The organism is Ruegeria sp. YS9 (genome assembly GCF_024628725.1).
Taxonomy (GTDB): domain Bacteria; phylum Pseudomonadota; class Alphaproteobacteria; order Rhodobacterales; family Rhodobacteraceae; genus Ruegeria; species Ruegeria atlantica_C.
Map to the genome: position 1 here is coordinate 1472947 of NZ_CP102409.1, position 55765 is coordinate 1528711.

58 protein-coding genes and 1 tRNA gene (2 of these 59 running past the window's edge) are annotated in these 55765 nt (G+C 57.0%); 22 read left to right on the forward strand and 37 right to left on the reverse strand.

Going from position 1 to position 55765, the window contains the following annotated elements; all coding sequences use genetic code 11:
- Positions 1 to 777, forward strand: partial view of a translation elongation factor Ts gene (gene tsf / locus NOR97_RS07505; protein WP_152457972.1) — the 3' portion only. It extends 99 nt beyond the left edge of the window; only the last 777 of its 876 coding nucleotides appear in the window; its start codon lies off the left edge, out of view; it ends in the stop codon at positions 775 to 777.
- 367 nt (positions 778 to 1144) lie between these two features.
- On the opposite strand, the gene NOR97_RS07510 is transcribed toward tsf, so the two are convergent.
- Together NOR97_RS07510 and aroQ are read right to left on the reverse strand one after the other, a co-directional pair.
- A complete protein-coding gene (locus NOR97_RS07510; RefSeq protein WP_170344301.1) occupies positions 1145 to 1900 on the reverse strand; it encodes an autoinducer binding domain-containing protein in 756 nt (251 codons plus the stop codon).
- Positions 1897 to 2346, reverse strand: coding sequence for a type II 3-dehydroquinate dehydratase (aroQ, locus tag NOR97_RS07515; protein WP_170344299.1), 450 nt, complete (start codon positions 2344 to 2346; stop codon positions 1897 to 1899). Before aroQ ends, NOR97_RS07510 begins: the two co-directional genes overlap by 4 nt.
- 457 nt (positions 2347 to 2803) lie before the next feature.
- Between aroQ and NOR97_RS07520 the strand changes: the two genes are divergently transcribed.
- Complete coding sequence (locus tag NOR97_RS07520) at positions 2804 to 3622, forward strand: SDR family oxidoreductase (protein ID WP_257600725.1); 819 nt, start codon at positions 2804 to 2806, stop codon at positions 3620 to 3622.
- 28 nt (positions 3623 to 3650) lie between these two features.
- Here NOR97_RS07520 and NOR97_RS07525 read toward each other — a convergent pair whose 3' ends face one another.
- Positions 3651 to 4280 (reverse strand): 2-hydroxychromene-2-carboxylate isomerase, encoded by a 630-nt coding sequence (locus NOR97_RS07525; protein ID WP_257600726.1) that lies wholly within the window; start codon positions 4278 to 4280, stop codon positions 3651 to 3653.
- 200 nt (positions 4281 to 4480) lie between these two features.
- Between NOR97_RS07525 and NOR97_RS07530 the strand changes: the two genes are divergently transcribed.
- Together NOR97_RS07530 and NOR97_RS07535 are read left to right on the forward strand one after the other, a co-directional pair.
- Positions 4481 to 5713: a serine hydrolase gene (locus tag NOR97_RS07530; protein WP_257600728.1), complete on the forward strand. Its 1233-nt coding sequence runs from the start codon at positions 4481 to 4483 to the stop codon at positions 5711 to 5713.
- Between the two features lie 51 nt (positions 5714 to 5764).
- Entirely contained in the window at positions 5765 to 6634 is an 870-nt protein-coding gene (locus tag NOR97_RS07535; RefSeq protein ID WP_257600729.1) for an acyl-CoA thioesterase II, read from the forward strand.
- Here the strand turns inward: NOR97_RS07535 and NOR97_RS07540 are convergent.
- The 11 genes from NOR97_RS07540 to NOR97_RS07590 all read right to left on the reverse strand — a co-directional run bounded on the left by NOR97_RS07540 (position 6631) and on the right by NOR97_RS07590 (position 17082).
- Entirely contained in the window at positions 6631 to 7398 is a 768-nt protein-coding gene (locus NOR97_RS07540) for an SDR family oxidoreductase (RefSeq protein ID WP_257600730.1), read from the reverse strand. The two genes, NOR97_RS07535 and NOR97_RS07540, sit on opposite strands and share 4 nt — an antisense overlap.
- 188 nt (positions 7399 to 7586) lie before the next feature.
- Positions 7587 to 8276, reverse strand: a complete 690-nt coding sequence (gene phoB, locus NOR97_RS07545; RefSeq protein WP_257600731.1) for a phosphate regulon transcriptional regulator PhoB — start codon at positions 8274 to 8276, stop codon at positions 7587 to 7589.
- Positions 8277 to 8288: 12 nt separating this feature from the next.
- Positions 8289 to 8990, reverse strand: a complete 702-nt coding sequence (gene phoU, locus NOR97_RS07550; RefSeq protein WP_170344289.1) for a phosphate signaling complex protein PhoU — start codon at positions 8988 to 8990, stop codon at positions 8289 to 8291.
- A gap of 16 nt (positions 8991 to 9006) precedes the next feature.
- On the reverse strand, positions 9007 to 9804 hold the full coding sequence (gene pstB / locus NOR97_RS07555) for a phosphate ABC transporter ATP-binding protein PstB (protein WP_257600732.1): 798 nt from the start codon (positions 9802 to 9804) through the stop codon (positions 9007 to 9009).
- A 12-nt stretch (positions 9805 to 9816) separates the two neighbouring features.
- Positions 9817 to 11148, reverse strand: a complete 1332-nt coding sequence (pstA, locus tag NOR97_RS07560; protein ID WP_257600734.1) for a phosphate ABC transporter permease PstA — start codon at positions 11146 to 11148, stop codon at positions 9817 to 9819.
- The gene (gene pstC, locus NOR97_RS07565) at positions 11145 to 12617 is read right to left on the reverse strand and encodes a phosphate ABC transporter permease subunit PstC (protein WP_257600735.1); all 1473 of its coding nucleotides are present in this window, start codon (positions 12615 to 12617) and stop codon (positions 11145 to 11147) included. The genes pstA and pstC overlap by 4 nt, the downstream gene beginning before the upstream one ends.
- Before the next feature lie 92 nt (positions 12618 to 12709).
- Positions 12710 to 13750: a substrate-binding domain-containing protein gene (locus NOR97_RS07570; protein ID WP_152457983.1), complete on the reverse strand. Its 1041-nt coding sequence runs from the start codon at positions 13748 to 13750 to the stop codon at positions 12710 to 12712.
- A gap of 193 nt (positions 13751 to 13943) precedes the next feature.
- Positions 13944 to 14984 (reverse strand): cell wall metabolism sensor histidine kinase WalK, encoded by a 1041-nt coding sequence (locus NOR97_RS07575; protein WP_257600736.1) that lies wholly within the window; start codon positions 14982 to 14984, stop codon positions 13944 to 13946.
- Positions 14985 to 15011: 27 nt separating this feature from the next.
- Positions 15012 to 15536: a gamma carbonic anhydrase family protein gene (locus NOR97_RS07580; protein WP_257600737.1), complete on the reverse strand. Its 525-nt coding sequence runs from the start codon at positions 15534 to 15536 to the stop codon at positions 15012 to 15014.
- Positions 15533 to 16174: a guanylate kinase gene (gmk, locus tag NOR97_RS07585; RefSeq protein ID WP_170344277.1), complete on the reverse strand. Its 642-nt coding sequence runs from the start codon at positions 16172 to 16174 to the stop codon at positions 15533 to 15535. Before gmk ends, NOR97_RS07580 begins: the two co-directional genes overlap by 4 nt.
- 17 nt (positions 16175 to 16191) lie before the next feature.
- Complete coding sequence (locus tag NOR97_RS07590; RefSeq protein ID WP_257600738.1) at positions 16192 to 17082, reverse strand: YicC/YloC family endoribonuclease; 891 nt, start codon at positions 17080 to 17082, stop codon at positions 16192 to 16194.
- Between the two features lie 245 nt (positions 17083 to 17327).
- On the opposite strand from NOR97_RS07590, the gene NOR97_RS07595 reads away from it, so the two are divergent.
- Positions 17328 to 18002, forward strand: coding sequence for a PAS domain-containing protein (locus NOR97_RS07595; RefSeq protein WP_257600739.1), 675 nt, complete (start codon positions 17328 to 17330; stop codon positions 18000 to 18002).
- A 70-nt stretch (positions 18003 to 18072) separates the two neighbouring features.
- Here NOR97_RS07595 and NOR97_RS07600 read toward each other — a convergent pair whose 3' ends face one another.
- A complete protein-coding gene (locus NOR97_RS07600; RefSeq protein ID WP_152457989.1) occupies positions 18073 to 19443 on the reverse strand; it encodes a class II 3-deoxy-7-phosphoheptulonate synthase in 1371 nt (456 codons plus the stop codon).
- A gap of 169 nt (positions 19444 to 19612) precedes the next feature.
- Here NOR97_RS07600 and NOR97_RS07605 point away from each other — a divergent pair, with 169 nt between their 5' ends.
- Positions 19613 to 20617: a GlxA family transcriptional regulator gene (locus tag NOR97_RS07605; protein ID WP_170344270.1), complete on the forward strand. Its 1005-nt coding sequence runs from the start codon at positions 19613 to 19615 to the stop codon at positions 20615 to 20617.
- Positions 20618 to 20621: 4 nt separating this feature from the next.
- On the opposite strand, the gene NOR97_RS07610 is transcribed toward NOR97_RS07605, so the two are convergent.
- Complete coding sequence (locus NOR97_RS07610; protein WP_257600741.1) at positions 20622 to 21032, reverse strand: hypothetical protein; 411 nt, start codon at positions 21030 to 21032, stop codon at positions 20622 to 20624.
- Between the two features lie 32 nt (positions 21033 to 21064).
- Positions 21065 to 22162 carry a PQQ-dependent sugar dehydrogenase gene (locus tag NOR97_RS07615; RefSeq protein ID WP_257600742.1) on the reverse strand — a complete coding sequence of 366 codons (1098 nt, stop codon included), beginning with the start codon at positions 22160 to 22162 and terminating at the stop codon, positions 21065 to 21067.
- A gap of 153 nt (positions 22163 to 22315) precedes the next feature.
- On the opposite strand from NOR97_RS07615, the gene NOR97_RS07620 reads away from it, so the two are divergent.
- The 8 genes from NOR97_RS07620 to NOR97_RS07655 all read left to right on the forward strand — a co-directional run bounded on the left by NOR97_RS07620 (position 22316) and on the right by NOR97_RS07655 (position 29260).
- Positions 22316 to 23497, forward strand: coding sequence for an ABC transporter substrate-binding protein (locus NOR97_RS07620; RefSeq protein ID WP_152457993.1), 1182 nt, complete (start codon positions 22316 to 22318; stop codon positions 23495 to 23497).
- A 125-nt stretch (positions 23498 to 23622) separates the two neighbouring features.
- Positions 23623 to 24411, forward strand: coding sequence for an ABC transporter ATP-binding protein (locus NOR97_RS07625; protein ID WP_117872753.1), 789 nt, complete (start codon positions 23623 to 23625; stop codon positions 24409 to 24411).
- Complete coding sequence (locus tag NOR97_RS07630; protein ID WP_257600743.1) at positions 24408 to 25238, forward strand: ABC transporter ATP-binding protein; 831 nt, start codon at positions 24408 to 24410, stop codon at positions 25236 to 25238. Before NOR97_RS07625 ends, NOR97_RS07630 begins: the two co-directional genes overlap by 4 nt.
- Positions 25239 to 25240: 2 nt before the next feature.
- Positions 25241 to 25729, forward strand: a complete 489-nt coding sequence (locus tag NOR97_RS07635) for a hypothetical protein (RefSeq protein WP_257600744.1) — start codon at positions 25241 to 25243, stop codon at positions 25727 to 25729.
- Between the two features lie 235 nt (positions 25730 to 25964).
- Positions 25965 to 26294: a hypothetical protein gene (locus NOR97_RS07640; protein ID WP_257600745.1), complete on the forward strand. Its 330-nt coding sequence runs from the start codon at positions 25965 to 25967 to the stop codon at positions 26292 to 26294.
- Positions 26295 to 26503: 209 nt separating this feature from the next.
- Complete coding sequence (locus NOR97_RS07645; protein ID WP_170344258.1) at positions 26504 to 27514, forward strand: branched-chain amino acid ABC transporter permease; 1011 nt, start codon at positions 26504 to 26506, stop codon at positions 27512 to 27514.
- Positions 27511 to 28824 (forward strand): branched-chain amino acid ABC transporter permease, encoded by a 1314-nt coding sequence (locus tag NOR97_RS07650; RefSeq protein ID WP_170344256.1) that lies wholly within the window; start codon positions 27511 to 27513, stop codon positions 28822 to 28824. The genes NOR97_RS07645 and NOR97_RS07650 overlap by 4 nt, the downstream gene beginning before the upstream one ends.
- A 181-nt stretch (positions 28825 to 29005) precedes the next feature.
- Entirely contained in the window at positions 29006 to 29260 is a 255-nt protein-coding gene (locus NOR97_RS07655; RefSeq protein WP_170344254.1) for a hypothetical protein, read from the forward strand.
- A 32-nt stretch (positions 29261 to 29292) separates the two neighbouring features.
- Here the strand turns inward: NOR97_RS07655 and NOR97_RS07660 are convergent, their stop codons facing one another.
- Complete coding sequence (locus tag NOR97_RS07660; protein ID WP_170344253.1) at positions 29293 to 30840, reverse strand: helicase HerA-like domain-containing protein; 1548 nt, start codon at positions 30838 to 30840, stop codon at positions 29293 to 29295.
- 448 nt (positions 30841 to 31288) lie between these two features.
- Between NOR97_RS07660 and NOR97_RS07665 the strand changes: the two genes are divergently transcribed.
- Positions 31289 to 31897 carry an invasion associated locus B family protein gene (locus tag NOR97_RS07665; RefSeq protein ID WP_257600746.1) on the forward strand — a complete coding sequence of 203 codons (609 nt, stop codon included), beginning with the start codon at positions 31289 to 31291 and terminating at the stop codon, positions 31895 to 31897.
- A gap of 56 nt (positions 31898 to 31953) precedes the next feature.
- Here the strand turns inward: NOR97_RS07665 and NOR97_RS07670 are convergent, their stop codons facing one another.
- Genes NOR97_RS07670 through NOR97_RS07685 form a run of 4 tightly spaced genes read right to left on the reverse strand, consistent with a single transcriptional unit; the run spans position 31954 to position 36195 of the window.
- A complete protein-coding gene (locus NOR97_RS07670) occupies positions 31954 to 33162 on the reverse strand; it encodes a beta-ketoacyl synthase (protein ID WP_257600747.1) in 1209 nt (402 codons plus the stop codon).
- A 9-nt stretch (positions 33163 to 33171) separates the two neighbouring features.
- Positions 33172 to 33429 (reverse strand): acyl carrier protein, encoded by a 258-nt coding sequence (locus NOR97_RS07675; RefSeq protein ID WP_152458003.1) that lies wholly within the window; start codon positions 33427 to 33429, stop codon positions 33172 to 33174.
- Positions 33430 to 33461: 32 nt separating this feature from the next.
- Entirely contained in the window at positions 33462 to 34553 is a 1092-nt protein-coding gene (lpxD, locus tag NOR97_RS07680; protein WP_257600748.1) for a UDP-3-O-(3-hydroxymyristoyl)glucosamine N-acyltransferase, read from the reverse strand.
- 34 nt (positions 34554 to 34587) lie between these two features.
- Complete coding sequence (locus NOR97_RS07685; RefSeq protein ID WP_257600749.1) at positions 34588 to 36195, reverse strand: murein L,D-transpeptidase; 1608 nt, start codon at positions 36193 to 36195, stop codon at positions 34588 to 34590.
- Positions 36196 to 36546: 351 nt separating this feature from the next.
- Between NOR97_RS07685 and NOR97_RS07690 the strand changes: the two genes are divergently transcribed.
- A complete protein-coding gene (locus tag NOR97_RS07690) occupies positions 36547 to 37116 on the forward strand; it encodes a DUF882 domain-containing protein (RefSeq protein WP_170344246.1) in 570 nt (189 codons plus the stop codon).
- A 54-nt stretch (positions 37117 to 37170) separates the two neighbouring features.
- Here NOR97_RS07690 and NOR97_RS07695 read toward each other — a convergent pair whose 3' ends face one another.
- The 12 genes from NOR97_RS07695 to NOR97_RS07750 all read right to left on the reverse strand — a co-directional run bounded on the left by NOR97_RS07695 (position 37171) and on the right by NOR97_RS07750 (position 46023).
- A complete protein-coding gene (locus NOR97_RS07695) occupies positions 37171 to 37503 on the reverse strand; it encodes a hypothetical protein (RefSeq protein WP_257600750.1) in 333 nt (110 codons plus the stop codon).
- Positions 37504 to 37860: 357 nt separating this feature from the next.
- A complete protein-coding gene (locus NOR97_RS07700) occupies positions 37861 to 38133 on the reverse strand; it encodes a hypothetical protein (protein WP_257600751.1) in 273 nt (90 codons plus the stop codon).
- Between the two features lie 75 nt (positions 38134 to 38208).
- Positions 38209 to 38285: transfer RNA gene (locus NOR97_RS07705), tRNA-Arg, on the reverse strand.
- A 77-nt stretch (positions 38286 to 38362) separates the two neighbouring features.
- Complete coding sequence (locus NOR97_RS07710; protein ID WP_257600752.1) at positions 38363 to 39583, reverse strand: cysteine desulfurase; 1221 nt, start codon at positions 39581 to 39583, stop codon at positions 38363 to 38365.
- A 12-nt stretch (positions 39584 to 39595) separates the two neighbouring features.
- Positions 39596 to 40162 carry a YIP1 family protein gene (locus NOR97_RS07715; RefSeq protein WP_171168083.1) on the reverse strand — a complete coding sequence of 189 codons (567 nt, stop codon included), beginning with the start codon at positions 40160 to 40162 and terminating at the stop codon, positions 39596 to 39598.
- A complete protein-coding gene (locus tag NOR97_RS07720; RefSeq protein ID WP_170344241.1) occupies positions 40159 to 40644 on the reverse strand; it encodes a YIP1 family protein in 486 nt (161 codons plus the stop codon). Before NOR97_RS07720 ends, NOR97_RS07715 begins: the two co-directional genes overlap by 4 nt.
- Positions 40644 to 41924 carry a SufD family Fe-S cluster assembly protein gene (locus NOR97_RS07725; RefSeq protein ID WP_257600753.1) on the reverse strand — a complete coding sequence of 427 codons (1281 nt, stop codon included), beginning with the start codon at positions 41922 to 41924 and terminating at the stop codon, positions 40644 to 40646. The genes NOR97_RS07720 and NOR97_RS07725 overlap by 1 nt, the downstream gene beginning before the upstream one ends.
- Positions 41924 to 42679, reverse strand: coding sequence for a Fe-S cluster assembly ATPase SufC (sufC, locus tag NOR97_RS07730; RefSeq protein ID WP_257600754.1), 756 nt, complete (start codon positions 42677 to 42679; stop codon positions 41924 to 41926). The genes NOR97_RS07725 and sufC overlap by 1 nt, the downstream gene beginning before the upstream one ends.
- 49 nt (positions 42680 to 42728) lie before the next feature.
- Positions 42729 to 42932 (reverse strand): hypothetical protein, encoded by a 204-nt coding sequence (locus NOR97_RS07735; protein WP_170344237.1) that lies wholly within the window; start codon positions 42930 to 42932, stop codon positions 42729 to 42731.
- Positions 42932 to 44452: a Fe-S cluster assembly protein SufB gene (sufB, locus tag NOR97_RS07740; protein ID WP_170344235.1), complete on the reverse strand. Its 1521-nt coding sequence runs from the start codon at positions 44450 to 44452 to the stop codon at positions 42932 to 42934. Before sufB ends, NOR97_RS07735 begins: the two co-directional genes overlap by 1 nt.
- An 18-nt stretch (positions 44453 to 44470) precedes the next feature.
- Entirely contained in the window at positions 44471 to 45514 is a 1044-nt protein-coding gene (locus tag NOR97_RS07745; protein WP_257600755.1) for a cysteine desulfurase family protein, read from the reverse strand.
- Between the two features lie 50 nt (positions 45515 to 45564).
- Positions 45565 to 46023 carry an Rrf2 family transcriptional regulator gene (locus NOR97_RS07750; protein ID WP_170344232.1) on the reverse strand — a complete coding sequence of 153 codons (459 nt, stop codon included), beginning with the start codon at positions 46021 to 46023 and terminating at the stop codon, positions 45565 to 45567.
- Between the two features lie 181 nt (positions 46024 to 46204).
- On the opposite strand from NOR97_RS07750, the gene NOR97_RS07755 reads away from it, so the two are divergent.
- The 6 genes from NOR97_RS07755 to NOR97_RS07780 all read left to right on the forward strand — a co-directional run bounded on the left by NOR97_RS07755 (position 46205) and on the right by NOR97_RS07780 (position 52008).
- Positions 46205 to 46858: an alpha/beta hydrolase gene (locus tag NOR97_RS07755; protein ID WP_152458017.1), complete on the forward strand. Its 654-nt coding sequence runs from the start codon at positions 46205 to 46207 to the stop codon at positions 46856 to 46858.
- Positions 46858 to 47103: a hypothetical protein gene (locus NOR97_RS07760; protein ID WP_152458018.1), complete on the forward strand. Its 246-nt coding sequence runs from the start codon at positions 46858 to 46860 to the stop codon at positions 47101 to 47103. The genes NOR97_RS07755 and NOR97_RS07760 overlap by 1 nt, the downstream gene beginning before the upstream one ends.
- A complete protein-coding gene (locus NOR97_RS07765; protein WP_257600756.1) occupies positions 47100 to 48263 on the forward strand; it encodes an HD domain-containing protein in 1164 nt (387 codons plus the stop codon). The genes NOR97_RS07760 and NOR97_RS07765 overlap by 4 nt, the downstream gene beginning before the upstream one ends.
- Positions 48264 to 48639: 376 nt before the next feature.
- Complete coding sequence (locus NOR97_RS07770; RefSeq protein ID WP_257600757.1) at positions 48640 to 48975, forward strand: multidrug efflux SMR transporter; 336 nt, start codon at positions 48640 to 48642, stop codon at positions 48973 to 48975.
- A gap of 76 nt (positions 48976 to 49051) precedes the next feature.
- Positions 49052 to 50869, forward strand: coding sequence for a translational GTPase TypA (typA, locus tag NOR97_RS07775; RefSeq protein ID WP_170344229.1), 1818 nt, complete (start codon positions 49052 to 49054; stop codon positions 50867 to 50869).
- A 611-nt stretch (positions 50870 to 51480) separates the two neighbouring features.
- On the forward strand, positions 51481 to 52008 hold the full coding sequence (locus NOR97_RS07780) for a hypothetical protein (RefSeq protein ID WP_257600897.1): 528 nt from the start codon (positions 51481 to 51483) through the stop codon (positions 52006 to 52008).
- On the opposite strand, the gene NOR97_RS07785 is transcribed toward NOR97_RS07780, so the two are convergent.
- The 3 genes from NOR97_RS07785 to alaS all read right to left on the reverse strand — a co-directional run.
- Positions 51917 to 52540: a transglutaminase-like cysteine peptidase gene (locus tag NOR97_RS07785; protein WP_306979872.1), complete on the reverse strand. Its 624-nt coding sequence runs from the start codon at positions 52538 to 52540 to the stop codon at positions 51917 to 51919. The genes NOR97_RS07780 and NOR97_RS07785 overlap by 92 nt on opposite strands.
- A 369-nt stretch (positions 52541 to 52909) precedes the next feature.
- The gene (locus NOR97_RS07790; RefSeq protein WP_170344227.1) at positions 52910 to 53197 is read right to left on the reverse strand and encodes a DUF1330 domain-containing protein; all 288 of its coding nucleotides are present in this window, start codon (positions 53195 to 53197) and stop codon (positions 52910 to 52912) included.
- Position 53198: 1 nt separating this feature from the next.
- On the reverse strand, positions 53199 to 55765 hold the 3' portion of the coding sequence (gene alaS, locus NOR97_RS07795; RefSeq protein ID WP_170344226.1) for an alanine--tRNA ligase. Its footprint extends 106 nt past the window's final position; 2567 of the gene's 2673 nt are visible here — the last part of the coding sequence; the start codon falls outside the window, past its right edge; it ends in the stop codon at positions 53199 to 53201.

Below are 55765 nucleotides of genomic sequence, written 5' to 3' on the forward strand. Positions count from 1 at the left end.
GATGAAGCCGTTGACTGGCTGCGCACCAAAGGTCTGGCCAAGGCGGCCAAGAAATCGGGCCGTACCGCAGCAGAAGGTCTGGTTGCAGTCCACGTCGATGGCGGCAACGGTGTAGCTGTTGAAGTGAACTCGGAAACCGATTTCGTCGCGAAAAACGCCGAGTTCCAGGAAATGGTCGGCAAGATTGCTTACGCGGCTGAAGGCGTAGACAACGTAGAAGAGCTGCTGGCAGCTGATCTGGGCGGCAAATCCGTCGCCGACACCCTGACCGACAAGATCGCCACCATCGGTGAAAACATGTCGGTGCGTCGCATGGCGAAACTGTCGGGCGACACCGTCGTGTCCTACGTCCACAATGCGGCCACCAACGGCATGGGCAAAATCGGCGTTCTGGTTGCTTTGACCGGTGGCGACGAGGCAATCGGCAAGCAGGTTGCAATGCACATCGCGGCCGTGAACCCGGCGGCCCTGTCCGAAGCAGACATGGACCCGGCAGTTGTCGAGAAAGAAAAGCAGGTCCAGATGGACATCGCCCGCGAATCCGGCAAGCCGGAGCAGGTGATCGAAAAGATGATCGAAGGCCGTATGAAGAAATTCGTCGCGGAATCGACTCTGCTGAACCAGCAATTTGTCGTGAACCCTGACCTGACCGTCGAAGCAGCGGCCAAGGAAGCAGGCGCGACCATCACCGGCTTCATCCGTCTGGAAGTTGGCGAAGGCATCGTGGTTGAAAAAGAAGATTTCGCCGCCGAAGTCGCCAAAGCCGCGCAAGGCTAAAAGGGCACAGGGAAAGAACCGGCAACGGCCTTTCCCAACAAATCTATAGGGTTACGCACTGCGTAACCCTTTTTTTCTGCCATCGGCGGATTTCAAAATTCTGAAATGTAGAGAAGAATTGGAGGGCCCCGCATGATGGGGATGGTCGAGGCCCCCCAAAATTCCGACACCGGCACGCGGACGAATAGGCGCCCCCTTGTCAGATTGATCGGAGAGCTTTGTTATTGCAAAGATCCAATCCAATGTTCCCTGGCTAAAGCCACCACTCACGGAACACTCTCACTTTGCAACTTTTAGGATTGGTTTGAAAAGTAGTGATTTCCTTACCTAGGGTAAACTGACGCGGGATAGCGTCAAAATATTGCGGTTATGCTTCCATAATGAACATCTGGTTGTGCAGTGACGCCTTGAGAACCGCTTGCGCCGTCGTTTCGACCGAAAGAGCTTCGCGCGCGAGTCGCAGGTGCTTTTCTACCGTTGCCGATGTCAGTCCCATCAACAGCGCGATATCCTGAGTGGTTTTCCCGTCACCAACCCATTGCAGAGCTTCGCGTTGACGTTTGGTCAGTGCCCGGTTCGGCGGATGGAACGGCAATGTCAGGATTTTCAGGTGGACGACATTGTTCATGAGCAAAATGTCGTCGCCGTGCTCTTCCCAGACCGCATCCACATCTTCCTGGCTGAGCCCATTGGCGGCCGACAGAGAAATCGCCCCTTTCGAGCGCATGGAAACCGAGTTGAAGCTGACGGTATAGCCGGAAACCACGCCCATGGATTTGTTGAACTCGAAAACTTCGCGCTCCTTGGCGGTCATCGTTCCGCCCGAGTTCATCTCCTGCAACATTTTCCAGCTGGCGGCGCCTTCGTTGTCCAATGCCCACTTCAACATCGGAGCGTGAAAATACAGACCATCCTTGAGGAATCCGTCCACATAAGCCCGTTTGTGGTTCGTCAGGATTACGAAATCTTCCGGATCACCCAGAGACGTCTCTGTCCGGTATTGCGTGTACCCATAGATCAGGCGGGTAAATCCGAACTCGGCCATTTTGCGGCAATGAGCATCCCAAAGGTCTTCCAGGGTTTTGGTGTAGCTGACAAACCGAAGATATTCCTTGAGCTTCATGTCGTGTTGCCCGCTTTCAGATGAGCCGCGAGCGCGTCCAGCGCGAGGATATAGCTTTGGGCACCGAAGCCACAGATCTGACCCAATGCGACAGGGGCTACGTAGGACCTGTGCCGGAAGGCTTCTCGGGCATGAATGTTGGAGAGATGCACTTCGACAACCGGCAACTCTACAGATGCAATGGCATCCATGAGGGCAATCGACGTATGCGTGAATGCCCCTGCGTTCAGTACCAGCCCGCTTTGCACACCACGGGCCGCATGAATGGCGTCAAGCAGCACACCTTCGTGATTGGATTGCAGATGCGTTACATCAAGCCCTATGGACGCCCCATGCTGAACGCAGCGGTCCTCGATCATGTGCAATGTTGTGTCGCCGTAAACCTCGGGCTGCCGTGTACCAAGCAGATTGAGGTTAGGGCCATTCAATACCAAGACGTTATGCATGTTTTCACGATCCCCATACTATGGTTCATAGACGCGAAAAGGCCGGGTTGTCTACCTGACATTAACGGATTGAATACAGACAGGTGCCAGGAAAACAGAACTTGTGATGGAAGAGAAAACCATCTTCAGTCATTCGGCATGACGATACCGCACGTCCGTTTGGAATTGGGCCGTATATTTACGTCCGTTTTTCGTTTTTGGGAAAACAGAATTTCAGGCGCATTGCCGTCAAGTTCACGATCTGAAAACAGGAACTGTCCGGGGGTCTCGCTCGGCCCCTTGCGACGCTGAGTAATACTTGCAAACCGTCTCTGATGCGATTGTAGATTGTCGTGTGAAGTTTTGGTGCAACCCGGGTTCGTGTCAACGCAGCGGGCGGCTGATTGCCGCAAAGACGATAAGGCTTTGAACCGGGTCGGAATGCAAACGAAATCAGATTTGGCAGAGGAACACGACAATGACCCCGGATACCCTTTTCTCGCTGCCCGGCAAAACCGCATTGGTAACAGGCGGCGCCACGGGTATCGGTCGAATGGCCGCTGAAGCGCTGGTCAGGGCCGGTGCGCGTGTTTTGATTGCCTCCCGAAACGGGGACGCGTGTGTCGCGGCCGCCGCCGAGTTGAATGCGCTGGAGGCACCGGGAAGTGCCGAGGGGTTTGCCGGAGACATCGGCAGCGAGGCAAGTATCGCCAAACTGGTTTCAGACATTCAGGACCGAACGGAAAGGCTTGATATTCTTATGAATAACTCTGGCGTGACCTGGGGTGCACCCTTGGGGCAGTTTCCGTATGACGCGTGGGACAAGGTGATGTCGGTCAACGTGGCCGGGGTTTTCGAGCTTACCCAGAGGTTGCTGCCGATGTTGATGCAATCCGGAACCGCAGACGATCCGGCCAGGGTCGTGAATGTCGGGTCCGTGATGGGAGAGGTTCCCATGGGGGATGGCGCCTACAGCTATTCAGCCTCGAAGGCTGCGGTTCTGCATCTGACGAAAATCATGGCCAAGGAACTGTCGCCTTACCACGTGACGGTCAACGCGCTGGCTCCGGGGCCGTTCGTATCGCGGATGACGGCCTTTGCTACGGCGGATGAGGACAAGCGTGAAAAGGTCGGCAAGTCAGTGCCGCTTGGGCGCGTCGGCTGTGATGAAGATATAGCGGGATGTGTTCTGTTTCTGTGCGGACGCGGCGGCAGTTACGTAACCGGTTCGATTATCCCGGTTTCCGGTGGGATCAACGTAGTTACGTCGGGCAACATCTTTGCCGAAGCCTTCTAAGCCACGCTGCGGTCAGAGCTGAACCCGGTCACAACGTGTTGGATTTGTGCCGTTTCTTGTGTTTCGACAGCTCAATTTCCAGGTTCGGCAAGCTGTTCTTGCCAAAGAACATTTCAGACCCGAAAAACAGGCTGGGAACGCCGAAAACGCCGCGGCGCACGAATGATTTGGTCTGATCCTTCAGGTCCTGTTTGATTTCAGGGCTTGTCATTGCCTCGCGCAGCTTGCGAACCGGCAGTTCGTTTTCTTGCAGAATATCGACGAGAACAGCCAACTCGTCAGCTTTTTGTCCATGCACCCAAATCGCATCAAAAACGGCGCTTATATATCTATTTTCCCATGATTTTCCTCTGGCAAAGTGGGCGCCCCGCATCGCAAATTTCGTATTGATCGGAAAATGCGGGCTCATGTGAAAGCTCAGCCCGCGACGTCGCGCGAACCGATGCAAGTCATGGGTAAGATAGGCGGTTTTCTGACGGTTCTCGGAAAACGCCTGAAACGGGCTCTGGTTGTGCGTTGCCTTGAAAACAACAGGCAGAAGGACAGGGGAATACGTGATCCTGGCATTATTCCGCGCGGCCAGTTCTGGCAGCATCTTGTGGGCCAGAAAGGCATTCGGGCTGCAAAAATCGTAAACGAAATCTATGTTTTGCGTCATGATGTTCCTCCAGGCCGGTCCGACATGACCCCATCCAACAATTTACAAGCGAATCTGTATCGGTTTCATTGTATCACCTGGATGAAAGGCGTGCCTCTTGGCTCTGCTTGTATAACCATTCATTTCAGCCCGGGTTTTGCTGTTGTTTCAGGCCCCACGCACGCACGATATTAGTCAACTTCTGGTGGAACTCAAAAAAAATGCTTCGAAAACAAGCCATGTTCGATGAAACGCGTCTGAACCGGATTCGTATCTGGATGGACCGCTATGTTGATCAGCGTAAATACGCGGGCTCGTCCTTTTTGCTGAAGCACAAAGGGGATGAGGTCTTTTTCCACTCCAGCGGTCTTCGAAATCTGGAAGAGGCTCTGCCGTTCCAACGCGACACGCTGGTGCGCATCTACTCGATGACCAAACCCGTCACCTCTGTTGCCTTGATGATTTTGGCGGAACGTGGACTGTTTCACCTCGATGCGCCTCTGTCCGATTTCCTGCCCGAATTCAATCAGATGCAGGCTCTGGCGCCCGGCGCGGAAAGGCTGGATCAAACCGAAGACGCAGCCCCCCCAACTCTACATCAGTTACTCACCCACACCAGTGGTCTCAGCTATCCGTTCAACCCCGGGATACTGCCGGAGGCGATGGATGAAAAGGGTCTTATCTTCAAACCGGATCAAGGGCCTCTGAAAGATCGCGTACTTGACCTGGCAGAGTTACCTTTGGCATTCCAGCCCGGAACACGGTGGGAATACTCTGTCGGAACCGACGTGCTTGGGCGCGTTGTCGAAGTCGTCTCGGGACAGACCCTGGAACAATTCTTCCGGCAGGAAATCTTGGCGCCCCTCGAGATGGGCGAAACCGGGTTTTCGGTACCAGCCGGGGCAGGGGACCGGTTCGCATCCCTTTACACGCCGCTGGCCGGCGACGCGATGGCGTTGAACTCGCTTGACCAAGGAAGTGATCCACTACGATTGATCGATTCTTACAAGAGCTCGCCATTCGAGAACGCGACGACCTTTTCAGGAGGCGGCGGGCTGGTGTCCACAATCGACGACTATGCCAAATTCGTCGAGATGCTACGTAATCGAGGGGCCGGAAATGGCCATCAATTGCTTGGTCCAAAAACAGTGGACTTCATGATGCACAACCACTTGCCGGGTGATATCGCCTCGATGGGTCCAAAGAGCTTTGCAGAACAGCCGATGGAAGGCATGGGGTTTGGCCTTGCCGGATCGATTGTTCTGAATCCGGGTCGGGTGCGTGTGCCCGGTTCCGTTGGTGATTTCAGTTGGGGTGGCATGGCCTCGACCTATTTCTGGATCGACTGGCAGAACGACCTGACGGCTGTGTTCTTCACGCAACTGTCGCCGTCCAGTTCTTATCCATCCCGGGCTGAACTCAAGGCATTGGTGCACGCCGCCATGATTGAATGATCTTGCTCAGGCTGATACCCGGGTTTCAAATAATCAGCCTGAGAGCAAACAATGACCGAAGCGGAACGCATCTTACTGGATCTTCTGGATATCGAACGGCTTGAGGTCGATCTTTTCCGCGGCACAGGATCAGGTGGAGAAACACCAACCCGGATTTTCGGCGGTCAGGTCATTGCGCAGGCCTTGGCCGCGGCGTACAGAACCGTGGAAGACCGGTTGTGCCATTCCCTGCACGCCTATTTCATCCGACCCGGAGACCCAGATAAACCCGTTATTTATCAAGTTGATAGGGCGCGTGACGGGGGGTCGTTCACTACCCGCCGCGTCGTTGCCATTCAGAATGGCAAACAGATCCTGAACATGTCGGCATCCTTTCACGTTCAGGATGAAGGTTGGGATCATCAGCATCCGATGCCAACCGTGAATCCTCCGCAGACATACCCATCCCGCTCCGAGCTCCGACAAGCATATGTAGATCGCGTGCCCGAAGGTTTTCGCGGTGAACTTCTGCGTGAACGCCCGATCGAAGTCCGCGAGGTGGATCATCTGGATCCGTTCAACCCCGAAGTGTCAGACGACCGCAACCAGACATGGTTTCGCATGGCGGCCGCCGCGTCTGCGGATGCGAAAACTCAACATCTTCTGTTGGCCTATGCGTCGGATATGAACCTCATGTCGTCGGGCTTGCGACCTCACGGGCTGAGCTGGTTTTCGGGAGAGTTCAACGGCGCCAGCCTGGACCATGCTCTGTGGTTTCATGCACCCGTTAAATTTCAGAACTGGCATCTGTATGTGATGGATTCTCCGTGGACGGGGCAGGGACGCAGCTTCAATCGTGGATCGATCTATTCAGAAGACGGAACCCTTGTCGCGTCGGTGGCTCAGGAAGGTCTTATGCGGAAGGCGCAGGGAAAACGTTAAATATATGGCGTAAAGCGTTGATTCAACTTGCGCATTCCGCCCAGCCAGCGATCATAATCGGCCGCTTTGAGTTGCAGATAATCCAGAACCTGCGGATGTGGAAGAACCAGAAACCGTTCTTCCCGGATGGCTTGTACGCAGGCTTCAGCGACGTCTTCGGGCTCCAGCATTCCGTCGATCGATGCCACTGAAACCTCGTGTCCTTCAGTCATCTGCGACCGAACCGCCTGAGGACAAAGAACCGAGACCCGCAGACCTTTGGTGCCATATGTCAGCGACAGCCATTCGGCAAATCCGACCGCCGCGTGTTTCGTGACGCCGTATGGCGCCGCACCGGGTTGGTTCAGCAAACCCGCCGCAGAGGCCGTCGTCAAAATATAACCGCCGCCGCGACCGATCATGCGAGGCACCAGATGTCGCGCTGTCCACACGTGTGACATCACGTTGATTTTCCAAATTTTTTCCCATTGATCGTCCGGAACATCCAGACCGCCAAGCGTCAGGATGCCGGCATTTGCGCAGAACAGATCAATTGGGCCGACAGTGTTTTCGGTGTAATCAATCAACGCCTTGATCTGATCCTCATCCGAGACGTCACATGTGAAGGCAACGCCGCCAGTTTGGGTTGCGACTTCACGGGCTCCGGCTGCGTCAATATCCGAACAGATGACGCGCGCACCTTCCTGAGCAAAGCGTTCCGCCAAACCCCGGCCAATGCCATCTGCGGCGCCGGTCACGATGACAGTTCTATCTCTGAGCTCCATAGCGCATCCCAAAACAAATCTTGTGTGTCTTGGTCAACGTGTTCACTTTGCGGCCAAGTTACAAGCGGACAATATTCACCATAATACCAATTATGCGATCATTAGGTGAGCATGGGTGAATTCACATCCGAAGTGCGACCCCTGTTTAAGTTCACATGGTTTGCACGTTACAAGCCCACACCAAATAGCTACCCCAACGCGTATCCTGCGCCGCGGACGGTTCGCACTGGATCGGTTCCGCCATATTGCGTCAGAGCTTTGCGCAGACGCCCGATATGCACATCGACCGTTCGGGTATCGACATAGATGTCGCGGCCCCAAACCCGGTCCAGCAATTGCTCGCGGCTCCAGACCCTGCCCGGCTTTTCCATGAACGTGCTGAGAAGCCGGAACTCGGTCGGCCCGAGCTTGAGTGGTTTGTTGTCCCGGCTGACTTTGTGCGTCTCGGAATCAAGAATAATGTCATCGAATTCCAGGCGCAAACCAACTGTCGAAGGACGGACGCGGCGCAATTGCGTGCGCACGCGCGCCATCAGCTCGACCACGGAGTATGGCTTGACCACGTAGTCATCCGCCCCGGTTTCAAGACCGCGAACCTTGTCCACTTCCTCGGACCGGGCCGACAGCATGATTATCGGGATTGAACGCGTGTCCGGGCGGCTTTTCAGACGACGACAGACCTCGATACCGCTCAGATTGGGCATCATCCAGTCCAGGACGATGATGTCCGGACTGTCTTCATCCACCAACAATATGGCTTCTTCACCGTTGGCAGCCTTTGAAACCCGAAATCCTTCTGCTTCAAGATTGTAGGCCAGAACTTCGCGCTGAGCCATTTCATCCTCTACAACCAGAACGGTAGGCTGATCTGCGGACATCTCGCTCGCCTCCTACACGGTTTGCGACGTGTTGTCGGCCTTGGGCCGAGCCTCGGTCGGGCGGTCGCCGGTGACCAGGTACACAACCTGTTCGGCGATCGAGGTTACGTGATCGCCCATACGTTCGATATTCTTGGCGATGAAATGCAGGTGCATGCAGGCCGAAATATTGCGCGGGTCTTCGGCCATGAAGGTCAGAAATTCCCGGAACAGGCCGTTATACATCTGGTCAACTTCTTCATCGCGGTTGATGACGTCTGTGGCCAGTTCCGCATCGCGCTGAATATAGGCATCCAGCGCATCACGCAGCATCCGTTCGACCTCGCGTGCCATCCGGCGCAAGGCCGCAGCGCTTCCGGAGATCTCGCTGGCATTGACCAGAACCGTGGTTCGTTTGGCGATATTCTTGGCATAGTCGCCAATGCGCTCAAGGTTGCCGGATACCTTCAGAACCGACAGGATCAGCCGCAAGTCACCGGCCGTGGGTGCACGCAACGCAATCAACCTGGCGGTTTCTTCATTGATCAGTTCTTCAAGCGCGTCGATGGCTTTGTCGCCTTTTCGCACCTCTTGCGCCAACTCTTCATCGCGGGTTTCCAGCGAGCGGGCCGCGCCTATGATGGCGGCCTCGACCAGCCCGCCCATCTTCATGATATGCGCTTGGATCGCCTCGAGGTCGCGGTCAAAAGCAGTTGCAATATGTTGTTCGCTCATTGTCAGATACCTGTGCTTAGCCGATGCGGCCGGTAATGTAGCTTTCCGTGCGCGGATCTATCGGATTGGTAAAAATCTGCCCGGTTTCACCGAATTCAACCAGATTGCCCAAGTGGAAAAAGGCCGTTTTCTGACTGACCCGCGCCGCCTGCTGCATCGAGTGGGTGACGATCACAACGGAAAACCGCGACCTCAGTTCATCGATCAACTCTTCGACCTGTGCTGTCGCAATCGGGTCAAGGGCCGAGCACGGCTCGTCCATCAACAGAACTTCGGGTTCGGTGGCGACGGCCCGGGCGATGCACAAACGCTGCTGCTGGCCGCCGGACAGGCCGGTGCCAGGTGCATCCAGACGATCCTTGACCTCATCCCAGATTGCACCTCGGCGCAAGGATTTTTCTACTATTTCATCCAGTTCCGCCTTGTTGCGGGCCATGCCGTGAATGCGCGGGCCATAGACCACGTTGTCATAGATCGACTTCGGGAACGGGTTGGGTTTTTGGAACACCATTCCGACCTTGGCGCGCAACTGGACCGGATCGACACGCTTGTCATAGATATCTTCACCATCCAGCAGGATGTCGCCTTCGACGCGGCAGATATCGATGGTGTCGTTCATCCGGTTCAGGCAGCGCAGGAAGGTGGACTTGCCACAACCAGATGGCCCGATAAAGGCCGTGACGGTCTTGTCTTCGATCTCAACGCTCACGTCCTTGATGGCATGGGTCTCACCGTAGAAAACCTGTACGTTCTTGGCGTTGATCTTGATGTCTTTGGAGTCCACGGTTCTCTCCACTCGTGTCATGTCGTTCATTCCAGCCCCCATTTACCAGCGGCGTTCAAAGCGGCGGCGCAAGATGATTGCGATGATATTCATGGTCAGCAGGAACATCAAAAGTATGATGATCCCACCCCAGGCCTTCTCGTAAAAGCCCGCGTCAGCGCGTGCGGCCCATGTATAGATCTGGGCGGGCATGGCCGAGTTCGGCTCGGTAAAGCCTGCAAGAAAGCCGTCAGGATAACCGCGCGCGACAAATCCAACCATGCCGATCAGCAGGAGGGGTGCGGTTTCTCCCAAGGCTTGCGCCAGACCGATGATGGTACCTGTCAGAATGCCCGGCGCAGCCAGTGGCAGCACGTGGTGAAACACCGCCTGCATTTTCGACGCCCCTACCCCCAACGCCGCATCGCGGATCGACGGAGGCACGGCCTTCAAAGACGCACGGGTCGAGATGATGATCGTCGGAAGCGTCATCAGGGTCAGAACCAGACCGCCGACCAGCGGAGCCGATTGCGGCAGGTGCATGAACTGAATGAAAACGGCCAGGCCCAGAATGCCGAAGACGATGGACGGAACCGCGGCCAGGTTCGAAATGTTCACCTCGATCAGGTCAGTCAGCTTGTTCTGCGGCGCAAATTCTTCGAGATAGATCGAAGCTGCAACGCCAATCGGAAGAGACAGACACAGAACGACCAGCATCATGAAGAATGAACCCACAACCGAGACACCGATACCTGCGCCGCCGGGGTTGTCCACGCCTGCGTCCGCGCCGGTGATGAAGGGCCAGTTGAATGCCTGCCTGATGATGCCTGCCTGTTCCAGCGCATCGACCAGATCCAGATCGCTTTTTTGCAGAAACCGGCTGTCCTGTATCGTGTCGCGGGATACGCGGCCTTTGAAATACCCGTCCACCCGGCTGGATGCCGCCAGATCGAAACTGACCGCCTCACCCAGCTTGTCTGGATTTTCGGTGTAAAAGGTCCGGATCGTCCCGCCGACTTTTCCCAAAAGACGCTCGATCGCTGCCTCATCAAAATCAACGCTGATTCCGCGTTCGGCAAGTTCACTGTTCAACTGGGCGACGAACAGGTTGGAATAGACTTTTGTCTTGAACAGGGCCCCTTCGGCCTCGTCCTGCTGCGGTTCGGTCAGTGTGAAATCAATGCTGACGACCGTGCGTTGGAAGGCCGGGATACCCTGCGACAGGATCGAAGCAAACAGAACAACCAGAAAGAACAGACCGGTTGCGATTGCGGCGATGCCATAAGCACGGAACCGTTTCTCGGCCTTGGCGCGTTTCTTCGTGCGTTCATCCGAAGCCGTAAGCGAGATCGTATGGCGACCGGATTGGGGGCTTTGCATACTGGTGTCGGTCATTCGTACTGCTCCCGGTACTTGCGCACGATATAAAGGGCACACACGTTGAGCCCCAAGGTGAGAATGAAAAGGGTCATGCCAAGTGCGAAGGCGACCAGCGCCTCGGGTGAGGCAAAGTCGGCGTCCCCCGTCAACTGGCTGACGATCTTGGCTGTCACGGTTGTCATGGCTTCGAACGGGTTCAGGCTGAGGCGGGCCGCGGCCCCTGCCCCGAGAACCACGATCATGGTCTCGCCGATGGCGCGTGATGCCGCCAGAAGGATCGCGCCGACGATACCGGGCAACGCGGCGGGCAGAACGACCTGACGGATGGTTTCCGATTGCGTGGCGCCAAGGCCATAAGAACCGTCGCGCATGGCCTGCGGCACTGCGTTGATAATGTCGTCAGACAGCGATGAGACAAACGGGATCAACATGATCCCCATCACCAGACCCGCAGTCATGACGGCAGTGCCGGCTTTCATCCAGCCCAGGCCACTTTCACCAAATACGTCCAACAGCAGCGGGCCAACGGTCAACAAGGCGAAGAGACCGTAAACGATGGTCGGAATCCCGGCCAGCACCTCAAGCAGCGGCTTGGCGACAGAGCGCAAGCGGGAAGAAGCGTATTCGCTGAGATAGATCGCGGCGAACAATCCGATCGGCACTGCAACCAGCAGCGCCACGACAGAGATGTAGAGCGTCCCCCACAGCAGCGGCAAGATACCGAGTTCGGACAACCCGCCGCGGCCCGAAAAGCTGGGTGCCCAGGTCATGCCGAAAAAGAAATCTGACGCCGGGTACAGTTTGAAGAATTCCCAGGTGTTGAACACAAGAGACAGGACAATGCCCACCGTTGTGAGGATTGCAACCGACGCGGCCGCCAGAAGCAGGACACGAACCCCCTGTTCCACAACGTTGCGCGCTCGGTATTCGGCGTTGGTTTGCAACCAGCCCGCTACGGCACCGATCAAGGCAACCGCGACAACGGCAACGGACATGATTGCGTACCCGGTCGAGCTCATGGCGCGGTAGCTCTGCGCAGCGCGCAGTACCGGTTGGGTGATGTCCGAAGTCACAACCTGCCCCGCGTCCTTCAAAAGCTGGGTGATCTCGGCGACATTTGCATCGGCATCACTGGCGGCGTTCTGGGTCAGAGTGCCTTGCGCAACCGCGTTGTCCAGCCCGGCGGCGGTGCGGCGTACTTCGGCCATCACCAGGCTGCGGGAGGAACCTTCCTTTATCACGGAGTCCGGTATCATGTCCGACACCTGCGCATTGAGGAAGAAAGGCTGCGCCAACAGCCATACAATCAAGAGACCGAAGGCCGGCACAAGTGTCTTCAGTGCAACGTTTGCACCGTAAAAAGATGGCAGGGAATGCAGGTTCCGACTGTCACCCCCTGCGTTTTGCAGTGCGCGTGTGCGTCCCAACAGATAGCCGACAGCCGCGATCGCCGAAACGATCAGAAAGAGCCAAAGTATCGGCATGACACCCCCATTGCCTTCGATTGCGAGTAGTAAAAAGACAGTGAAGGGGCGACTGATCCGTCGCCCCCATTTGCGTTACACTGACGTCTGGCTCAGCTGCCCGAACCCATGGTGACTTCGTTGGCGATTGCGTCCTGAGTTTTTGCCAGTTCAGGATCGGCGACCAGGCCATAGTTGGCAAGCGGGCCCGACGGACCGGCGATTTCGTCATGGGTGAAGAACTGCGCGTATTCCTTCAAACCGGGGATTACGCCGATATGAGCTTTCTTCACGTAGAAGAACAGCGGGCGGGAAACCGGATATTCGCCCGTCGAGATGGTTTCGGTCGACGGTGCGACACCCGACATGGTGGCAACCTTCAACTTGTCGGTGTTGTTCTCGTAGAACGCCAGACCAAACACGCCGATACCGTTGGGGTTGGTGTCGATACGCGCCAGGGTTTCGGTATAGTCACCGTCGATATCAACCGATTTGCCATCGGTGCGAACCGCCAGACAGGCATCTTCAGCGTCGTCTTCGCTCATGCCGCCCGCGATCATGGCTTCCATGGCGCCGGTTTCTTCACAACCGATCAGCAGAACTTTTTCTTCGAACACTTCGCGGGTGCCGTGCTTGGTGCCTGGGATGAAGCTTGCGATTTCAACATCGGGCAGTTCTGGGTTGAACTCGGCCCAGGTGTTGTACGGGTTGTCAACGATCTCACCGTCTTTCAGAACTTTTGCACCCAGAGCATTGAAAATGTCGGACGGTTCGAACGCGGTGAAGGCAGGCCCGGTCTGCTGGCTAGCGAATACGATGCCGTCATAACCGATGCGGACTTCCATGATGTCGGTCACACCGTTTTCGGCGCAGGCTTTGATCTCTTTTTCACGGATCGCGCGCGACGCGTTTGCAACGTCGATGGTGTTTTCGCCAACGCCTTCGCAGAAACGCTTCAGACCAGCCGACGAACCGCCGGATTCAACAACCGGAGTTGGAAAGTCTGTGTTTTCACCGAACAGTTCGGCTACGATCGAGGCATAAGGCAGAACGGTCGACGAACCGGCGATCTGAACGTTGTCACGCGCCGCAGCAGTGGTCGCCGAGACGGCAGCGATAGCCAGCGCAGATGCCGACAGTTTTACAAAGGACATTTCAGTCTCCCTGAAAAGGTATGCTTGATCACCACCATGATGATCCTGCGGGGACCCCTATGGCGCGTGCGTAAGCCTTTTGTGACACATGCGTAACGGTTTTATGACAGCAGGCGTTTTTTTGCGTTTTATTCAAAGAAACGCCAATGCCCCAAAGGGTCAGAATAAAAGCAGACTTGCATTCCAAGTTGTTTCAACGAGGTAAAACAACCGTAAAAACAGAGCCTTTTCCCAATTCGCTTTCGACGCGAAGTCTTCCACGATGGCGATTGACGATGTGCTTCACGATCGCAAGACCAAGCCCCGTTCCGCCCAGTTGCCGCGACCTGTGGCTGTCGGCGCGATAGAATCGCTCAGTCAGGCGCGGCAGGTGAACGGCATCTATGCCGGGCCCCTTGTCTATGAACTGGATTCGGACAGCCGGGCCGCGCATCGCCGGATCCCTGTCCACAGGCAAGACACGTACGGTGACGCTGCCGCCACTGGCGCCATATTTGATCCCGTTCTCGATGAGATTGGTGAAAACCTGTCGCAATTGATCACCGTCGCCGGTGACTGAAAGCGGACCGTTTTTCACGTCCAGCGACAGAACCACGCCAGCGTCTTCCGCAAGGGGCCGCAAAGAGTTTATCGTGGATTGAAGAAGACCGGTAAGCTCCAGCTGTTGCCTGGGTCGAACACGTTCTTCGCTTTCGACCCGGTTCAACGACAACAGATCCCCGACCAGACGGTTCATCCTGTTGGCTTCATCGGCCATGATCTTGAGGAACCGATCCCGTGCCGCGGGGTCTTCGCGTGCCGGACCACGCAAGGTTTCAATGAAACCCATCAAGGCGGTCAACGGCGTGCGCAATTCATGGCTGACATTGGCTACGAAATCCCGTCGCATCTGGCTGGCGTGTTCCAGATGGGTGGTATCCTGAAACGTGACCATGACGGCCCCTTCGGAAGCGACACCGTTCATGTATCTGCATTCGACTGTGTATGTTGTGTCCTGCGCGCCGTCATTGGACAGATGACGTGCTTTCTTTGCGCTTTTGCTTGTCAGGCTTTGCTCGATCGCGTCCAGAACCTGCGGCTGCCGCAATATGGTCGCAAAATGACGTCCAACAATGTTCTGGCCCAGAAGTGACGTTGCATCCGTGTTCACGGCAATGATCCGTTCAGTCTGATCCACCATCAGCGCCGGCAACGGGATCGCAAGAACAATGTCCTCAAGAACGTCTTCGGTCATGGTTCAAAACCCACTCATTCCGCCGCGTCAAAGCGCAGGTTTCAGGGTTTCACGGAATTTGCGCATGTTTTCCTGATAGTGCAGCGCACTGAACGTGATCCTTTGGGCCGCGGCCTCATCCAGTTGGCGCACGACCTTGCCCGGCGATCCCATGACAAGCGAATTGTCGGGAATTTCCTTGCCCTCGGTGATCAGGGCCCCTGCTCCGATCAGACAGTTCCGGCCGATCTTCGCCCCGTTCAGAACGATTGCGCCCATTCCGACCAACGTGTTTTCGCCTATGGTGCAGCCATGCAGCATCACCTTGTGCCCGATGGTGCAATTTCGACCAATCGTCAGGGGAAAGCCGGCGTCGATATGCATCACGCAGTTTTCCTGAACGTTGCTGCCTTCGCCGACCCGGATTTCTTCGTGATCCGCGCGAATCGTGCAGCCGAACCAAACCGAGGCCCCCTTCTCGAGCACAACCTTGCCAATCAGATTGGCATCGGGCGCGACCCAGGTGTCCTCGTGAATGTGCGGAGCGTGCTCGCCCAAAGCGTAAATGGTCATGACAGTCCCTCGAATTCTCTCTGCAACTTGCGGACGTGCTGTTGCAACCTGGGTTGCTGAATGCGGCGCATCCGCTCAGCGCTGACGATTGTTTTCAGCTTTTCTTCGGTTGCCTCTAGGTCATCGTTGATCAGGACGTAATCGTAATAGCCCCAGTGGCTGATTTCATCCCAGCTTTTGAGCATACGGCGGCCGATGACGTCATCACTGTCTTGCCCGCGCGTTTCCAGCCGGCGGCGCAGCTCGGGGATGGACGGCGGCAGAATGAAGATCGACAACGCGTGCTTGCCCAGATCCGAATTTCGGATCTGCACTTCACCCTGCCAGTCGACGTCGAACAATACGTCCTTGCCGGCATTGATCGAATTTTTGACCGGCTCGGCAGGCGAGCCATAGAAGTTTCCGAATACATGGGCATGTTCCAGCATCTGCCCATCAGCGACTTGCTGTTTGAATTCGTCCTCGGACAGGAAGAAATACTCGCGCCCATGCTCTTCGCCAGGGCGCGGAGCCCGGGTCGTCGCCGAGATCGAGAATTCCAGATCCGTATCCCAGGCCATCAGCCGTCTGGCCAGGGTCGATTTGCCCGCTCCGGACGGAGAAGACAGGATGATTAGTAGGCCTCGGCGGTCCGCCATGTCAGTCGTTCCCATTCTTATTCCACGTTCTGCACTTGCTCGCGCATCTGATCGATCACCGCTTTCAGTTCCAGCCCGACCGATGTCAGGTCCGAGCTTTGCGCCTTGGAACACAGCGTGTTGGCTTCGCGATTGAACTCCTGCATCAGGAAATCCAGCTTGCGGCCCACGGCCCCTTCCTGTGCCAACAACTCACGCGCGGCCCCTACATGCGCGGTCAGGCGGTCGATTTCTTCGGTGATATCCGCCTTGACCGCGATCATCGCCAGCTCTTGCGCGACACGATCAGGATCCGCTCCTTGCGTGTTCTCCAGCACCCGCGCGAGATTCTCACGCAGCCCCTCGGTCATCTCGTCCTTACGTTGCTCGGCAATGGCCGCGGCTTGCGTCGTCAGTTCCGCGACCCGATCCAGTTGCGTGTTCAAGACCACCGACAAAGCTGCCCCTTCGGTTTTGCGCATATCTATGAACGCGGCCAGAAGATCTTTGAATTCGGACGTCAGATGAGCAACAAGCGGTGCCGGATCGTCGACCTCGGTTCCTGCATCCATCATCCCCTTGAGCGCCAAAAGATCTGACGCACACGACGGTGCAAGCGTGATGCCGCGCGCAGCTGCCAGCGCTTCCGTTCGTTCAAGAGCGGTCAAGGCCGCAGCCATCGCGGCTTCGTTCAAGGCCAGTTCCGGGGCAGAATCCTCGCGGTTCAACCGCATCGACAGGGTCACGTTTCCCCGGCTCAGGGATTTGGACAGCGACGCCCGCAACGCGACTTCGAGACCGGTCAACCAGTCGGGCACGCGCAGTCGCATGTCCAGCCCCTTGCCGTTTACGCTACGAAGTTCCCACGACCAGCTGTGCGGTCCGAAAGTTCCCTTCCCCGAGGCAAATCCGGTCATGGATCTGATCATGATGGCCCTTTCCTGTTCCCTTGCTGTTTCGAGCATGTGCCGCACCTAATGCTATTGACTGGTGCAGAGCAAGAGTTTGCTGAAGACGCATTTGTTTGGCGCAAGTTAACCATTCGTTAAAGAATTGCTCCAAAATTGAATTAACCCGAGTCAAACTGCCCATAGCAATGGTTTGCGGGCCGTGGATGCTTCCAATGTGTTGCATTTTATGAAAAAGGCGGCCAATTGACGTTAGGGTGATGAAAATGAAAACCTTTTTCGGGATAGGTTCCGGGTCAGAATTTGGAAAGATCGTCGCAATGGATCGCTTTGACAGTGGGCGCAGCCTATCGCCGATCCGCCAGGCCGAGGCGTATTGGACCGCGTTGTTGAGCGGTGACAGCGTACCGATGCGGTCTCAAATCGACCCGCGCGGTCTTGAGAATGTTCTAGAATATACTTTCATCCTGGAACGCATCGCACCCGGCCTGGCCCGATTTCGTCTGGCAGGCAGCCATCTGAACGCACTAGCAGGGATGGAAGTGCGAGGGATGCCGTTGACCGCGTTCTTTCAACCGGATGCCCGTGCGCAGACCAAGGATGTTCTGGAGCAGGTATTTGCATCCCCCGCTGTTGCCGAATTGAGTCTGACCTCGGGCGGGGTGTTGGGACGTACCCGGATGCAGGCCCGGATGATCCTTTTGCCACTGAAAAGCGACCTTGGGGATGTCAGTCGTGTTTTGGGGGTCATGATCGCCGATGGCGCAATCGGCAAGACACCGCGCCGGTTTTCACTGGCCGATACGCGGATCAAACCGGTTTCTGAAATTCAGGTGCCCGCGCCCACTCTGCGCCGTCCTGTGGAAGGTTTTGCCGAGGAACAACGCGAATTCAAACGCTCTGCCGGCCATCTTCATCTGGTGGTGTCTCGCGACGATTGAAACACGTAAGATAGCCGTGAACAAAAAACAGCGGACCGATAGCCCGCTGTTGTCAGTGTTACAATTGCGCTTAGCTTACCGCGCGTTTCGAGCCGTTGCGGCGCAGGTTGGTCAGCTCTTCCGCCACCAGGAACGCAAGTTCCAGCGATTGCGACGCGTTCAAGCGCGGATCGCAGGCGGTGTGGTAGCGATCCGACAGATCCTCTTCGGTCACGGCGCGTACACCACCGGTACATTCGGTCACATCCAGGCCGGTCATTTCGAAATGCACGCCGCCGGGGATGGTGCCCTCGGCCTGATGCACACCGAAGAAGTCACGCACCTCGCGCAGAACTGAATCAAACGGGCGGGTTTTGTAACCCGTGGCCGATTTGATCGTGTTGCCGTGCATAGGGTCGCAGACCCAGGTCACCTTGGCGCCCTCTTCCTTGACCGCCTTGATCAGACGCGGCAGGTGCTCGCCCGCCTTGCCCGCGCCAAAGCGCGCGATCAGGGTCAGACGCCCCTCTTCGTTGTCGGGGTTCAGCTTGGACATCAGAACCTTCAGGTCTTCGGCCGTGGTGGTCGGGCCGCATTTCAGACCGATCGGGTTCAGAACCCCGCGGCAGAACTCGACATGCGCGCCGTCGGGCTGACGGGTTCGGTCGCCGATCCAGATCATGTGACCAGAGCCGGCCAGCCAGTTGCCCGAGGTCGAATCCAGACGCGTCAGTGCCTCTTCATATTCCAGCAACAGCCCTTCGTGGCTGGTGTAGAATTCAACGGTCGAGAATTCATGGGTTGTTTCCGCAGTGATGCCAGCGGCTTCCATGAAGTCGATGGTGTCCTGAATACGGTCCGCTACCTCGGAGTATTTCTGAACGTCCTGTTCATCCGCAAAACCCAGAGTCCAGGCATGCACGCGGCTCATATCCGCGAATCCACCGGTTGAGAAAGCGCGCAGCAAGTTAAGTGTCGCCGCCGCTTGCGTATAGGCCTGCAACATCTTGTTGGGATTCGGAATCCTGGCTTCGGGTGTGAAGGCCAATTCGTTGATGATGTCGCCGCGGTAGCTGGGCAGCTCCACACCATCCACAACTTCGGTCGGGGCACTGCGTGGCTTGGCAAATTGCCCGGCCATACGACCGACTTTGACCACCGGCACCTTGGCGCCATAAGTCAGAACCATCGCCATTTGCAGCATCACCTTGAACGTGTCACGGATCGCATCAGCGCTGAATTGTTCAAAGCTTTCAGCGCAATCCCCGCCTTGCAGAAGGAAGGCCTCGCCGCGACCGGCGGCACCCAGATGCTGTTTGAGACGCCGCGCCTCGCCGGCAAAGACCAGCGGGGGATACTTTGAAAGCTGAGCCTCGACCTTGGCCAGCGCGGCCGCGTCGGTATAATCTGGCATCTGAACCCGGGGCTTGTTGCGCCAGTTCGATTTTTGCCATTCGGTCATAGCTTTGGTCTCCGCTGAAGTTTTCAGGTGGTCTCTATACAAAATGCAATGAAGAGTGACCATATCCCATTTGCGCCTCTTGACGACGTAAACAAGCTTTGATCATGGTGGCTGTCAGATCTGCTGCTGGATAATAAACTGACCAGCAGCGAAGCAAGGACATCTCGCCATGCAAGAGCAACGCCAAGTTGTCACGGTGGAAGACACTGCGGCCCCACCCCGGAATTTCGTTTTTGTCCTTTTGGACAAATTCTCGCTGCTGTCCTTTGCTTCGGCGCTTGACAGTCTGCGCATCGCCAACCGCATGGCGAACAGACAGCTTTATACCTGGAAGCTGATGGGAGAAGGCGGGGAAACGGTAACCTGCTCGGCCGGGACCGAGTTCAAGCTGGACAGTGATCTGGTAGAGCTACAGCGCGACGACGTCGTTTTGATCTGCGGTGGTGTGGACGTTCAGGCGGCCACTACCAAGCGCGTGCTGAACTGGCTGCGGCGCGAAGCCCGAAGGGGCTTGCGGATCGGGGGCCTCTGCACGGCGGCCTATACTCTGGCAAAGGCCGGGTTGCTGGACAACAAGAAGGCGACGATCCACTGGGAGAACTCTGACAGTTTCATCGAGGAATTCGATGAGGTCGAACTGACCAAAGCCGTCTTTCAGATCGATGGCAGCCGCATGACGACCGCGGGCGGCACCTCGTCGATCGACCTGATGCTCAAGCTGATTGCGGATGACTATGGCGAGGATCTGGCCAACGCGGTGGCGGATCAGATGATCTATTCCTCGATCCGAACCGACCAGGACACACAGCGCCTGTCAACTCCGACCCGAATCGGTGTGCGGCATCCGAAGTTGAGCCAGGTTATCCTGATGATGGAAAAGAACATCGAAGAGCCGATCTCGCCCTCGATTCTGGCCAAGGACGTGGGTATGTCGACCCGCCAGTTGGAGCGTCTTTTCCGCCGGTACCTAAGCCGTTCCCCCAAGCGCTATTACATGGAGCTGCGCCTGCACAAGGCCCGGAACCTGCTGATGCAGACCGATATGAGCGTCATCAACGTGGCGCTGGCCTGTGGGTTCGCCTCGCCCAGCCATTTCTCGAAATGCTATCGGGCGCATTACAACACCACGCCCTATCGCGAGCGTGGTGCGCAGAGCGGACGGCTGTCGGTCTGAGCGCCTAGAACTTCTCCAGAATGGGCGTGGCATTTGTGTTGAGGGAAAAACTGAGAACGACAAGCCCGTCCTCACGTTCATGCAAGACAGTGTAGACAAAAACATAGCTGTTCTTGTCATTCCAATACACCCGCATTTCCTGCGCGAAACCGTTCTGAAGTTCGACCCGCTTGGCCACGTCGGTATGGCTCAGGTAATACGGAACAAGGTCGCGCAGTTGGCCCTGAAGAATCTCCATCTGCTGCGGCGTGTATTCGTCAGCACCCCCCAACCGATTGATGACGTTCGAGAACTCGCGGTTCTTCATTTTGGTGTCGACGAAGGTTTCATAATCGGCATAGGTCGGAAAAACCTCGTCCGCCGCAGCTGGAAACGTCGAAAAACACAAGATTATTGATGCGAGAATGCGGAACATTTCAATCCCCTTTGAAGTGTATTCCGACACTCCTAGGACGAACGGGCGAGCCTGTAAACCGCGCCCTGCCCGACCGAGATAAACCAGATCGCCCCATCCGGGGCCTGCACGATGTCACGGACCCGTTCGGTCTCGGGGCCCTTGATCTGCTCGACCTCGCGCAGCGGGTCTCCGTATAGCCGCGCGATATAGTCGAATTTCAGCGAGCCCACAAAAATGTCGCCCCGCCATTCAGGAAACATGTCGCCGGAATAGACCATCAACCCCGACGGCGCGATCGACGGGTCCCAATACAGGCGCGGCTGTTCCATGCCGGGCTTGCTGGTGCCTTCGCCGATCTTCTCTCCGGAATAATGCGTGCCGTACGAGATGACCGGCCAGCCGTAATTGGCGCCGGGTTTGACAAGGTTCACCTCGTCGCCGCCGCGCGCACCGTGTTCCGACACCCACAATCGGCCGCGCCTATCCAGATCGGCCCCCTGTGGGTTGCGATGCCCATAGGACCAGATTTCAGGTCGGATCTCTGCCTGTCCGATGAAAGGATTGTCTGACGGCACCGAGCCGTCGCGGTTGATACGGATCACGGACCCTATGACGTTCGAGCGATCCTGCGCCTGCGGCCCATCCCCTCGATCTCCAATGGTTATAAAAAGCGTGCCGTCATTGGCTTCTACTACGCGAGAGCCGAAATGCCGCCCGCCTGATCCGCCGGGAGAAGCCTCGAAAATGACCCGCAGATTCGTCAGGCGCGTGCCGTTCTCGGACAGGCGTGCGACTGCGACAGCCGTGCCTGCGCCACCCTTTTGCGGTTTTGAAAAGGTCAGAAAAACCTCGCGGCTTTTATTGAAATCGCGCGGGATCGTGACGTCCAGCAATCCGCCCTGCCCCGAAGCTGCAACCTTGGGAGCCCCGGATACGGCATTCGCCTCTCCGTCCTGAACATACAGCAGGTTTCCGTCCCGTTCGGTGACAAGAAAACTGCCGTCTGGCAGGATGCCGACGGCCCAGGGGATATCCAGCCCGCCTGCCATTTCGGTGATTTCAGTATTCCCGACCGAGGTCGACAACACCTGTGCCAAGGCACTTTCGGTGCAAAAAGTGACGAACAGAATCGCGGCAGCTCTGAGCATGTTGATCCTTCTCCGGACAATCCAAGGCAAACCCTAACAAAACAGATAGATTTCCGATCGATAAAAACACGATTGCGTTAGGACTTTTCTTTTCCGGGCAGCTTGCCTAGGTTCGTGGCCAGAACGAACACGTTCACAATAGGGAGTAACCATATGAAAAAGCTGCTTACAGCAACTGCAGCATCCGCTTTGCTGGCCGGACCTGCGTTGGCCGAAGACATCACGCTTGGTGTTTTGTTCGGATTCACCGGCCCCATTGAATCGCTGGCACCTGCAATGGGTTCGGGCGCTGAACTGGCGATGGCGGAAGTCACCGAATCCGGAAAACTGCTGGATGGATCCAAAGTGACCGCATCGCGCGCTGACACCGGCTGCATTGATAACGGTCTGGCCACTTCGAACGGCGAACGCATGATTGCGGACGGTGTTGCCGGCATCATCGGCGGCGATTGCTCGGGCGTGACCGGTGCGATCCTTCAGAATGTCGCGATTCCGAATGGCATGGTCATGATCTCGCCCTCGGCGACCTCGCCGGGCTTGTCGACCATGGAAGACAACGGCCTGTTCTTCCGCACCGCGCCGTCAGATGCGCGCGAAGGCCAGGTGATGGCAGATATCCTGAAAGATCGCGGCATCAACTCGATCGCTCTGACCTATACCAACAACGACTACGGCAAGGGTCTGGCGGACGCGATCCAAACCTCTTTCGAGGCAGCAGGTGGTGAAGTGACCATCGTTGCAGCGCACGAGGACGGCAAAGCCGACTACTCGGCCGAAGTTGGTGCTCTGGCCTCGGCCGGTGGCGACATTCTGGTTGTTGCGGGCTATCTGGATCAGGGCGGCCTGGGCATCATCCAGTCGGCGCTGGACAGCGGTGCGTTTGACACCTTTGGCCTGCCGGGCGGCATGATCGGTGACTCGCTGCCGGCCAATGTCGGCCCCGACCTGAACGGCTCGTTCGGTCAGATCGCCGGTTCGGGTGGTGAAGGCGCCGAGAAGTATTTCGCCATGGCCGAAGCCGCAGGCTTCGACGGTTCGTCGCCCTATTCGCCCGAATCCTATGACGCTGCGGCTTTGTTCATGCTGGCCATGCAGGCTGCCGGATCGACCAATCCGGCCGACTATGGCGGCAAGATCATGGACGTTGCCAACGCTCCGGGTGAAAAGATCTATCCCGGCGAACTGGCCAAGGGTCTGGAATTGCTGGCAAACGGCCAGGACATCGACTATGTCGGTGCGTCCGGTGTCGAACTGATTGGCCCCGGCGAAAGCGCTGGTTCCTATCGTGAGATCGAAGTGACCGACGGTGAAAACAAGACCGTCAACTTCCGTTGATTGATCTTCAACGGCTATGAATGAAAGCAGCCCGGGCCTTGTGTCCGGGCTGTTTCAATGAAAAAAGACCGCACCCGATCAACGGGGTCGAGACAACAGCGCCGGACAGGCGGCAAGGGGAAAAGATGATCGTCGTCGAGGACGTGCACAAGCATTTCGGCGGATTTCATGCGGTGGATGGGGCATCGCTGGAAATCCAGAAAGGGTCGATCACCGGCCTGATCGGGCCCAACGGGGCAGGAAAAACCACTCTGTTCAATGTGATCGCGGGTGTTTTGCCGCCGACCAGCGGCAAGGTGGTGATGGACGGCGAGGATATCACCGGCCTGCCCCCTCATGAGCTGTTCCACAAGGGGCTGTTGCGCACGTTTCAGATTGCACATGAATTCCCGTCGATGTCCTGCCGTGAAAACCTGATGATGGTGCCTGGCGCGCAATCAGGCGAGTCGCTGTGGAACACGTGGTTCGGCCGCAAACGCATCGCTGACGAAGAACGCGCACTGAAGGCCAAGGCCGATGAGGTGCTGGAGTTTCTGACGATTGAGCATCTGGCCGATCACAAGGCGGGTCAGGTCTCGGGTGGTCAGAAAAAGTTGCTGGAGCTTGGCCGCACCATGATGGTCGACGCCAAGATCGTGTTTCTGGACGAGGTCGGCGCAGGTGTGAACCGCACCCTTCTGATGACCATTGCCGACACGATCCTGCGTCTGAACAAGGAGCGTGGATACACCTTCGTCGTCATCGAGCACGACATGGATTTCATCGGCAAGATCTGTGATCCGGTCATCTGCATGGCCGAAGGCAAGGTACTGGCCGAGGGTACCTTGGACGAGATCAAGGCGAACGAGCACGTGATCGAAGCCTATCTGGGCACCGGCCTGAAGAACAAAGACAAACTGGAGGCAGGCGCGTGAGCGACAACCCCTATCAGGATGACAAGGGCAACAAGGACGCCTCGATCACCAATCCGCACGGTGTCGGCACCATGACCCCGGCCCATCGCAAAAGTGGTGCGACCCATAAGGTCGAAGGTGGCCCGTTTCTGATCGGCGACACCATGACGGGTGGTTACGGCAAAGGGCCGGACATTCTGCATGATTGCACCATCGCCGTGGACAAGGGTGAAATCGCAGTCATCGTCGGCCCCAACGGTGCGGGCAAGTCGACGGCGATGAAAGCTGTGTTCGGGATGCTGGATGTCCGTTCAGGGTCCGTGCGTCTGGATGGCGAGGATATCACCAATCTCAGCCCGCAAGACCGGGTCATGCGTGGCATGGGTTTCGTGCCGCAGACACAGAACATCTTTACCTCGATGACGGTGGAAGAGAACCTTGAAATGGGTGCCTTCATCCGCCGCGACGACATCAGTCAGACGATGGAGCAGGTCTATGACCTCTTCCCGATCCTCCGCGACAAGCGCAACCAGGCCGCCGGAGAACTGTCGGGCGGACAACGTCAACAGGTCGCAGTTGGCCGCGCGCTGATGACCCAGCCCAAGGTGCTGATGCTCGACGAACCCACGGCAGGCGTTTCGCCGATCGTGATGGATGAACTGTTCGACCGGATCATCGAGGTGTCCCGCACCGGCCTGCCGATCCTGATGGTGGAACAGAACGCCCGCCAGGCCTTGGAGATTGCCGACAAGGGATACGTTCTGGTTCAGGGGCGCAATGCCTATACCGGCACGGGCAAGGAACTGCTGGCCGATCCGGAGGTTCGGAAGAGTTTCTTGGGGGGGTGAGGATGAAACACTTTGCTAAATTCGTCGCGGTTTCCACTTTCTTTCTTATGCCCGGAAACGGGTTCGCAGAAATTCTGCATTTGAAGGCGAACGGTGCTGAGATGCACTGCACCGCAAAACACGATTGCAACCCGCCTCTTGATTGCGGTGGAGATGATTTCAAGGACTGCAAACCGCGCAAGGGGTATTGCAAGGATTCCCTGAGCTTCGCTTTTCAGCCTCTTAAGGCGGAAGATACTAACGATCAAAAACAGTATGGCATGTTCGCTCTTGCTGGCCATGAAAAGTTCGTTTTATCAGGCGCAAAGATTGCTCTGGAAAACCAACAGAATGAAGTTTTGGTACTGTTGAAAGGTCAGCCGCCTTTGGATGATTTTGAGAATTGGGACGTCATGTTGTCAGATAGCGGACGAATTAGTGTTCACGTGAAACTCACGAGCGGCGTACCGTCCGTAGCTTCTTTTCGTGGCGCTTGTCAGGTGGCCAACTAATGGCCTCCTCACTATTCCCGTTGTTGTTTGAGCCAACGGGCTGAGACTGGGCACGTATTCTCCCCACGCTCAAATTATTCCGCCATCCCAAGATTTCCATGCGTCGGCTGCAATCCGGTCACATTGTGCGTTTAGCGCCGGGCGCTGTGAAGGAAACGGTTTCCCGGCCAAACAAATCAAGTTCCGTGAAATCAAGCGAACCTTCTGAATGAAAAACTCTGTTCAGGACCCAAAAATGAAAAAATGGATGTGTGTGGCCGTCGCCACATTGTTCGCAACCGCCGCAATTGCCGAAGAACGCCACTTTGTCTGCATCTCGGATCGTGACGGCAGCGAAGTGCGCCTCAACCGGGCACCGGAAGGAGACAAAGGCTACATCGAAACTGCAAGTGTTTCCGGCGACGCGATGGTGTTCAAAGGCGTTGGCAACATGACGTTTGTCCATATTGAAGGCGAAGATGTCATGACCTTTGTCGTGCATTATGACGACATGTCCTTTGACCTCTCGGTCAAGGGTCCCCACGCGGGAACCGATCACGGCACCTGCACCGAGACGGACGCCTGATCCCGCTTCTTTCCATCTCAGTCACCCACCGGAATTGGCCGGTGCGTGACTGAGCCAGGCCAAAATTGAATAGTCTTGCCTGCTTCCGGTTTTCTCGTGGAATTTTTTTCGCAACCAGCAGAAAAATATGACGCAAAACAGCGCAGGATACATTGTGCCTGCGCGGACCGTCATGCCATAAGACCGCACCCGGACAGTGAGAAGAAATAATGGATCTACTCAACGCGCTTGTTGCGCTTGCGAATTTTGTGTTGGTGCCTGCGGTCGCTTATGGCAGCCAACTGGCGTTGGGCGCGCTTGGCGTGACCCTGATCTACGGCATTCTGCGATTTTCGAACTTTGCCCATGGCGACACAATGGCCTTTGGCGCGATGATCGCCGTGCTGGTCACATGGGGGTTGCAGGCCGCCGGGATCAGCTTTGGACCGTTGCCAACCGCCCTGCTCGCCCTGCCCTTTGCCATCCTGGGCTGTATCGTGCTGGTGCTGATCACCGACAGGCTGGTCTACAAATTCTACCGTGAACAGAAGGCGAAGCCCGTTATTCTGGTGATCGTCTCCATGGGCGTGATGTTCATCATGAACGGCCTTGTCCGGTTCATCATCGGGCCAGACGACCAAAGGTTTTCGGACGGTGCCCGGTTCATTGTGTCGGCGCGCGATTTCAAGGCGATGACCGGTCTGCGCGAGGGGCTGGCCATCAAGACGTCGCAAGGTATCACGGTGATCGTCGCCGTTGTTGCCGTGGCGCTGCTGTTCTGGTTTCTCAACAAAACGCGCACCGGCAAGTCGATGCGGGCCTATTCGGACAACGAGGATCTGGCGCTGTTGTCAGGCATCAACCCGGAACGTGTGGTGATGATCACATGGATCATCGTTGCGGCGCTGGCCACAACTGCCGGCGTTCTTTACGGGCTGGACAAAAGCTTCAAACCCTTCGTCTATTTCCAGCTTCTGCTTCCAATCTTTGCCTCGGCCATCGTGGGTGGTTTGGGGAACCCACTGGGCGCCATCGCAGGCGGGTTTATAATCGCGTTTTCCGAGGTGACGATAACATACGCCTGGAAGAAGGTGCTGACCTATCTTGCGCCGGAAAACCTTGAGCCGTCAGGATTGGTGCAACTTCTCTCGACCGATTACAAATTCGCCGTCAGCTTTGTCATCCTGCTGATCGTGCTTCTGTTCAAGCCCACGGGCCTTTTCAAGGGGAAAGCAGTATGACCGACGCTGTCAAAAATTCGCTGCTCTTCGCAATTGTCGGCGGCCTGATCCTGTTGACCGGTTTCACGCAAAGCTGGAATACCGCGATCCTGATCCTGAATATGGGGCTGATTTCCGCCATCATGGCAATCGGTGTAAACCTGCAATGGGGTTTTGCCGGTCTGTTCAATGTGGGCGTCATGGGCTTTGTCGCCCTGGGCGGTCTGGCCGTCGTGCTGGTTTCAACACCGCCTACGCCCGGTGCGTGGGCTGCGGGCGGCTATGGTATCGTTCTGGCCTTGCTGCTGGGCGCCGCGACAGTGGTGGCGGCTGTTCTGGTTGCAACGAGAATACCGAAAGGTCGAGTGCAAACCCTCACCATCATCGCAGTTCTGGTCGTCGGCTTTTTCGTCTATCGCGCGGTTTTCGACCCCAGCATTTCAGCGGTCGAGGCAATCGACCCGGCGATTTCCGGCAATATCGGAGGTCTTAACCTACCCGTTCTGCTGGCCTGGCCGGCGGGCGGTTTGCTGGCGGCGGGCGCTGCGTGGCTGATCGGTAAAACGGCGCTGGGCCTTCGTTCGGATTATCTGGCGATTGCCACATTGGGTATCGCCGAAATCATCATTGCAGTCATGAAAAACGAAGACTGGCTGGCCCGGGGCGTCAAGAACGTCTACGGCATCCCACGCCCGTCCCCTGTTGTGGGCTACGAAGTGGATTTGCAGAACGACCCGGCCTTTCTTGCGCGGGCTGAATGGTTGGGATTGGATCCCGTCACCGCGTCCACCCTTTCGGTCAAACTCGGTTATTCGCTGCTGTTCATGATCGTGCTTCTGGTGCTGCTCTGGATGGCTCAGATGGCGCTGAAAAGCCCGTGGGGCCGGATGATGCGCGCAATCCGTGACAATGAAGTCGCGGCCGAGGCCATGGGCAAGGATGTCACCCGTCGTCATCTGCAAATCTTCGTACTTGGTTCGGCCGTTTGCGGTATCGCTGGTGCAATGATGACAACGCTGGACGGCCAGCTGACGCCAAGCGCCTACCAACCGCTGCGCTTTACCTTTCTGGTCTGGGTGATGGTGATCGTGGGTGGTTCGGGCAACAACTTCGGGGCCGTTCTGGGTGCATTCCTGATCTGGTTCCTGTGGGTTCAGGTTGAACCGATCGGGTTGTGGCTGATGAATGTCGTTACCGCGGGCATGCCGGACGGAAGCGCACTGAAAGCCCACCTGTTGGACAGTGCTGCACATATGCGTCTGTTTACGATGGGTCTGATCTTGTTGATTGTTCTCAGATTCAGCCCAAGAGGGCTGATCCCCGAGAAATAGATCGCTTCCCCCTTCAATAAGCGAAACCGTGCCTTTACTTCGGCACGGTTTCTTGATTCTTAACGATTTTCTGAATAAACGGACCCACCGCAGTGTTTTCTTTTTGCGGTATGTTGCCGGCACTCACACCCGTCTACACCGATCTGTAACGATCACTCACACGTTTTGAAAAGAGTCAAAAATGAAAGCACCACGGTTCAAGACACTGCTTCTGTTTCCGGTTGTTGCCATCGTAACATCCGCCTGTATTCCGTCTCCGGAAGACCTTGAGACGACCCCCGTCAAGGTCCAGACGCCCAAGGGTGTCGTAACCTGTCAGCTGTATCGTCACGATCGGGTGACCTGGGACCGGGCGATTGACCTGCCAGCTACGAAAATGTCCGTGTCAGAGGCTGACGCCTATTGCCGTCAGGAAGGCCAGCGCCGTCTGAAGTGAACATTACGGCGCCCGTGATGGGCGCCGTTCCGTCATCTGTTGCGGAACAAACCGCCAAGAATACCACGAACGATCCGGCGTCCGGTCGTTCCCTTCAATTCCTTGATCACCGCGTCGGTCATCGCCGATGCAAACGTGTCTTTCCGGCGCTGCACCCGGGACGAGGATCTGCCGACCCGGCTTCCCGAATATCTGCGAGCCGAAGAATACTCTCGCTCCATCGGTGATTGTGCCTCCAGCACTTCATCGGCCTCTGCCTGTTCAGCGGCCTTGGCGGCAGCCTCAGCCCGGGCCTGAAGGATTTCAAAGGCAGATTGTCGATCAATACCATTGTCATATTTCGACGCCATCGGAGAGGCATCGAGAATGGCCCGCCGCTGGGCATCGGAAATAGGCCCCAACTGGGACCCCGGCGGACGAATCAATGTGCGCTCGACGATTCCGGGAACGCCTTTTTTCTGAAGCATCGACGTGACAGCCTCACCGACGCCCACCTCGCGGATTGCGGCTTCGGTGTCGAAGGCGGGGTTTTCGCGATAGGTTTCCGCCGCCAGACGCAGGTTCTTTCGGTCACGCGCCGTGAACGCCCGCAAAGCGTGCTGAACGCGATTGCCCAACTGTCCCAGAATATCCTCGGGTATATCGGCGGGATTCTGGGTGATGAAATAGACCCCCACCCCTTTGGACCGGATCAGGCGGGCAACCTGTTCGACCTTGTCCACCAGCACTTTCGGAGCGCCGTCAAACAGCAGATGCGCCTCGTCGAAGAAGAACACCAGCTTGGGTTTTTCAGGATCACCGACTTCGGGAAGCTCTTCAAACAATTCGCTCAGCAGCCACAGCAGGAACGTCGCATATAGCCGTGGCGCGGCCATCAGTTTGTCCGAGGCAAGGATGTTCACCATCCCCTGCCCGTTTTCATCGGTGCGCATCAGATCGGACAGATCCAGCGCGGGTTCGCCAAACAGCTTTGTTCCACCCTGGTTTTCCAACACCAGCAAACGCCGCTGGATCGCACCGACCGAAGATGTCGATACATTGCCATATCGCAATGAAAGCTGGGCCCGGTTCTCGCCGATCCAGACCAGCAGCGCCTGAAGATCCTTGAGATCCAGAAGCGGCATTCCCTCTTCATCGGCCACGCGGAACGCGATGTTCAAAATACCTTCCTGCGCTTCGCTCAATTCCATCAACCGGGACAGCAGCAAAGGGCCCATTTCAGTGACCGTCGTCCGCACCGGATGGCCCTGTTCGCCAAAAAGATCCCAGAACGCAACCGGACAGGCAGAATAGGAAAAATCGTCGAACCCAATGCGTTTGGCACGATCCATAAATGCCTGATGCAGTTTGTGCGCGTCGCTTCCGGGCAAAGCCAGGCCCGACAGATCACCTTTGACATCGGACAAAAACACCGGAACCCCGGCTTGGGAAAAGCCTTCCGCGAGGATTTGCAAAGTTACGGTCTTACCGGTCCCGGTGGCGCCGGCAATCAGCCCGTGGCGGTTCGCATATTTCAGCGCCAGTTCCTGCGGTTGGCCATAGCCTTCGCCTCCGCCACCCAAAAATACATTCTTGCCCATTAACACTGCCTTATGTTTCACCGATCCGTGACCAGCATACAAAGTTAACCTTTGACTGCGATAGTCAATTTGCCCCGCGTTTGTTTCCCTCACGTGGGGCAGACTTCCTCCCTGTCGACTGGCCGTGCCTTCGGGCACGGCTTTTTTGCAGGTTCAAAAATGGTTTCAAAGCTCTGACCGCAGTATTAAAATTTGAGGATAGCTGTTGACCCGTCTGCGACCCTCTCGTAGGGTTTGCGCATAAATAAGTCGGCCAGTCCGACGGGGAGAACCTTTTGGAGAAGAGAGCTGGTTTATACAGCTCTCTTTTTCTGTCTCAGTGCAGGTCGTTTCTGGTGTTCTGGCAAGAATCCGTTCACGTTCAGACCTGCCGTTCTGTTAGTGCCTGACATCAATTCAGAAGAGTGTTAAACGAAGCAAAAAGCTCAAGCATCAAATCGAGGCACTCATGATCAAGCAACTTCTAACCGCAAATGCAATGGCCGTCGCCTTTCTAAGCAGCGCAGTCTACGCCCAGGAGGCCAACGACGAAAGCCAGCAGCAGGACGAGTCGGCCCAAACCGAAGCTGCACAGGAACTGGATCTGGGAGAAACCGGCCCACGTATAGGCGAACAATACGTCAAAGAAACAAGTGGTGCCTGGAGCATAACCTGTCTACGGACCGAAGAGGGCGATGATCCTTGCCTGCTGCGTCAAGTTCTTTCCGGTGCCGAAGGCCAGCCGATTGCGGAAATCTCGATAAACAAGCTTCCCGAAGGTACAGAGGCCGTTGCCGGAGCTAGGTTGACTGTGCCGCTGGAGACCATGCTGCAAGCGCAAATTGCTGTGTCCATAGACGGCGCACCGGGCAAAAGATACAACTATCATCACTGCAACCCGGTAGGCTGCGTCGCGCAATTGGGCTTTACGCAAGGCGATATAGACGCCATGAAAGCAGGCAGTAAGGCAACGATTTCGCTGGTGTCCATTCTGGCCCCCAGCCAACTGTTGCAAATCGAAATGTCGCTGGATGGATTCACCAGTGGTTACGACCAGTTGGAAGTCCTGCAAAACTGACACATCGCAGACAAAGGCCGCTCTGAATGCGGCGGCCTTGTTTTGAGCGTTGTTCTTTAAACTCGCTTCAGCGCCAAAACCGCGTTCAGCCCGCCAAAGGCAAAGGCATTGCTGAGCGCGACGTCGACTTTGGCTTCCCGAGCTTCGTTCGGCACAACATCAAGTGCGCATTCCGGATCCGGTTCCTCGTATCCTATGGTGGGTGCAATCACTCCGTCCCGCAGCGCCATGATACATGCCAACAGTTCCACCGCACCGGTTCCGCCAATCAAGTGACCATGCATGGATTTGGTCGACGATATCATCAGATCGTCGGCATGGGGTCCAAATACATCTGCCACTGCGGCACATTCGGTTTTGTCATTCGCTGCCGTTCCGGTGCCATGCGCGTTGATGTAGCCCACATCGCTGGCATTCAACCTGGCATCGGCCAAAGCACCTGACATGGCCCGCGAAGCCCCTTGTTTGCTGGGCATCACGATATCGGCCGCGTCTGACGACATAGCGAAACCGACGACTTCGCACATTATCTCGGCGCCCCGGGCACGGGCGTGTTCGTATTCTTCGAAAACAAAGATACCGGCCCCTTCCCCCTGTACCATTCCGTTGCGGTTGGCACTGAACGGTCGGCATGCGTCCTTCGACATCACGCGCAGCCCTTCCCAGGCTTTGACGCCACCGAAACACAACATGGATTCGGACCCGCCAGTGATCATGACCGGGGCCATACCGCTGCGGACCATCTGAAAGGCCTGAGCCATGGCATGGTTCGAAGACGCACAGGCGGTCGACACGGTGAAGCTGGGGCCCTTGAGGTTGTGTTCCATGGAAACATGGCTGGCCGCCGCGTTGTTCATGAGTTTTGGAACAACAAACGGGTGTACCCTGTTCTTGCCATCCTCATAGACCGATCGGTAATTGTCGTCCCAGGTCGACACGCCACCCCCGGCGGTCCCCAGGACAACACCTGACTTTGCAGCAAGCTCTCCGTGAAACTCGATGCCGGACTGGTCAATGGCCTCTTTGGCGGCGGTCAGAGTGAACTGGGTGAACCGGTCATACAGCGACATCTGTTGACGGTTGAACCGCCCTTCGGCCTCAAAGTCACGAACCTGCCCGCCGATCTTGATGGCCAACCGGTCAACGTCCCGGAACTTCAGTTCCGAGATCCCACAGCGACCTTCTCGCATGGCTTCCAGCGTGTCAGGAACCGAATGGCCCAGTGAATTGATCGTACCTGCGCCGGTAATGACAACACGTTTCATGAGCGTTTGTCAGACCTTTTCCGACACGAGCTTTTCGATCCCGGCAATGATCGCAGCAACATTCGAGATATCAAAATCGTTGGCCTCGGGTTCATTGGCGTTGAACGGAATTGAAATGTCGAACTCTTCCTCGATGGCGAATATGCTTTCGACCAGACCAAGGCTGTCGATTCCCAGATCTTCCAGCGTGCTTTCGGGCGTCACGTCCGATGGCTCCAGCACGGCCTGCTCTGCAATGATTGCGATGACGCGGTCGCTGATGCTCATGTCGATCCCCTGATTTTCAGTTTGACGATGATTTAATCGCTTGGGGTCTGTTTGAAAACAGCCTTTTTCAATGCCTCAACGTCGCGTGCCATGCGGGGCAGTCGCCGCTGCGCCTTGTAGACATCGGTATGGGTCTCCATTTTGATGCCCGGATACCCCATGATGACGCGCCCGGCGGGCACATTTGACAGAATCTTCGTGCCCCCGCCCGAAATGACGCCGTCCCCTATGAAAATATTGTCGACCACTCCGGTCTGACCACCCAGAACAACGTTGTTGCCGATCTCGACCGAGCCGGACACACCCGTCTGACCGCACAGCAGACAATCCTGCCCGACGCGGGTGTTGTGCCCGACATGGACCAGATTATCCAGCTTGGTGCCGTCACCGATCCGCGTGTTGCGGATGGTTCCATTGTCGACGGTGCAATTGGCGCCAACCTCGACATCGTCCCCGATCTCAACCGCGCCCAAAGAATGGATGCGAAGCCAGCTTTGGGCCTTGGCGCCGCCCTGGTCGCCCAACGTTTTTCGGGCGTTCTCGGCGCCAGAGACCTCGGGCGTTACGAAACTAAATCCGTCACCGCCAATCCTTGCGCCGGGCTGCGCGATGAACCGATCCCCGATTTGGGCCCGCGCGCCAATGCTGACCATCTCCCGCAGCAGGGCCTGTTCGCCCAGAACGGCGTCGATACCCACCACGCAGTGTGCTCCGATGACCGAGCCCGAACCAATTCGCGCCCGCGCACCAACAACGGTCAGCGGTCCTATGGCCACGTCAGATCCGATTTCAGCCGTTGGATCGATTACCGCGGAAGGGTGAATGCCCGGTTCAATCCCTTGCCCGCGATCCAGCATTGCGGTGATCCCCGCCATCGCCATGCGCGGACGTTTCACGAAAACGGCCGCCCGCAAGCCCATGGCCTGCCAATCCGCGCCTTCCCATAGAACGGCGGCGCGCGCGTCCCCTTTCGAAAGCGCTTCGGCGTATTTCGGAGACATGGCCATTGCCAGATCGGTTGGGCCGGCATCGCCCGGTTCGGCCGCCCGCACGATCGTCAGGCCGCCATCACCTTGGCACTCGGCACCCAAAGCGTCGGCGATTTGCTGAATGGTAAACTGCATCTCGGGCTTCCTTTTGGCAGGATTTGCCCTGTGCTTAACCCTGAACGTCCGGCAGGGCCACCCCTGCCTTTTGCAGGGCCTCCCAAATCTTGCGGTCCCGGCCATAGACATCACGGCGATACTGCACGTCGCCCTTTGGTCCGACATAGGCTGTTCGATAAATCAGGTGGACCGGAACTTTTTGCTCCAAATCGACCTTGGTTTCCTTTCCCGTGCTCAGAACACGATGAAAGAAGGCCTTGGGATCCTCTTCCTGTTTGGCCAGCAATGCATAGGCAAACTCGAAAGGCTGCGCCAGCCGGATGCAGCCGTGCGAGAACGCCCGCACCTCACGCGCGAACAGGCTTTTCTGAGGCGTATCATGCAGATAGATATTGTACTTGTTGGGGAACATGAACTTGACCAGCCCCAAAGCATTGCTTTTGCTGGGCGGCTGGCGCATCGCAAATGGAAAGCTCCGGGCGGTGAACTGATTGAAATCAACCGCCCCGCGATTGACCTGCCGCCCCCTGCTGTCCGTGATCTGGATATGACCGACCGCGTTGGGGTTCGCTTTCAGCTTCGGCAGGTATTCCTTGGTGATGATCGAGCGTGGAACATACCAGCTGGGGTTTATCACCATATGCTCCATCACATCCGAGAACTCCGGGCTGCGGCGATCATGCGTGTTCTTGCCGATCACCGCACGGGTTTCAAAAGTGACTTGACCGTCATCCACGATCTTTGCCGAAAAATCTGTCTGGTTGACAAGAATATGACGTGCGCCGCGATCCTGAGGCAGCCAGCGTTCCCGTTCCAGAGCGACATATACAGCCTTGAGCCGGTCCACGGCCGGGCGATTCAACTCGGCAATCGTGCCCTTGCCTGCAACGCCATCAGGTTCCAATCCATGCGCGATTTGAAAGGCCCTGACCCCTTCCAGCAGCGCGGCGTCGAAGGAGGGGCTGGCCGATGGCTTCATGTAGCCCATCAACACAAGCCGATTGCGAAGCTTCACGACATTGGGCCCGGTATCACCGTATTCCAGCTTGGTTTCCGGGACAGTTGCCCCCCAACCGCCTTGATCTATCGAGGCCTGAAGCGCCAGCTTCTGTTTCATCAAAGCCCGGTACTGACGGCTTTGAGGAGCCAACTGCGCAAAATACCCGGCGCCATGTATGTTCAGGCCGTTCAGATGCTCGGCCGCGCTGCGACGATCCACCGACCGAACAAGTCCGTCGTCGATGCTTCCCGGTCGCAGAACACCCGAGTACAATGCGTCGGCAAATTCCACGAAAACCCGGGTCAGCTCCGCTTCGACGGCGCCAAGGTCACGTGTCGAGCGTGCATCCTGCATTTTCTGCATCAAGGATGAAACTGTCACATCGGCCTGCGGCAGACCGTGCAGATGCGCATGTGACAGTGCCTGGATCAATGCCGCCCGGCGTTGCATATGCTCATCGGATTCACCCACCCAAATCGGCGAAAACCCGTTTGTCCGGTAAAACTCTGCGATCTGGGAGTCCCGTGGAGTATGTTCTGCGACGGCCATCTGAAACGCCGTGTTGTGCGTGGGTTCAGAGGTGGTATTCGCCACACTGGCCGTGGCCGCAAAACAGGCGGCAAGCAGGATACTGGTACTGGCTCGGAAAACAGAAAGCATTGGATGGCCTTGGAATCAATGACTTGGTTGGTGATACATGCGCCGAACAACTATGAATTCGACTGCGCAGACTTGTCTATTCACAAATTCCTTACCAAATTGCTTCTGTTGTCGTCTGATGCGCGTTTGCATCGACCCGGTGGCACACAGCCGACACCTGCCAATATTCTGCGCCCGCCTGTGACATTTGCGCAAAAAACTGCCGAAAATTCCCCCTTGAAAAGATGACTGTGAATCACTTCTTGGCCGCCGAATCCGATTGTGTCATAAATTCCGCATCTGGGATGGGAAAAAATTAAGACAGCGCGCGTAACATCGTGCGCAGGCAGGAACAGTACGGGACGAACCAAAATGACCAAGAGCAGTTCCTCGGGCTTGACCCGGCGTGCCCTTTTGGGGGCGTTTGCAGCAACCGCAGTCGCAGCCGCACCCACCTACTCCAATGCAGCAGGCTTTTTGCGCGGCGGCGGCGATATCCGTCGCATTCGCATGTATTCCGGTCGCACAGGCGAACGGTTGGATATGATTTATTGGGTCGATGGTAAGTATATCAAGGACGCTGTCAAAGAAGTGAACCATTTCATGCGGGATTGGCGCACGGATCAGGTAAAATCCATCGATTTACGCACGATTGATATCATGGCGGCATCACACAACCTTCTGGATGTCAATGAACCTTATATGTTGCTGTCGGGCTATCGCTCTCCACAGACCAACGCCATGCTCCGCGCCCGCTCTCGTGGCGTCGCCCGGAAATCGCTTCATATGCAGGGACAAGCCGCAGACTTGCGCCTGGCGTCCCGCTCTGTCTCGCAGATGGCCAAAGCAGCTATGTCATGCCGGGCCGGTGGTGTCGGCCAATACTACGGGTCCAATTTCGTGCATATGGACTGCGGCGTCGTGCGCACCTGGCGCGGCTAAGACAGCGCCTTCGCAATCTCGGCCAGTCTGACAGGGGCTTGCCGGGAAGGCCGGCTACATCCCTGCGTCTCCACCTCCGCCGCCGACATCCCCACCACCGGTATCATTGCAGGAAGCCGTTTCCGTGGTGGCGCTGGTCTCACGGGACTTTTCATCCCCGGTATCAGAGGCAGCATTGGGGTTGGAAGCATTGTCGCCTTCTGAATCCTCGTCGCTGTCGGGTTCTTCGTTGTCGGTCAGCTTGCCAAGGATGAACGCCAGAATTACGGCGACCACGCTCCAACCCAAAAGGTTTAAGAGTGAAAGGCCCATAATTGTGCCGCCCAACACCAACAGGGCCACAATCACGACGGCTATCAACATTTTTTTTGAAGAGATGACTTTCACGTTCTTTCCTCCGTTAAAGCTGACGCAAGCCAGCCTTGTTCGGAAAGTGTACATCAAGAAACCACTGACAGAGAGGTCAAGCCTCGAAAGCGATCGTCAACTGCGATCAGCATGGCGGCGCTGGCAATTTTGAAAAGGCCGCCTGCGCAGCGATAAGCCTGAAAGGCGCTGACATGATCAATGCGAGAGGTCGTGTCTCGAGATGCAGTCGCCGAACTCAATCAATCTGACATCTCCCAGACGCAAATTCATGGAACAATCGCGGCAACCCTGTCTCGATCTTGTTCGGGGCTTTCGAAAAGGATTGCAGCCCGGAACACCACACGCACCCCTGAACACGATCCTCCAAACACTGACCTAGGGCCTCAAGGGTGCTGCCTGAATCAAAAAGGATGCTTTATTGACCCGAGATTCTGTTCTTCCAAAGCGCAAGGCGCTGCTGATCGCGTTTTTCATACTCGGCAAGGCGGCATGTTCTCGGAGCAGAGCAGGCCCGTCTTCCTTCACAGCGAAACGAGCCTGAAAGAATTCCTGTCCGGTGATCTGAGCAACGTCCTTAGGGAACCTTCGTTTGAACCTGAAGCCTTCCTTGAGTTTGTCGAGATATTTGATCTTCATCACGATAGCCATGTGGCACTTAAACTCCTGCAAATGTGGTACAGAAGCGGCTGTTTTTCCCAACAAACCTTAGAAATATGGCGATGGTGGCGCACCTGAGAGGATTCGAACCTCTGGCCTCTGCCTTCGGAGGGCAGCGCTCTATCCAGCTGAGCTACAGGTGCCTTGGCCGTTAGCTAACCTTGTTCCAATCCGGGTGCAACTGAAAATCGTGATTGTTGCACCCTCTTTGAAACCAAAATCAGGCGAAAAGATCATGCGCCAATTCAAGCGCTTCGATCAGCGTGTCGACCTCATCCGTCGTGTTATACAGACCGAAGCTGGCACGACAGGTCGCCGTGACACCCAGATGATCCATAAGCGGGCCTGCGCAGTGATGCCCGGCGCGGACGGCAACGCCTTTTTTGTCCAGAATGGTGGATACATCATGCGCATGGCCGGCCCCGTCCAGCGTAAAGCTGAAGATGGCTGCCTTGTCTGGCCGCGTGCCCTGAACCTGAAGCCAGTTGAGACCGTTCAGGCGCTGCATCGCATAGTCCCGCAAGCCGGATTCATGGGCGGCAATGTTTTCCATTCCCAAATCCATCATGTATTCCAGCGCAACGCCCAGGCCGATGGTTTGGACAATGCCGGGTGTTCCGGCCTCGAACTTCATAGGCGGATCGTTGTAGATCACCTGATCCTTGCTGACCTCTTTGATCATGTCACCGCCACCGATAAAGGGGCGCATCTCGGCCATGCGTTCGGACTTGATGTAGATCGCACCCGACCCCGACGGGCCATACAGCTTGTGGCCGGTGATGGCGTAAAAGTCGCAACCGATGTCTTGAACGTTCACCGGCATATGCACCGCGCCCTGACTGCCATCAACCAGCACCGGAACGCCCCTGGCATGTGCACCTTCGGTGATGGCTTTGACATCCACGACAGTACCCAGAACATTGGAACATTGCGTCACGGCCACAAGTTTGGTTTTTGGGCCGATCGCATCGATCACCGCCTGGGGATCCAGCCCTCCGTCAGCGTCCACATCCACCCACTTCAGAACGACGCCCTGCCGTTCCCGCAGGAAATGCCAGGGCACGATGTTGGCGTGATGCTCCATGACGCTCAGGACGATCTCATCCCCGGCTTCGAGGCGCGGCATGGCCCAGCCATAGGCAACAAGATTTATTCCTTCGGTCGTTCCGGAATTCAGAACGATCTCATCCTCGTTCGATGCCCCCAGGAAACGGGCGATGATGCCGCGAACGGCTTCGTATTTCTCGGTCGACAGATTGGACAGATAGTGCAATCCACGGTGAACATTCGAATACTCTTCGGAATAGGCACGGGTCACCGCATCGATGACGACCTGAGGCTTCTGAGCCGACGCACCGTTGTCCAGATAGGTCAGCGGCTTGCCATTCACCTGACGTGACAGGATCGGAAAGTCAGAGCGAATTTTCTGCACATCATACATGATACGGTTTTCCTAGACAGGCGCGGCCGGTGTTAAATACAGGACGAAGGGAACCGCAATCAGGGCTGACAACAGAATTACGGCGAAGGATTTCCAAAGGGATCCGAATTGATGCGCTTCGTTCAGGAAATGAAGCGTGATGTAAAGGCTCAGGATCGCCGTCGCGAACAGCATCATCATCATCAGAAACGGCATCGTCAGGCTTAGAACAAGGGTCATGACCAGGGCAACGATTTGCAGGAACTGCAACCACACTGTCAGGACCATCAGATCGTCAAAGCTTGCTTTGCCGCCTATCGCTTTTCCGACGACGAAGAACGCGAGGATGCTCAGCAGCATTGCTCCGGCGGACCGCAGCAAAACAACGGGGATACTTTCGGGTGGCGGTGCGATTTGACCCTGCGGCACGGGGACCGACAAATCGATGCCCAACTGCACGAGACAGTTCAGAACCACTGCCAGCGCAAAGGCCAACCACAAACCTTCCCGCCCCGGCTTCAGGGACAACAGCTGGCGGGCGGCTTGGTCGGGGCTTCTGATCGTCAGAACCGCCAGAGCGCCAAGGGAATTGATCGTCATGCAGCGGACCTTTGTACTTGTCTCAGACCGGATAACCAGAACCAGACAAAAACAGCAACCCAGGCGACACCCACAATTGTCAAAGCGGGCCCGGGCCCGATGAACCCGGCAACCAGACCATTCAACAAGACCAGGGGGGCGGATGCCAACAACGCCCAGAACAGGGCCAGTCGTGCGCCATAGGCTGTGCCCTGCCCGCCCGCCATCCGCGCCGCCCAATAGGAAACCAGCGCCAGCGTATAGAAAAACAACGGCAATATGAACACCGACCCCAGCAAGGCACCGCCCAGAAGCATGTTCAGCTCGACACCTTCAATATGCGCTTTGCGGGCAAGGCTGGGCATTTGCGCAACAAAGGCCACCACGCAAAAGGCCATGACAAACACCAGCGCCCTGTCTTCCCGCTGACCCATTTCTAGAAGCCGGTGCACCACGCGCCCCGGCCCCCGGTATGTGGCCAGTATGTCAGACGAGACAGCCATCAGCCACGACGCGCCAGCCACCCTTCCAGACGGCTTACGATCTCGTCCGTCAAGGCGCTGTCTTCGATCTCATCCACTGCTTCGGCAAGAAAGGCCAAAGTCAGCATGTTGGTCGCATCCTTGACCGGCACGCCACGGGACCGCAGATAGAACAGCGCGGTTTCGTCGATCGCACCCGAGGTCGAACCATGCGAACACGCCACGTCATCGGCATAGATCTCAAGCTCGGGCTTGGCGAGGAACTGGCTGTCACCGTCCAGAAGCAGCGATTGGCTGATCTGGTAACCGTCTGTCTTCTGGGCGCCTTCCTTGACCAGGATCTTGCCCTGGAACACGCCGGTCGCCCCGTTGCGCAGCACTTTCTTGAACACCTGCCGGCTTTCGCAGTTTACCGCGTCATGGGTGATGAAGACCGTGTCGTCATGATGGAAGTCGCCATCGCCAACACAGGCCCCGGCCACATGGGCGACCGCGTCATCGCCGGTCAGCTCGACGACCTGCTCATTGCGGGTCAGCACGCCGTTCACGGTCAAAGTGAAGGACTTGTAGACCGATTCCGTGCCCAGACGGGTGAACATATGCGTCGCGGCCCGGCGTTCATGGTCCCTGCCCTGCGCGCGCACATGGTGCAGCGTGCCCTTGTCGGCAATGTCGATCTCCATGCATTTGTTGAAGCGTGACGCAGCCGGGCCGGTTTCCAGAATGGTGGCCTCGGCCCCGCTTTCCACACGAACGACATGATGCAGGATCGCATCCGAGACCGGCGACGCATGACGATAGATCAGGTTGATCGGTTTGGACGGTTTGCCAGTAACGTGAATCGCCACACCATCCGACGCAAAGGCCGTGTTCAACGCCGCCAACGGGCGCTGGACCGGGGACTGACCGCGCGCTTCAAGTACGCCATACAGGTCTTTCGCCCAATGAATGTCCTTGCAGCAGATATCCTCGAGCCGGTCGATGGTCACGCCTTCCAGCGACAGGTCGTCCGACTCTTCGGCACTGAATTCACCGTCCACGAAGACGATGTTCAGCCGGTCGAGCTCGCTGAACATCAACGGCTCATCATCGGCAAACACCGCCGCCGGAGGCGCGTCTGGCGAGACAAGCGTATCCGGTTGAGTGTATTTCCAATATTCGTCACGCCGTCCGGGCAGACCGGTTTCCAGAACACGCGCCAGCGCGTCTTCGCGCGCGGCGCGGGTGCAGCCCGCATCGGGCATGATCAAGGCAGACAGCCGGGCCTCGGTTGCGGATTGTTTGACTTCGGGCAAGGCCATCAGTTCACCTCGGCAAGAATATCGGCATAACCGTTGTTTTCAACCTCAAGCGCCAGTTCGGGGCCACCGGTCTTGACAATACGGCCATCAGCCATGATGTGCACGACGTCGGGTTTGATGTGATCCAGCAGGCGCTGGTAATGGGTGATGACCAGGAACCCACGATCTTCATCGCGCAGGGCATTCACACCTTCGGCGACCAGCTTCATCGCGTCCACATCCAGACCCGAGTCGGTTTCGTCCATGATGCACATCTTGGGTTCCAGCATAGCCATTTGCAGGATTTCATTGCGCTTTTTCTCGCCACCCGAGAAGCCCACATTGACCGGACGCTTGAGCATATCCGCGTCGATCTTCAACGTCTTGGCTTTGGCACGCACTTCCTTGAGGAAATCCGCCGCGGACAACTCGTCCTCACCACGCGCCTTGCGCTGAGCATTTACGGCGGTGCGCAGGAAAGTCATGTTGCCCACGCCCGGAATTTCCACGGGGTACTGGAACGCCAGAAATACGCCAGCAGCGGCGCGCTCTTCCGGTTCCATCTCCAGCAGGTCCTCGCCATCCAGCGTGGCAGAACCCTCGGTCACTTCGTACCCGTCGCGGCCCGACAGCACATAGCTGAGTGTTGACTTGCCTGACCCGTTCGGCCCCATGATCGCGTGTACCTTGCCGGCCTCAACCGTCAGGTCCACACCCTTGAGGATCTGCTTGTCTTCTTCTTCAAGCTTCACGTGCAGATTCTTGATTTCCAGCATTTTTTATCCTTTTGCGTATCGCAAGGGGCACCGTGGCCCCGAAACCTTCCTATCCCAGAAACTTGCGGATCAGCCGCGCGACGATCCAACCCAGGATCGCCCCTCCGCCAACCGCCCAAACCGGGTTGATGAATTCCATGTGGTTGATGTTGACGTAAGCCATACCCAGCAGACCGCCCAGAACCGGCAACGCGTACCCCAGCCAGGTCAGCACGTCCTCTTTCCGGATGCCGTTTCGTGACGCCCGCGTCATCAGCCAACCGACCCTTCCAGCGAGATTGCCACCAATTGCTGCGCTTCCATGGCGAACTCCATCGGCAGTGCTTGCAGAACGTCCTTGCAGAACCCGTTGACCACCAAGGCCACGGCCTCTTCTTCGTCCATGCCGCGCTGACGGCAGTAGAACAGCTGATCGTCATCCACCTTGGATGTCGTCGCCTCATGCTCAACCCGGGACGAGTTGTTCTTGACCTCGATATACGGAACCGTATGTGCCCCGCATTTGTCGCCGATCAGCAAACTGTCGCATTGGGTATAGTTGCGGCTGTCCTTGGCCTTCGGATGCATCGAAACCAGACCGCGATAGGTGTTCTGTGCTTTGCCTGCGCTGATGCCCTTGGACACGATGCGCGACTTGGTGTTCTTGCCCAGATGGACCATCTTGGTGCCGGTATCGGCCTGCTGATAGTTGTTGGCAATCGCGATCGAATAGAACTCACCCTGGCTTTCGTTGCCGCGCAGAATGCAGGACGGGTATTTCCACGTCACGGCCGAGCCGGTTTCGACCTGCGTCCACATCACCTTGGACCTGTCGCCCCGGCAGTCGGCACGTTTGGTCACGAAGTTGTAGATGCCGCCCTTGCCGTTCTCATCCCCGGGGAACCAGTTCTGGACGGTCGAGTATTTCACCTCGGCGTCTTCCTCGACGATGATCTCGACCACGGCTGCGTGCAACTGCGCGGTGTCGCGCTGGGGCGCGGTGCAGCCTTCCAGATAGGACACGTACGAGCCTTTGTCCGCGATGATCAATGTTCGTTCGAACTGGCCGGTGTTTTCGGCGTTGATGCGAAAATAGGTGCTCAGCTCCATCGGGCAGCGGACACCGGGCGGAATGTAGACGAATGACCCATCCGAAAACACGGCCGAATTCAGTGTCGCATAAAAGTTGTCCGACACCGGAACCACAGTGCCCAGGTACTTTTTGACCAGTTCAGGATGTTCCTTGATCGCTTCTGAAATCGAACAGAAGATCACGCCGGCTTTCTTCAGTTCGGCCTGAAAAGTCGTGCCAACCGAAACCGAGTCAAAAACCGCGTCGACAGCAACCTTGCGGCCCTCGGCCGGTGCGTCTTCAGCACCTTCGACGCCAGCCAAAATCATCTGTTCTTTCAGTGGGATACCCAGCTTTTCGTATGTGGCCAACAGCTTGGGATCGACCTCATCCAAGGACTTTGGCTTTTCTTCCATCGATTTCGGACGGGCATAGTAATACTGGTTCTGAAAATCGATCTCGGGATAGGTGACCATGGCCCATTTCGGTTCTTCCATCTTGGTCCAGCGCTCAAACGCGGCCAGACGCCACTCGGTCATCCATTCCGGTTCTTCATTCTTTTCCGAGATCAGTCGGACGATGTCAGGGTTCACACCTTTCGGCGCGTACTCCATCTCAATGTCAGTTTCCCAGCCGTATTTGTAGGTTCCGGCCTCGCGCACCGCATCCACGGTTTCCTGATCGACACCTTCTTTAACCTGGGTCTGGTCCAAAGCGGCCATGACTTGCCCTCCGTCAGATCACGCGGCCCGCGCGCGATGCTTTTTCTCTTTCTCAAGCCACGTCTCGGCGAAACGCAGCACATCTTCTTCCGTTGTCCGAGGTCCCAGCGACACGCGGATTGCGCTGCTGGCAGTTTCCTCGTCAAATCCCATTGCGGTAAGCACCGCGCTGGCACGAACCTTGCCGCTGGAACAGGCAGAGCCCGCACTGACGGCAAAACCCGACAGGTCCATCTGCATGACCTGGGTTTCCCCCTTCCAACCGGGCACAGCAAAACACAGGGTGTTTGGCAGGCGTTGCCGCCCTTTCCCGACAAAAATAGGTGATTTTACAGCAGCCTCAAGAGCGTTTTCTAGAATATTTCTAAATTCTTCGATCTGCTCCCAAACGCCATTGGCCAGATCCCGTGCAGCAGCTTCAGCTGCGGCGCCGAACCCCGCGATACCAATGACATTTTCGGTTCCTGACCTGCGGCCCATTTCCTGACCGCCCCCTTTGATCTGCGCCGCCAGATCGGTTCCGCGATGCATCACAACGGCACCGACACCCTTTGGGCCGCCCAGTTTATGGGCGGAAATCAAGGCCATCTGCGCATTCATCCAGTTGAACGCGACAGGCAACTTGCCAAAAGCCTGTGTGGCGTCTGTCACGGCCAGACCGGGCGGCAATGTTTGAACAATCCCCGTCTCAGAGTTTGCCAGTTGCAACGTCGACGTTTCAGGTGCGGTCACCTGCACGTCTCCGGCCTCGGAAACCGAAAGATCCTCTTTGATCCAGGCTCTTACCGCGTCATGCTCAATCGCCGCGCCGTGCAATTTGCGCCCCGACAATGCCAGCGCCGCGCCTTCGGTTGAACCAGAGGTAAAGACGATATCCGCTCCATCCGCCCCAAAGGCCGATGCAACCTGAGCCCGAGCACGCTCGATCAGAGCTTTGGCGGCCCGACCTTCCGCATGAACCGACGAGGGGTTGCCGCAGACATCCATCGCCGCAATCATCGCGTCCCTTGCTTCGGGGCGCAGCGGCGTTGTTGCATTGTGATCCAGATAAAAACGTTTCATGGATACATCTTTTTGCCGACAGACTTCATTCCTTACCTCGCCCGCTCAGATCATTCATCTACGACAGAGAACAGGCTCGGCACGGCCGGGCATGGGGCGAGGTCGTTCTTGATCACATCCGACAACCGGGTTTGATGCAGGAACACATAGACATGCGCGCTGAGACTTTCCCAAAGCCGATTGGTCAACGATTGTGCGCGGCTGCCGGACGAAGCCCCGGACGCACCTGCCCCTTTTTGCAGCGCATCAACGGTTTCGTCCACGGCCGCCAGAATCTCGACAACGCGAATTTCGGATGCCGGGCGCGCCAGTCGATACCCGCCGCCGGGCCCACGCACGGAGGACACCAAGTTCGCCCGGCGCAGTTTGACGAAGAGCTGCTCGAGATATGGCAATGAGATGTCCTGCCGCTCGGAGATTTCCCCGAGCGTTACCAGTCGTTCCGTCGGCTGAAGCGCAATATCCGCCAGAGCGACCATTGCGTAACGCCCTTTGGTCGACAGCTTCATTCCATGTCCCCTTTCAGCAGGATTTGCGCGAAATCATTGACGCCGACGTTGCCAGTGCGTATCTCCGACTGACAGCGCAGAAAAGCGCCATGCAATGCAATTAGAACCGTTCTAAGGTGCCCGACGATTATCGTCAAGTATATCCGGGCATCTGTACGAAAAAGACAGGACCAAAGCACACATGCCCGAGGTGATTTTTCCCGGACCCGAAGGCCGCCTGGAAGGCCGCTACCACCCGCAAAAGGAAAAAGACGCACCGATCGCCATCGTGCTTCACCCGCACCCTCAGTTCGGCGGGACCATGAACAACAAGGTGGTCTACAACCTGCACTATGCCTTCTACAACATGGGCTTCACCGTGTTGCGCTTCAATTTTCGCGGCGTCGGTCGCAGCCAGGGCGAATACGATCAGGGCGTGGGCGAGCTGAGCGATGCGGCGTCGGCGCTGGACTACCTGCAATCGATGAACAACAATTCGAAACACTGCTGGGTCGCAGGTTTCTCGTTCGGTGCGTGGATCGGTATGCAACTGCTGATGCGCCGCCCTGAAATCACGGGATTCATCAGTGTATCGCCCCCTGCAAACATGTACGACTTTTCGTTCCTTGCCCCCTGCCCGTCTTCCGGCCTGATCATCAACGGCACGGCTGACAGGGTGGCGCCTCCGGCTGACACGACCTCGCTGGTGAACAAGCTGCACGAGCAAAAGGGAATCACCATCACGCACACCGAAGTGGAAGGTGCGGACCACTTCTTTCAGGATCGTCACATGGACACGCTGATCACCAATGTCAGCGACTATGTGAAACGCCGCCTGACCGAGAACACCCGCTGATGTCCGACACCATCACATCTCTTGCCGCCAAACTGGCCGAAGATACGATGAAGGTTATGGATGAGACAGGCGAAGACAGGTTCTTCGTCGAAGTTGGAGAAGTGCTCGGGGCTGCGTCTCAGTCTCTGGAAGAGGCGTTTCTGACGGAAATTCGTGTTCGGCTGGCGGAGCGGAAAGCCAGGCAGTTCGTGATCAAACGCTTGTCTGCGCATCGTGCGAAGCAGAAAGCGATCGAAAAACAATGACCGACCGTTTGTCGGCGCAAATCGCATTTCTGAAACGGGCCGACGAACTGAAAATGGTCGAGCGGGCAAATGTTCTGCTTGACCAGTCCAGACCCGAGAATTCCGCGGAGCACAGCTGGCATCTGGCCTTGTGGGCCCTGGTCATGGCCCCGTTGGCAGGGTCGGATGTCTCGATTGATCGGGTCATCCGCATGCTGTTGCTGCATGACCTGGTTGAGATCATCGTCGGCGACCACCCCATTCATCTTGAAACCGATTGGAACTCGGTTGCCGAGGCTGAGCAAGCCGCAGCCAAAGATCTGTTTGGGCTGTTGCCAGGGGATCAGGCTGATGCCCTCCACGCTTTGTGGCGTGAATTCGAGGAGGATCAGACCGCCGACGCCCGGTTTGCAAAAGTTCTGGATCGGTGTCAGCCGCTGTTTCAGGTTCTGTGTGCCCCGAACCCCGATCCGGACCACGTGGACATAGCGCGCTCAAATCTCGAAGGCGGTCGCGCCGCCTATCTGGCAGAGGTTTTTCCACTGGCCTACGAGCACGCCGCAAACCTGCTGGCTGGTGCAGATACGAAGGCCAACGCGTTTACGACACGGCTGGCGTTTCTGACCGAAGCCGATCAGTTGAAATCCGTTCTCCGCGCCTCGCGGTTGATGGCGGGAGATCGTTTCGAAAACTCGGCAGAACACTCGTGGCACATCATGCTCTACGCCTGGGTTCTGGCTGAAAATGCGCCCCCAGAGATCAGTGTTGATCGGGTCCTTCAAATGCTGCTGCTGCACGATATCGTCGAAATCGACGCGGGCGACAATCCGATCCACGGGCAGGTCGACCACGCAGCGCAAGCAGCCAAGGAACAAGCGGCGGCCAAGCGTTTGTTCGGGCTGCTGCCCGACACGCAATGCAGCACCTTCACGACACTGTGGCACGAGTTTGAAGCGGCAGACAGCCCGGACGCCAGGTTCGCCAAAGCCGTTGATCGTTTTCAGACACCTGTCGCCAATCTGGAAACCGGTGGCGGGTCGTGGGTCGATTACAAGGTTACATATGCCCAGCTTGAGGCACGCGTTCAGCCTGCGATTGCAGCAGGTTCTCCTCGGCTGTGGGATTGGCTGCAGCCGCAACTGGCAGCACATTTCCAAAGCGTCGAGGCTGTACATCACTAGACGGAAAAGAAAAAAGGAGCCCGACGGCTCCTTTTTCCCTGCTAAGCTCTACGTGGCGCTTAAAAAACACTACTACCATCAAACTGTTCAACCATGTTGGCTGCTTCAACTTCGACGGACCCCCCGTCAGCAAGCCACCCAATCGCCACTATCAGACCCGCAGCAAATATCACGGATTTCGAAAATGTCGTCATAACTCAATACTCAATAACAAATCCTAAAATACGCTGAGAACATTACACTAATTCGATTCTCTGAATAGTCAGGTATACCTGACCTCAGGTGGTTTTCTTCCATCTTCAGACCCAAAATTGCCTTGTCCACTCCTTCGGTTTCATGCTCAACGCGGGGTATCTTTCCTGTTTCGAGGATCAAAATGCCCCAAGCCTATCTGTATCTGATGCTGGCTGTTGTTGCGGAAACCATTGGCACCACGGCCTTGCAGGCCAGTCAACAATTCACGCGGTTCTGGCCGTCCGTCCTTGTGGTCATGGGGTACGGAGTCGCATTTTACCTCATGGCGCTGACGCTGAAATACATGCCTGTCGGCATTGTCTATGCAATCTGGTCAGGTCTGGGCATCTTTCTGATCGCCGTGATCGGATTCATCGTGTTCGGCCAAAAGCTGGATTGGCCTGCGATCCTGGGGTTGACGTTGATCTTGTCCGGAATCCTGATCATTCACCTCTTTTCCAAGACTGCCGGCCACTGATCCACGGTTAGGGCTGGTATATTTTGTCGCGCCGCGCTATGCGCGCGGCAACTTCCCGTTCAAAGGCTGACCTCTCATGGACCTGCGCAATATCGCAATCATCGCTCACGTGGACCACGGCAAGACGACCCTGGTGGATGAGCTGCTCAAACAATCCGGCGCGTTCCGGGAAAACCAGGCCGTGGCGGAACGCGCCATGGACAGCAACGACCTGGAACGCGAACGTGGTATCACCATTCTGGCCAAGGCAACTTCGGTCGAATGGAAAGACACGCGCATCAACATCGTCGACACGCCGGGCCACGCCGATTTCGGTGGTGAGGTCGAGCGTATCCTCAGCATGGTCGATGGCGTTGTCCTGCTGGTTGACGCCGCCGAAGGCCCGATGCCGCAGACCAAATTCGTGACGTCGAAAGCCCTGGCGCTGGGCCTGCGCCCGATCGTGGTTCTGAACAAGGTCGACAAACCGGACGCGGAACCTGACCGCGCACTGGATGAATGCTTTGATCTGTTTGCCAACCTCGGTGCCGATGATGATCAATTGGATTTCCCGGCCATGTATGCCTCGGGCCGCTCCGGCTGGGCGGATATGGAGCTGGACGGCCCCCGCAAGGACCTGAGCGCCCTGTTTGATCTGATCGTCGATCACGTTCCTGCCCCGAAACAGATCGCGCATAAGGGTGAGCCGTTCCGGATGCTGGCCACCACTTTGGGCAGCGATCCTTTCATCGGCCGCATTCTGACCGGTCGTGTGGAAAGCGGCACATTGAAGGCTGGCGACAGCCTGAAAGCCCTGAGCCGCGATGGATCGTTGATCGAAAACTTTCGCGCCTCAAAAATATTGGCATTCCGTGGGCTGGCACAGCAACCTATCGATGTGGCCGAAGCCGGTGACATCGTCACCATCGCCGGCATGAGCAAAGCCACCGTGGCGGATTCTCTGGTTGCTCCGCAGGTCGAAGAAGCCCTGCCTGCACAGCCCATCGACCCGCCGACGATCACCGTAACTTTTGGCATCAATGATTCTCCGCTGGCCGGTCGTGACGGCAAGAAGGTTCAGTCGCGCGTCATCCGTGATCGCCTGATGAAAGAAGCCGAATCAAATGTCGCGATCCGCGTCACCGACACACCCGGCGGCGAGGCTTTCGAGGTCGCCGGCCGCGGCGAATTGCAGATGGGTGTTCTGATCGAGAACATGCGTCGCGAAGGGTTCGAGCTCAGCATTTCGCGCCCCCAGGTTCTGTTCCGCGAAGAAAACGGACAGCGTCTGGAACCCATCGAAGAAGTCACCATCGACGTGGATGATGAATACTCGGGCTCGGTGATCGAAAAGATCACAGGGGCGCGCAAAGGTGAGTTGGTCGAGATGCGCCCCGCTGGGGCCGGCAAGACCCGCATCATCGCGCATGTACCGTCCCGTGGTCTGATCGGCTATCACGGCGAATTCCTGACTGACACCCGCGGCACAGGCGTTCTGAACCGCGTGTTCCATGGCTGGGCGCCGCACAAAGGCCCGATCCCGGGCCGCCGGGCCGGCGTTCTGATCTCGATGGAGAACGGTCAGGCCGTCGCTTACGCCCTGTGGAACCTGGAGGAGCGGGGCCGGATGTTTGTCGGCCCTCAAACGGATGTCTATCAAGGCATGGTGATTGGCGAGCATTCTCGTGACAATGATCTGGAAGTGAACCCGCTGAAGGGCAAGAAACTGACAAACGTACGCGCCAGTGGCTCGGACGATGCGGTTCGCCTGACACCGCATGTTCAATTCTCGCTGGAAGAGGCAATTGCCTATATTGACGACGATGAACTGGTCGAAGTCACACCGAATGCGGTGCGCTTGCGCAAGCGTTATCTTGATCCGCACGAGCGCAAGCGGATGGCCAAGTCGGCCTGATTTTCCGGGCAGACCACCGTCGCGATCAGAAACAATTGCCCAAGTGTGGCAATTTTGCGTCCAAACGGACAAAAGATGAAAAATGGACAACCGGGCACTGCGCCCGGTTTTCTTTTGATAACAGGCGGCTTTCTGCTTCCGGTTGCATTAATTCTTCACCACTCCCCCGGCCCACATATTGTGATTGAGACCCGTTTAAGGTGAAAATATGCCAGTTGTGTGACGTCGTTCATAAACACCCTCGCTTCGGTGGTTCATATGAACACGTAGTAAAGTATCGAGTTTCGAGGAGTTCCAAATGGGTATCCGGTCCCGCAATATCCCGCTGTTTTTTGTTGCTACGACGTTTTTGTTTTCGCCTGCGGGCGAAGCTTTCGCAGCCGGGACATGTACCGTTCAAACAGCCAGACAATCCGCAGCTTCCGCACAGGTGTTATGTGAGTGCGACGCGGTGACATCGGGTATGATCCGGTACATTCAACGCCGGCACGATTTCGATCAAATTCTGGCGCGAGTCGGAGCTGAATGCACACCACTTGCAGATTTGCTTTCTGATTTTCCCACGGCATCGATCGGCGCAAGTGATCAACGGTCCGGAGATGGTCCGTCTGATGAGACTGTCGACAGCAGCCCGGCTTTCGGTGGCGGCGGTGGTTCAGGTGGTGGAACTGGCACCACAGGCGCTGGAGGCGGTGGCACTGGCGGTGAAGGTGGCGGCACTGGCGGCGAAGGCGAAGGTGGCGGCGAAGGCGAAGGCGGCGGCGAAGGCGAAGGCGGCGGAGAAGGTGAAGGCGGCGGCGAAGGCGAAGGCGGCGGCGAAGGCGAAGGCGGCGGCGAAGGTGAAGGCGGCGGCGAAGGTGAAGGCGGCGGCGAAGGTGAAGGCGGCGGCGAAGGTGAAGGCGGCGGCGAAGGTGAAGGTGAAGGTGAAGGTGAAGGTGAAGGTGAAGGTGAAGGTGAAGGCGAAACCTTCTGATTTGGAAGCAAAAATACCGGTGCAAGATTCGATTGCACCGGTTTTCACTTTCTCAAAAAAGTTTTCAGTTTTCCTCAGCTATGCCCGTAAACACCCACCCAACGTCCGGGCCGGTTCGGGTCTTGCATGCGAAGAAACAGGTACCGCGTCGCTGTCCAGGGTTTGATACGGTTTGTGAGGTTGTCCAAAACCAAATCACCGTTTGAAGAGCGGTACACCAGCACCGCATGAGGCACTCGGCGCGTGTCCAGAACAGTAGCGATCAAGAGTTTGCTTGGATCGACGCCGGCATGGATCAAATCCCTTTTCTTCAACAGCACGAAGTCTTCGCAATCGCCGCCCCTGGCCGTCGGAAGCGCCCAACGCTCGGTCGTTTTATACTGAGATTGATCGGTGACTTCACGCGTCGATCTGTTCACACGCCGGTTTATCTGTTCGACAACCTTCAGTTCTTGCTGGCTGGACATGGACACGGATCGCTTTCCTGCACAGGCCCAATTGTATTGAGCGCACAAGTTGGCGGCTCCGGACGGAGGCGGTGAAGACGCAACACTTGGGATAAACCCGTTCCCAGACGCATGCGCAGCAGGGGTCATGGTAATGGCACAGATGCTCAAAACACTGATGCCAGCGACCCGCGCTGAAACTGGCAGAAGTTTGGCGCCAAGCTGCCTGGCCAGAATTATAAAGTGCTTCATGCCTGTACCCCAATCCGATGTTTTTCGCACGATTGCACGTCAAACAGGGTCGCATTCCGATTCGTGAAACTATCCGCGAACAAACCCACCTAGGCAATCACCTAAAAAGATGAAGGGGAAAAAGGGCGGAAATTCGTCCGTCAATCTGACCTTTTTGCGCAAGAATTTGGGTGGCGCAGCCACAATTCAGGCGCAAACCGCGCATATCCGCAACAGCGCGGCCTGATAAGCAATTGAAATTATAAAATAATAAACTCAGCCCATATTTGCGGGCTGAGTTTCCCTGACCGATCGTGGCATAAGCCAATGATTGCCTATTCGCTGCCCGTTTACCGGGTAAACCGCGCTACAAGCCGTGAAACCTGACGTTCACTCCGTGATTTCAACCACGACCAACTCACGTTCACTGGCGTCGCGCGCATGACTCAATGCTTGCTGATAATCATCCGAGTTGTAGCATTCGACGGCTGCTTCGAGCGACGGGAAACGGGCAACCACGTTGCGTGGCCGTTCCTTGCCTTCCAACTGAACGTAACGCGCCGCACGGGCGATGAAAGTACCCCCGTGCTTGGCAATGGCTGGCCCGGCCAGTTCCGCATATTTTCCATACGCCTCGGCATCGGTCACCGTCACATGCGCAATCCAGAGTGCAGCCATCTTATCCTCCCAAAACCTGTTCTGCGGCCTTGATCGCCGAATCCGCGTTCGACGCATCCCGACCACCGCCCTGGGCCATGTCCGGGCGGCCGCCGCCGCCCTTGCCGCCCAATTCCACCACGGCGGCCTTGACCAGGTCGACCGCCGAAACGGTTCCTGTCAGGTCTTCGGTGACGCCAGCCGCAACCGCGGCCTTGCCTCCGGTATCCGCGATGAGCAGTACCGCCCCCGACCCAAGACGCGCCTTGTGTTCGTCGATCAATGCCGGAAGATCCTTGCCGGACACGCCGCTGAGGGCCTGCGCTATGAACTTCACGCCGTTCACATCACGCGCTTCGGCACCGCCGCCCTGCCCGCTCCCGCCGGCCATCGCCAGATCTCGACGCAGTTGAGCCACTTCGTTCTGCAATGACTTGCGTTCCTCCAGCAGGCTTTTCACGCGTGCCACCACATCATCCGGCTGCGCCTTCAGTTCCGACGCCACCTGCGCAAGACGGTGATCCTGTGCCGAAAGGTAACGGAACGCTTCATCCCCGGTCAGTGCCTCGATGCGGCGCACGCCGGCACTGCTTGCGCTGTCGCCCAGGATGACAAAGGTGCCGATGTCACCCGTCTGACGCACATGAGTACCGCCGCACAGTTCGATCGACCAGGTTTCGCCATCATGGCCCTTGCCCGTCGGTGCCTTGCCCATCGAGACAACACGCACCTCGTCACCGTATTTCTCGCCGAACAGTGCCTGCGCGCCCAGTTTGCGCGCGTCATCTGGTGTCATGACCCGTGTCTCGACGGCCGAGTTCTGGCGGATGAAGTCGTTCACCTCACGTTCGATCTTCTGGATTTCCTCCAGGCTCAGCGCTTTGGAATGGCTGAAGTCGAACCGCAGACGATCCGCCGCATTCAGCGAACCGCGCTGCGCCACATGGTCGCCCAGCGTTTCCCGCAGCGCTTCATGCAGCAGGTGCGTGGCCGAGTGGTTGGCCCGGATTGCAGTGCGGCGTGCGTGATCGACTTCCAGCTCGACAGCATCGCCTTTTGACACGGCACCGCTGACAACCGTCACCTTATGTGCATAGACCTTCCCATCGGCGAATTTTCTGGTGTCCTCCACCCGGCTGAGGTGATCGCGATCTTCAAGGCGCCGCATCTCGCCAGTATCGCCCACCTGGCCACCAGCTTCGCCGTAGAACGGCGTCTGGTTCACCACGACCCAGCCGGTGCTGCCCGCGTCGATCTTGTCAACCAAGGCACCGTCGACAACCAGTGCCGCAACCTGAGCTTCGGCTTTCTCGGTGTCATAACCAAGGAAGTCGGTCGCCCCGGCGCTGTCCAGAACATCGAACCAAACCGCCTGATCCGCGGCTTCACCTGACCCGGCCCAGGCAGCCCGCGCCTTGGCCTTTTGTTCGGCCATCGCCGTTTCAAAGCCTTCGGTGTCTACTGTCCGGCCTTTTTCACGCAGCGCATCCTGCGTCAGGTCCAGTGGGAAACCGTAAGTGTCATACAGTTTGAAAGCCGCTTCACCGGACAAAGGCGCACCCTCGGAAAGGCCGGACACCTCATCGTCCAGCAGCCTCAACCCCCGGTCCAGCGTCTGCTTGAAGCGGGTTTCTTCAAGCAACAAGGTCTCTTCGATCAATGGCTGTGCCTGGGTCAACTCGGCATAGTGACCGCCCATCTGTTGTACCAATGACGGGACAAGCCGGTGCATGACCGGATCCTTGGCACCCAACAGATGCGCATGACGCATGGCACGACGCATGATGCGGCGCAGAACATAACCGCGGCCATCATTGCTGGGCATCACGCCATCCGCAATCAGGAACGAAGTCGAACGCAGGTGGTCCGCGATCACACGGTGGTGTACGTTCTGATCCCCGTAAGGATCCACGCCAGTCGCATCGGCCGAGGCCTCGATCAGTGCCTTGAACAGATCGGTGTCATAGTTGTCATGGCTGCCCTGCAACAATGCGCCGATCCGCTCGAGCCCCATGCCCGTATCGATCGACTGCATGTCGAGTTCCACCATCGAGCCGTCTTCGAACTGCTCGTTTTGCATGAAGACGACGTTCCAGATTTCAATGAACCGATCGCCGTCCTCTTCGGCAGAGCCCGGAGGACCACCCCAGATGTGGTCGCCATGATCATAAAAGATTTCGGTACACGGGCCGCAGGGGCCGGTCGGACCCATCTGCCAGAAATTGTCGCTGGTGGCGATGCGGATGATCCGGTCTTCGGGAACACCGACCTTTTTCCAGATTTCAAACGCCTCGTCATCGGTATGATAGACCGTTGTCAGCAGGCGGTTCTTGTCGATCCCGAATTCCCTGGTGATCAATTCCCACGCGAACGGGATCGCTTCGCGTTTGAAGTAATCACCGAACGAGAAGTTCCCCAACATCTCGAAGAATGTATGGTGGCGCGCGGTGTAACCCACATTGTCGAGATCGTTGTGCTTGCCGCCGGCACGTACACATTTCTGCGCCGTGGTGGCGCGCTTGTAGTCACGTGTTTCCAGGCCGGTGAACAGGTTCTTGAACTGCACCATGCCCGAATTGACGAACATCA

Bases quoted from the DNA above. Each gene is read 5' to 3' on its own strand.
- NOR97_RS07510 (WP_170344301.1), bottom strand. From the start codon at position 1,900: ATGAAGCTCAAGGAATATCTTCGGTTTGTCAGCTACACCAAAACCCTG.
- aroQ (WP_170344299.1), bottom strand. From the start codon at position 2,346: ATGCATAACGTCTTGGTATTGAATGGCCCTAACCTCAATCTGCTTGGT.
- NOR97_RS07520 (WP_257600725.1), top strand. From the start codon at position 2,804: ATGACCCCGGATACCCTTTTCTCGCTGCCCGGCAAAACCGCATTGGTA.
- NOR97_RS07525 (WP_257600726.1), bottom strand. From the start codon at position 4,280: ATGACGCAAAACATAGATTTCGTTTACGATTTTTGCAGCCCGAATGCC.
- NOR97_RS07530 (WP_257600728.1), top strand. From the start codon at position 4,481: ATGCTTCGAAAACAAGCCATGTTCGATGAAACGCGTCTGAACCGGATT.
- NOR97_RS07535 (WP_257600729.1), top strand. From the start codon at position 5,765: ATGACCGAAGCGGAACGCATCTTACTGGATCTTCTGGATATCGAACGG.
- NOR97_RS07540 (WP_257600730.1), bottom strand. From the start codon at position 7,398: ATGGAGCTCAGAGATAGAACTGTCATCGTGACCGGCGCCGCAGATGGC.
- phoB (WP_257600731.1), bottom strand. From the start codon at position 8,276: ATGTCCGCAGATCAGCCTACCGTTCTGGTTGTAGAGGATGAAATGGCT.
- phoU (WP_170344289.1), bottom strand. From the start codon at position 8,990: ATGAGCGAACAACATATTGCAACTGCTTTTGACCGCGACCTCGAGGCG.
- pstB (WP_257600732.1), bottom strand. From the start codon at position 9,804: ATGAACGACATGACACGAGTGGAGAGAACCGTGGACTCCAAAGACATC.
- pstA (WP_257600734.1), bottom strand. From the start codon at position 11,148: ATGACCGACACCAGTATGCAAAGCCCCCAATCCGGTCGCCATACGATC.
- pstC (WP_257600735.1), bottom strand. From the start codon at position 12,617: ATGCCGATACTTTGGCTCTTTCTGATCGTTTCGGCGATCGCGGCTGTC.
- NOR97_RS07570 (WP_152457983.1), bottom strand. From the start codon at position 13,750: ATGTCCTTTGTAAAACTGTCGGCATCTGCGCTGGCTATCGCTGCCGTC.
- NOR97_RS07575 (WP_257600736.1), bottom strand. From the start codon at position 14,984: ATGACCGAAGACGTTCTTGAGGACATTGTTCTTGCGATCCCGTTGCCG.
- NOR97_RS07580 (WP_257600737.1), bottom strand. From the start codon at position 15,536: ATGACCATTTACGCTTTGGGCGAGCACGCTCCGCACATTCACGAGGAC.
- gmk (WP_170344277.1), bottom strand. From the start codon at position 16,174: ATGGCGGACCGCCGAGGCCTACTAATCATCCTGTCTTCTCCGTCCGGA.
- NOR97_RS07590 (WP_257600738.1), bottom strand. From the start codon at position 17,082: ATGATCAGATCCATGACCGGATTTGCCTCGGGGAAGGGAACTTTCGGA.
- NOR97_RS07595 (WP_257600739.1), top strand. From the start codon at position 17,328: ATGAAAACCTTTTTCGGGATAGGTTCCGGGTCAGAATTTGGAAAGATC.
- NOR97_RS07600 (WP_152457989.1), bottom strand. From the start codon at position 19,443: ATGACCGAATGGCAAAAATCGAACTGGCGCAACAAGCCCCGGGTTCAG.
- NOR97_RS07605 (WP_170344270.1), top strand. From the start codon at position 19,613: ATGCAAGAGCAACGCCAAGTTGTCACGGTGGAAGACACTGCGGCCCCA.
- NOR97_RS07610 (WP_257600741.1), bottom strand. From the start codon at position 21,032: ATGTTCCGCATTCTCGCATCAATAATCTTGTGTTTTTCGACGTTTCCA.
- NOR97_RS07615 (WP_257600742.1), bottom strand. From the start codon at position 22,162: ATGCTCAGAGCTGCCGCGATTCTGTTCGTCACTTTTTGCACCGAAAGT.
- NOR97_RS07620 (WP_152457993.1), top strand. From the start codon at position 22,316: ATGAAAAAGCTGCTTACAGCAACTGCAGCATCCGCTTTGCTGGCCGGA.
- NOR97_RS07625 (WP_117872753.1), top strand. From the start codon at position 23,623: ATGATCGTCGTCGAGGACGTGCACAAGCATTTCGGCGGATTTCATGCG.
- NOR97_RS07635 (WP_257600744.1), top strand. From the start codon at position 25,241: ATGAAACACTTTGCTAAATTCGTCGCGGTTTCCACTTTCTTTCTTATG.
- NOR97_RS07640 (WP_257600745.1), top strand. From the start codon at position 25,965: ATGAAAAAATGGATGTGTGTGGCCGTCGCCACATTGTTCGCAACCGCC.
- NOR97_RS07645 (WP_170344258.1), top strand. From the start codon at position 26,504: ATGGATCTACTCAACGCGCTTGTTGCGCTTGCGAATTTTGTGTTGGTG.
- NOR97_RS07650 (WP_170344256.1), top strand. From the start codon at position 27,511: ATGACCGACGCTGTCAAAAATTCGCTGCTCTTCGCAATTGTCGGCGGC.
- NOR97_RS07655 (WP_170344254.1), top strand. From the start codon at position 29,006: ATGAAAGCACCACGGTTCAAGACACTGCTTCTGTTTCCGGTTGTTGCC.
- NOR97_RS07660 (WP_170344253.1), bottom strand. From the start codon at position 30,840: ATGGGCAAGAATGTATTTTTGGGTGGCGGAGGCGAAGGCTATGGCCAA.
- NOR97_RS07665 (WP_257600746.1), top strand. From the start codon at position 31,289: ATGATCAAGCAACTTCTAACCGCAAATGCAATGGCCGTCGCCTTTCTA.
- NOR97_RS07670 (WP_257600747.1), bottom strand. From the start codon at position 33,162: ATGAAACGTGTTGTCATTACCGGCGCAGGTACGATCAATTCACTGGGC.
- NOR97_RS07675 (WP_152458003.1), bottom strand. From the start codon at position 33,429: ATGAGCATCAGCGACCGCGTCATCGCAATCATTGCAGAGCAGGCCGTG.
- lpxD (WP_257600748.1), bottom strand. From the start codon at position 34,553: ATGCAGTTTACCATTCAGCAAATCGCCGACGCTTTGGGTGCCGAGTGC.
- NOR97_RS07685 (WP_257600749.1), bottom strand. From the start codon at position 36,195: ATGCTTTCTGTTTTCCGAGCCAGTACCAGTATCCTGCTTGCCGCCTGT.
- NOR97_RS07690 (WP_170344246.1), top strand. From the start codon at position 36,547: ATGACCAAGAGCAGTTCCTCGGGCTTGACCCGGCGTGCCCTTTTGGGG.
- NOR97_RS07700 (WP_257600751.1), bottom strand. From the start codon at position 38,133: ATGGCTATCGTGATGAAGATCAAATATCTCGACAAACTCAAGGAAGGC.
- NOR97_RS07710 (WP_257600752.1), bottom strand. From the start codon at position 39,583: ATGTATGATGTGCAGAAAATTCGCTCTGACTTTCCGATCCTGTCACGT.
- NOR97_RS07715 (WP_171168083.1), bottom strand. From the start codon at position 40,162: ATGACGATCAATTCCCTTGGCGCTCTGGCGGTTCTGACGATCAGAAGC.
- NOR97_RS07720 (WP_170344241.1), bottom strand. From the start codon at position 40,644: ATGGCTGTCTCGTCTGACATACTGGCCACATACCGGGGGCCGGGGCGC.
- NOR97_RS07725 (WP_257600753.1), bottom strand. From the start codon at position 41,924: ATGGCCTTGCCCGAAGTCAAACAATCCGCAACCGAGGCCCGGCTGTCT.
- sufC (WP_257600754.1), bottom strand. From the start codon at position 42,679: ATGCTGGAAATCAAGAATCTGCACGTGAAGCTTGAAGAAGAAGACAAG.
- NOR97_RS07735 (WP_170344237.1), bottom strand. From the start codon at position 42,932: ATGACGCGGGCGTCACGAAACGGCATCCGGAAAGAGGACGTGCTGACC.
- sufB (WP_170344235.1), bottom strand. From the start codon at position 44,452: ATGGCCGCTTTGGACCAGACCCAGGTTAAAGAAGGTGTCGATCAGGAA.
- NOR97_RS07745 (WP_257600755.1), bottom strand. From the start codon at position 45,514: ATGAAACGTTTTTATCTGGATCACAATGCAACAACGCCGCTGCGCCCC.
- NOR97_RS07750 (WP_170344232.1), bottom strand. From the start codon at position 46,023: ATGAAGCTGTCGACCAAAGGGCGTTACGCAATGGTCGCTCTGGCGGAT.
- NOR97_RS07755 (WP_152458017.1), top strand. From the start codon at position 46,205: ATGCCCGAGGTGATTTTTCCCGGACCCGAAGGCCGCCTGGAAGGCCGC.
- NOR97_RS07760 (WP_152458018.1), top strand. From the start codon at position 46,858: ATGTCCGACACCATCACATCTCTTGCCGCCAAACTGGCCGAAGATACG.
- NOR97_RS07765 (WP_257600756.1), top strand. From the start codon at position 47,100: ATGACCGACCGTTTGTCGGCGCAAATCGCATTTCTGAAACGGGCCGAC.
- NOR97_RS07770 (WP_257600757.1), top strand. From the start codon at position 48,640: ATGCCCCAAGCCTATCTGTATCTGATGCTGGCTGTTGTTGCGGAAACC.
- typA (WP_170344229.1), top strand. From the start codon at position 49,052: ATGGACCTGCGCAATATCGCAATCATCGCTCACGTGGACCACGGCAAG.
- NOR97_RS07780 (WP_257600897.1), top strand. From the start codon at position 51,481: ATGAGACTGTCGACAGCAGCCCGGCTTTCGGTGGCGGCGGTGGTTCAG.
- NOR97_RS07785 (WP_306979872.1), bottom strand. From the start codon at position 52,540: ATGAAGCACTTTATAATTCTGGCCAGGCAGCTTGGCGCCAAACTTCTG.
- NOR97_RS07790 (WP_170344227.1), bottom strand. From the start codon at position 53,197: ATGGCTGCACTCTGGATTGCGCATGTGACGGTGACCGATGCCGAGGCG.